General features: G+C 45.0%; 52 protein-coding genes and 2 pseudogenes (1 of these 54 running past the window's edge). 5 read left to right on the top strand and 49 right to left on the bottom strand.

The genetic code is table 11. The features are described from left to right. The 19 genes from ABUA34_RS01340 to ABUA34_RS01250 all read right to left on the bottom strand — a co-directional run. Positions 1-31, bottom strand: the beginning of a protein-coding gene (locus tag ABUA34_RS01340; protein ID WP_117550424.1) for a YveK family protein. 788 nt of this gene lie to the left of the window's left edge; only the first 31 of its 819 coding nucleotides appear in the window; the start codon lies at positions 29-31; the stop codon falls past the left edge of the window. A 54-nt stretch (positions 32-85) separates the two neighbouring features. After that, positions 86-1,096, bottom strand: a complete 1,011-nt coding sequence (locus ABUA34_RS01335) for an LCP family protein (RefSeq protein WP_055145509.1) — start codon at positions 1,094-1,096, stop codon at positions 86-88. Between the two features lie 28 nt (positions 1,097-1,124). Beyond that, positions 1,125-1,250 carry a hypothetical protein gene (locus ABUA34_RS01330; RefSeq protein ID WP_015534756.1) on the bottom strand — a complete coding sequence of 42 codons (126 nt, stop codon included), beginning with the start codon at positions 1,248-1,250 and terminating at the stop codon, positions 1,125-1,127. A 55-nt stretch (positions 1,251-1,305) separates the two neighbouring features. Next, positions 1,306-2,019 (bottom strand): CpsB/CapC family capsule biosynthesis tyrosine phosphatase, encoded by a 714-nt coding sequence (locus ABUA34_RS01325; protein WP_022217122.1) that lies wholly within the window; start codon positions 2,017-2,019, stop codon positions 1,306-1,308. A gap of 263 nt (positions 2,020-2,282) precedes the next feature. Beyond that, a complete protein-coding gene (locus ABUA34_RS01320) occupies positions 2,283-3,038 on the bottom strand; it encodes a metallophosphoesterase family protein (protein ID WP_015534754.1) in 756 nt (251 codons plus the stop codon). Positions 3,039-3,169: 131 nt separating this feature from the next. Further along, positions 3,170-4,027 carry a TrmH family RNA methyltransferase gene (locus ABUA34_RS01315; RefSeq protein ID WP_349818879.1) on the bottom strand — a complete coding sequence of 286 codons (858 nt, stop codon included), beginning with the start codon at positions 4,025-4,027 and terminating at the stop codon, positions 3,170-3,172. After that, positions 4,024-5,304: an O-acetylhomoserine aminocarboxypropyltransferase/cysteine synthase family protein gene (locus ABUA34_RS01310; protein ID WP_015534752.1), complete on the bottom strand. Its 1,281-nt coding sequence runs from the start codon at positions 5,302-5,304 to the stop codon at positions 4,024-4,026. The genes ABUA34_RS01315 and ABUA34_RS01310 overlap by 4 nt, the downstream gene beginning before the upstream one ends. A gap of 22 nt (positions 5,305-5,326) precedes the next feature. After that, the gene (locus ABUA34_RS01305; protein WP_015534751.1) at positions 5,327-9,136 is read right to left on the bottom strand and encodes an EAL domain-containing protein; all 3,810 of its coding nucleotides are present in this window, start codon (positions 9,134-9,136) and stop codon (positions 5,327-5,329) included. A gap of 107 nt (positions 9,137-9,243) precedes the next feature. Then, positions 9,244-9,411, bottom strand: coding sequence for a serine dehydratase beta chain (locus ABUA34_RS01300; protein WP_082431301.1), 168 nt, complete (start codon positions 9,409-9,411; stop codon positions 9,244-9,246). Between the two features lie 134 nt (positions 9,412-9,545). Beyond that, the gene (locus tag ABUA34_RS01295) at positions 9,546-11,870 is read right to left on the bottom strand and encodes an alpha-galactosidase (protein WP_349822728.1); all 2,325 of its coding nucleotides are present in this window, start codon (positions 11,868-11,870) and stop codon (positions 9,546-9,548) included. Positions 11,871-12,256: 386 nt separating this feature from the next. After that, entirely contained in the window at positions 12,257-13,954 is a 1,698-nt protein-coding gene (locus tag ABUA34_RS01290) for an alpha-glucosidase (protein WP_349822727.1), read from the bottom strand. Positions 13,955-13,963: 9 nt separating this feature from the next. After that, entirely contained in the window at positions 13,964-14,800 is an 837-nt protein-coding gene (locus tag ABUA34_RS01285) for a carbohydrate ABC transporter permease (RefSeq protein WP_015534748.1), read from the bottom strand. Next, on the bottom strand, positions 14,800-15,696 hold the full coding sequence (locus ABUA34_RS01280; RefSeq protein WP_044998090.1) for a carbohydrate ABC transporter permease: 897 nt from the start codon (positions 15,694-15,696) through the stop codon (positions 14,800-14,802). Before ABUA34_RS01280 ends, ABUA34_RS01285 begins: the two co-directional genes overlap by 1 nt. Before the next feature lie 113 nt (positions 15,697-15,809). Further along, positions 15,810-17,288, bottom strand: a complete 1,479-nt coding sequence (locus ABUA34_RS01275) for an ABC transporter substrate-binding protein (RefSeq protein WP_349093252.1) — start codon at positions 17,286-17,288, stop codon at positions 15,810-15,812. A gap of 280 nt (positions 17,289-17,568) precedes the next feature. Next, positions 17,569-18,630: a LacI family DNA-binding transcriptional regulator gene (locus tag ABUA34_RS01270; protein WP_055223465.1), complete on the bottom strand. Its 1,062-nt coding sequence runs from the start codon at positions 18,628-18,630 to the stop codon at positions 17,569-17,571. 111 nt (positions 18,631-18,741) lie between these two features. Next, entirely contained in the window at positions 18,742-20,232 is a 1,491-nt protein-coding gene (locus tag ABUA34_RS01265) for an AAA family ATPase (RefSeq protein ID WP_349822726.1), read from the bottom strand. Positions 20,233-20,303: 71 nt separating this feature from the next. Beyond that, a complete protein-coding gene (locus tag ABUA34_RS01260; protein ID WP_349822725.1) occupies positions 20,304-21,833 on the bottom strand; it encodes an MATE family efflux transporter in 1,530 nt (509 codons plus the stop codon). Next, on the bottom strand, positions 21,826-23,064 hold the full coding sequence (locus ABUA34_RS01255) for a MalY/PatB family protein (protein WP_349822724.1): 1,239 nt from the start codon (positions 23,062-23,064) through the stop codon (positions 21,826-21,828). The genes ABUA34_RS01260 and ABUA34_RS01255 overlap by 8 nt, the downstream gene beginning before the upstream one ends. A gap of 281 nt (positions 23,065-23,345) precedes the next feature. Continuing rightward, the gene (locus ABUA34_RS01250) at positions 23,346-24,203 is read right to left on the bottom strand and encodes a DUF3737 family protein (RefSeq protein ID WP_349822723.1); all 858 of its coding nucleotides are present in this window, start codon (positions 24,201-24,203) and stop codon (positions 23,346-23,348) included. A 290-nt stretch (positions 24,204-24,493) separates the two neighbouring features. On the opposite strand from ABUA34_RS01250, the gene ABUA34_RS01245 reads away from it, so the two are divergent. Then, on the top strand, positions 24,494-24,922 hold the full coding sequence (locus ABUA34_RS01245) for a DUF3592 domain-containing protein (RefSeq protein WP_015534741.1): 429 nt from the start codon (positions 24,494-24,496) through the stop codon (positions 24,920-24,922). A 20-nt stretch (positions 24,923-24,942) separates the two neighbouring features. Here the strand turns inward: ABUA34_RS01245 and ABUA34_RS01240 are convergent, their stop codons facing one another. From ABUA34_RS01240 to ABUA34_RS01145, 20 genes and pseudogenes are all read right to left on the bottom strand, one after another. After that, positions 24,943-25,698 (bottom strand): tRNA threonylcarbamoyladenosine dehydratase, encoded by a 756-nt coding sequence (locus tag ABUA34_RS01240; RefSeq protein ID WP_004851697.1) that lies wholly within the window; start codon positions 25,696-25,698, stop codon positions 24,943-24,945. A gap of 101 nt (positions 25,699-25,799) precedes the next feature. Continuing rightward, entirely contained in the window at positions 25,800-26,234 is a 435-nt protein-coding gene (locus ABUA34_RS01235) for an RrF2 family transcriptional regulator (protein ID WP_022217133.1), read from the bottom strand. 202 nt (positions 26,235-26,436) lie between these two features. Further along, positions 26,437-27,384 (bottom strand): NAD(P)/FAD-dependent oxidoreductase, encoded by a 948-nt coding sequence (locus tag ABUA34_RS01230; protein ID WP_173794745.1) that lies wholly within the window; start codon positions 27,382-27,384, stop codon positions 26,437-26,439. 333 nt (positions 27,385-27,717) lie between these two features. Further along, entirely contained in the window at positions 27,718-28,995 is a 1,278-nt protein-coding gene (gene hemL, locus ABUA34_RS01225; RefSeq protein ID WP_349822722.1) for a glutamate-1-semialdehyde 2,1-aminomutase, read from the bottom strand. Between the two features lie 119 nt (positions 28,996-29,114). Next, the gene (gene hemB, locus ABUA34_RS01220) at positions 29,115-30,086 is read right to left on the bottom strand and encodes a porphobilinogen synthase (RefSeq protein ID WP_349822721.1); all 972 of its coding nucleotides are present in this window, start codon (positions 30,084-30,086) and stop codon (positions 29,115-29,117) included. Position 30,087: 1 nt separating this feature from the next. Continuing rightward, positions 30,088-31,680: a uroporphyrinogen-III C-methyltransferase gene (gene cobA, locus ABUA34_RS01215; protein WP_349822720.1), complete on the bottom strand. Its 1,593-nt coding sequence runs from the start codon at positions 31,678-31,680 to the stop codon at positions 30,088-30,090. 318 nt (positions 31,681-31,998) lie between these two features. Further along, positions 31,999-33,051, bottom strand: coding sequence for a hydroxymethylbilane synthase (gene hemC / locus ABUA34_RS01210; RefSeq protein ID WP_349822719.1), 1,053 nt, complete (start codon positions 33,049-33,051; stop codon positions 31,999-32,001). Next, complete coding sequence (locus ABUA34_RS01205; protein WP_161171523.1) at positions 33,041-33,670, bottom strand: precorrin-2 dehydrogenase/sirohydrochlorin ferrochelatase family protein; 630 nt, start codon at positions 33,668-33,670, stop codon at positions 33,041-33,043. The genes hemC and ABUA34_RS01205 overlap by 11 nt, the downstream gene beginning before the upstream one ends. Positions 33,671-33,807: 137 nt before the next feature. Then, complete coding sequence (locus ABUA34_RS01200; protein WP_349822718.1) at positions 33,808-35,103, bottom strand: glutamyl-tRNA reductase; 1,296 nt, start codon at positions 35,101-35,103, stop codon at positions 33,808-33,810. Positions 35,104-35,201: 98 nt separating this feature from the next. Further along, on the bottom strand, positions 35,202-35,618 hold the full coding sequence (locus ABUA34_RS01195; RefSeq protein WP_004851714.1) for a M67 family metallopeptidase: 417 nt from the start codon (positions 35,616-35,618) through the stop codon (positions 35,202-35,204). A gap of 264 nt (positions 35,619-35,882) precedes the next feature. Then, the gene (thiF, locus tag ABUA34_RS01190) at positions 35,883-36,692 is read right to left on the bottom strand and encodes a thiazole biosynthesis adenylyltransferase ThiF (RefSeq protein WP_004851717.1); all 810 of its coding nucleotides are present in this window, start codon (positions 36,690-36,692) and stop codon (positions 35,883-35,885) included. After that, entirely contained in the window at positions 36,692-36,901 is a 210-nt protein-coding gene (gene thiS / locus ABUA34_RS01185; protein WP_015534732.1) for a sulfur carrier protein ThiS, read from the bottom strand. The genes thiF and thiS overlap by 1 nt, the downstream gene beginning before the upstream one ends. 164 nt (positions 36,902-37,065) lie before the next feature. Beyond that, positions 37,066-37,383 carry a thioredoxin family protein gene (locus tag ABUA34_RS01180; RefSeq protein WP_015534731.1) on the bottom strand — a complete coding sequence of 106 codons (318 nt, stop codon included), beginning with the start codon at positions 37,381-37,383 and terminating at the stop codon, positions 37,066-37,068. Between the two features lie 19 nt (positions 37,384-37,402). Further along, positions 37,403-37,648, bottom strand: coding sequence for a sulfurtransferase TusA family protein (locus ABUA34_RS01175; protein WP_015534730.1), 246 nt, complete (start codon positions 37,646-37,648; stop codon positions 37,403-37,405). Beyond that, positions 37,641-38,501, bottom strand: a complete 861-nt coding sequence (locus ABUA34_RS01170; RefSeq protein ID WP_055280280.1) for a ferredoxin-like domain-containing protein — start codon at positions 38,499-38,501, stop codon at positions 37,641-37,643. The genes ABUA34_RS01175 and ABUA34_RS01170 overlap by 8 nt, the downstream gene beginning before the upstream one ends. A gap of 41 nt (positions 38,502-38,542) precedes the next feature. Next, positions 38,543-39,766, bottom strand: a complete 1,224-nt coding sequence (locus ABUA34_RS01165) for an O-acetylhomoserine aminocarboxypropyltransferase/cysteine synthase family protein (protein WP_349822717.1) — start codon at positions 39,764-39,766, stop codon at positions 38,543-38,545. Positions 39,767-40,060: 294 nt separating this feature from the next. Continuing rightward, the gene (locus tag ABUA34_RS01160) at positions 40,061-41,434 is read right to left on the bottom strand and encodes an MATE family efflux transporter (RefSeq protein ID WP_349822716.1); all 1,374 of its coding nucleotides are present in this window, start codon (positions 41,432-41,434) and stop codon (positions 40,061-40,063) included. Positions 41,435-41,588: 154 nt separating this feature from the next. Further along, positions 41,589-41,942 carry a hypothetical protein gene (locus ABUA34_RS01155; protein WP_349822715.1) on the bottom strand — a complete coding sequence of 118 codons (354 nt, stop codon included), beginning with the start codon at positions 41,940-41,942 and terminating at the stop codon, positions 41,589-41,591. Between the two features lie 257 nt (positions 41,943-42,199). After that, on the bottom strand, positions 42,200-43,261 hold the full coding sequence (locus tag ABUA34_RS01150; protein WP_158579440.1) for a PDDEXK nuclease domain-containing protein: 1,062 nt from the start codon (positions 43,259-43,261) through the stop codon (positions 42,200-42,202). Positions 43,262-43,350: 89 nt separating this feature from the next. After that, positions 43,351-43,575 (bottom strand): annotated as a pseudogene (locus tag ABUA34_RS01145) (VirD4-like conjugal transfer protein, CD1115 family); the annotation flags it as partial. 243 nt (positions 43,576-43,818) lie between these two features. Between ABUA34_RS01145 and ABUA34_RS01140 the strand changes: the two are divergent. Next, the gene (locus ABUA34_RS01140) at positions 43,819-44,319 is read left to right on the top strand and encodes a DUF6591 domain-containing protein (protein ID WP_349822714.1); all 501 of its coding nucleotides are present in this window, start codon (positions 43,819-43,821) and stop codon (positions 44,317-44,319) included. Positions 44,320-44,558: 239 nt separating this feature from the next. On the opposite strand, the gene ABUA34_RS01135 is transcribed toward ABUA34_RS01140, so the two are convergent. Both ABUA34_RS01135 and ABUA34_RS01130 read right to left on the bottom strand, forming a co-directional pair. Continuing rightward, positions 44,559-44,795 (bottom strand): YkoF family thiamine-binding protein, encoded by a 237-nt coding sequence (locus ABUA34_RS01135; RefSeq protein WP_349822713.1) that lies wholly within the window; start codon positions 44,793-44,795, stop codon positions 44,559-44,561. A 215-nt stretch (positions 44,796-45,010) separates the two neighbouring features. Further along, the gene (locus ABUA34_RS01130; RefSeq protein ID WP_349822712.1) at positions 45,011-45,451 is read right to left on the bottom strand and encodes a hypothetical protein; all 441 of its coding nucleotides are present in this window, start codon (positions 45,449-45,451) and stop codon (positions 45,011-45,013) included. Between the two features lie 265 nt (positions 45,452-45,716). On the opposite strand from ABUA34_RS01130, the gene ABUA34_RS01125 reads away from it, so the two are divergent. Beyond that, on the top strand, positions 45,717-46,418 hold the full coding sequence (locus ABUA34_RS01125) for an IS110 family transposase (RefSeq protein WP_349822711.1): 702 nt from the start codon (positions 45,717-45,719) through the stop codon (positions 46,416-46,418). Positions 46,419-46,493: 75 nt separating this feature from the next. Continuing rightward, a complete protein-coding gene (locus ABUA34_RS01120) occupies positions 46,494-46,883 on the top strand; it encodes a transposase (protein WP_349822710.1) in 390 nt (129 codons plus the stop codon). A gap of 138 nt (positions 46,884-47,021) precedes the next feature. Here the strand turns inward: ABUA34_RS01120 and ABUA34_RS01115 are convergent, their stop codons facing one another. From ABUA34_RS01115 to cas9, 4 genes are all read right to left on the bottom strand, one after another. Further along, positions 47,022-47,360 carry a hypothetical protein gene (locus tag ABUA34_RS01115; protein ID WP_349822709.1) on the bottom strand — a complete coding sequence of 113 codons (339 nt, stop codon included), beginning with the start codon at positions 47,358-47,360 and terminating at the stop codon, positions 47,022-47,024. Between the two features lie 803 nt (positions 47,361-48,163). Continuing rightward, positions 48,164-48,469, bottom strand: coding sequence for a CRISPR-associated endonuclease Cas2 (cas2, locus tag ABUA34_RS01110; RefSeq protein ID WP_349822708.1), 306 nt, complete (start codon positions 48,467-48,469; stop codon positions 48,164-48,166). 4 nt (positions 48,470-48,473) lie between these two features. After that, positions 48,474-49,373 carry a type II CRISPR-associated endonuclease Cas1 gene (gene cas1, locus ABUA34_RS01105; RefSeq protein WP_349822707.1) on the bottom strand — a complete coding sequence of 300 codons (900 nt, stop codon included), beginning with the start codon at positions 49,371-49,373 and terminating at the stop codon, positions 48,474-48,476. Beyond that, complete coding sequence (gene cas9 / locus ABUA34_RS01100) at positions 49,374-52,670, bottom strand: type II CRISPR RNA-guided endonuclease Cas9 (protein WP_349822706.1); 3,297 nt, start codon at positions 52,668-52,670, stop codon at positions 49,374-49,376. It lies immediately after the preceding gene. 387 nt (positions 52,671-53,057) lie between these two features. On the opposite strand from cas9, the gene ABUA34_RS01095 reads away from it, so the two are divergent. After that, complete coding sequence (locus tag ABUA34_RS01095; RefSeq protein WP_349822705.1) at positions 53,058-53,996, top strand: RpnC/YadD family protein; 939 nt, start codon at positions 53,058-53,060, stop codon at positions 53,994-53,996. A 96-nt stretch (positions 53,997-54,092) separates the two neighbouring features. Here the strand turns inward: ABUA34_RS01095 and ABUA34_RS01090 are convergent, their stop codons facing one another. The 4 genes and pseudogenes from ABUA34_RS01090 to ABUA34_RS01075 all read right to left on the bottom strand — a co-directional run. Next, entirely contained in the window at positions 54,093-55,733 is a 1,641-nt protein-coding gene (locus ABUA34_RS01090; protein ID WP_349822704.1) for a sulfate adenylyltransferase subunit 1, read from the bottom strand. 1 nt (position 55,734) lies between these two features. After that, entirely contained in the window at positions 55,735-56,634 is a 900-nt protein-coding gene (gene cysD / locus ABUA34_RS01085) for a sulfate adenylyltransferase subunit CysD (RefSeq protein ID WP_015534724.1), read from the bottom strand. Positions 56,635-56,657: 23 nt separating this feature from the next. Then, positions 56,658-56,972: a 4Fe-4S dicluster domain-containing protein gene (locus tag ABUA34_RS01080; RefSeq protein ID WP_004851736.1), complete on the bottom strand. Its 315-nt coding sequence runs from the start codon at positions 56,970-56,972 to the stop codon at positions 56,658-56,660. Then, positions 56,953-57,671 (bottom strand): annotated as a pseudogene (locus ABUA34_RS01075) (adenylylsulfate reductase); the annotation flags it as partial. The pseudogene ABUA34_RS01075 and the gene ABUA34_RS01080, both read right to left, overlap by 20 nt.

The raw sequence follows: 57,671 nt of genomic DNA, 5'->3' as shown, positions 1-57,671 counted from the left end.
GCACAGCAGCCATTTTCTTGTTGGAATTCATATATTCCCTCCATCCGTTTTTTGTATCTATATCCCCTGCATCAAATGTGTGATGCTAGTTATATTCCTTGTAGAACAGCTCTACGATCGCCTGCTGAAGGCTGTCCGCATCCGGCTCCACCTCGACAAATCCGAGATCATCTACGGTCTCCGTTCCAGCTATCGACACCGTTCCGGCGTCCTTTTCCTTGAGAACAAGGAGTGCCAGCTTAGAGAACTTCTGTGAGCTGATGTCAGTCACCATGTAATCTCCCAGGGCGTCATATATGGTCAGTGGATATGTGTTATCCTCGCTGCACTTTGCCGCCAGGTTATCCTTGAGTCCTGCCTTGTACACCTCCTGACGCTTCATTCGCTGGGTGTTGGATTCATCTCCCACATCGAATCTGTCATGGATAAAATGTACTGCCTGCTCATCGGTCAGTGTGATGGTCTCTCCCTGCTTCATGGTCTTATCCACCTTGGAGAAATCATCCTCTATGGTAACCGTGACTCCGCCAGCCAGATTGTTGATGGTTCCTATGGCCCCCATATTCACCGCTGCGTATCCGTCTATCTTCTGGCCGCCAAGGAAGTTTGACACCGCCTTGACCACGTTCTCGCAGCTTATCTCCATTCCGTCACCATTCTCATGTGCCAGAGCAAGCTGTGCCGGGCTCGTTGCAACGTAGGTTCCGTCGGGATCCAGTGTATCCTGCTCCACTATGGTATTTCTGTCTATGCTCAGCGTCTTGTATGTTCCATCTGTCAGGTCTCTGACCATCAGCATGACCACATCGCATCGGCCTGCCCCCTCATAATCGGTGACTTTCTGAACCTTGCCCATGTTGTCGATTCCCATAAAAAGATATGTTTCTATATTCTTCTTGGGAACGTATTTGACTCCGTCCACCTCGATCATGCCTTCAACCGCCTGTGTGCCCGATGCATTGTGTGATGCATTTCCTTTTGTCGGTCTGAGTGCTATCGCCAGTGCAATGCATACGACCAGTATGGCTGCGATCACAAGTCCAAGCTTCTTGTATATTCTCTTTTTTTCTGATAGTGTTCTGTTCCTGTATGACATATGTATCACCTCGTTGGAATGTAATGTGCTATCTCAGAACGTTCAGCATAAGCAGGTCTGTTCCCGCTGTAGGCCACTTCTTCTCGCACACAATAAGACCACACAGTATTATGAACAGCACAATACTGATGATTATCGCTGTCTTCTTAGACATGTTGTTGTCCTCCATCTATCTGTTTATCTTTTACATGTTTCGTTGTTATTGCTGATTATGGGTGTATCTGATGTTCTTTCAGGAGCTTTGTTCCGTAGCTGTCCATGTTCTCCAGGAATTCATGTCCCAGCTTCTTCTCCAGCACCTCGCGGCCCAGCCACAAGTTCGGCACCCTGTGATGCATACCATGGCAGTCGCTTCCTATGATGTGTGCCTGTCCTTTCTTGAACATCTTGAGCATTTTGCCCTTCTGTCTGAAATCCAGAAGTGTCTCCGCATTCACCTGCACCGTAACTGGCAGTTCAAGGATCTGTCTCACATATGGCTTGTTGCCTGGTATTTGTAAGAATCGCTCTATATGAGCTAGTATGATATGGAAATGTCTCTTCTCAATTAAGTCTCGTACTTCCTGCACTACCGAATCACTCCATGTCACAAACGGCATCTCCAGCAACATGATATCAGTTCCTTCTACTTTTAGTGCGTCCGTTTTCTCCGCTCTGCTTATTCCTGCAAAGAACGCGACCTCTGCCCCCATTATAATCTGCGGTATGTCCATATTCTCAGCCATGACTTTATCATATGCTTTCTGTCTTGAATCAATGAACCTCTCCACAGTATTTGAATCAGCATAAAAGTGCGGCGTTGCTATCATAGTATCCACGCCGTGCTCTTTGCACATCCAAAGCATGCCTATAGATGTCTCGACATTCCTGCTGCCGTCGTCTATACCCGGCAGTATATGTGAATGAAAATCTATAACACCCATGTTTTCCTCCTGTTTTCTTTATAAAAAACTATAAATATTTATATAGGAAAATTCTTTATCCATGCTCACACCCTAATTTAACAGTTTCTTCACAATTTTTCAATTCCATTTGCGATTTAAAATCGACAAAAATCCTCGTTGATTTTTCGCTTAACTATACAATTTGTATAAACCACTTTATTTTCTTAATCCAATTTCTTCCATAATAAAAAAGCGGGATATGATATTTCATATCCCGCCGTGTCAATCTCTTCTTTATTCTATTATACATACATCTCCGAGCCGTTGCCCAGGCAGTATATTCCAAGCTGTCCGCCCTTGCCGCACCCGCAGTCGATGGCAACGTTGTTGTTCTTCTTAACGATCTTGCCCTCACCGCCGAGCTCTGTGGTTGGCACATGTCCAACGACGAGTGTTCTGTTCTTGTAATATGTCTTGTCCAGATCTGCTGGCTCTGTGATGAAGTCCTCTGTGTCGTACTCATCCAGTTCCTTCTTCGGATCGAAGTTTCTTATTCCGGCGTGAACCAGCACAAATTTCTTTCTCGCCATCATCACTTCGAGGAACGCTTCCTCAGAAATCTCATCTATATACTCTATGACATCCTCACGCTCTTCATCGTCAAGCTGCAGGAACTCCTCCACCGCACCTGAGAGCTCTTCTCCAAGCATGGATGTTATCTTGTCTACCAGCATCTGTGGTGGCACCTCACCTGTGGACTGGATATGGTCATTCAGTGCCTTGAGTGCCTGTGTGATCTTGTACTCGTTCTCACCGACAACTGCGATGACATTATCTCTGCTCATCATATCCTGAAGTATCTTCATGGATCCGCCGCCTGCTCCGATTATATTGCCAAGGACATACAGGACATCCTCGCCCTCAAGGGTGCTGATGACAGCCTCCTCGTTCATGATGTCCTCTTCCTTTATATCGTCAAGGTTCTGAAACTTGAGTTTCTTGAGTGCTCTCTTGTATGCCTCATAATCCCCGTTAATTCCTGAAATAGCATAAAACATGTCTATCATCCTCCTAAGTCTTTTCCTTCTGCCGACTGTGAGCCTGTCCGTTCACATCCTGACTATTATAACATATTTTCCATATCCTGTAGATATGTATGCGTATTTTTTGAGGGATGTTTTTCGACGTTTTACAAGCGCCTGCCAAGCTCCCAGAATGCCACGGCACTGGCTGCAGCCACATTCAGGCTGTCCACTCCGTGATACATTGGTATCTTCACTGTGTAGTCGCTGGAATCTATTGTCTCTGTCTTGAGGCCTTCTCCCTCGGTTCCCAGTATTACTGCAAGTCTGTCGATCTGCTTCAGCTCCGGGTCGTGTATGTCTATCGTGTCATTTCTTAGCGCCATGGATGCCGTCCTGAAGCCCATACTGTGAAGTTGTTCCATCCCAAACTCCGGCCATATGCCATGATCTGCTTTATTGTGTGCAAGACCCAGGGTGTCAAATGTAATATATGTCCACGGTATCTGGAACACCGTTCCCATGCTGACCCTTGCCGCCCTCCTGTAGAACGGGTCACTGCAGCCCGGCGTGAGCAGTACAGCATCCATCCCGAGTGCCGCCGCACTTCTAAATATCGCTCCCACATTTGTCGGGTTCATCACTTCCTCAAGCACCGCTATTCTGGCGGCATGTTCACACACGCTCTCAACAGACGGCAGCTCTGCCCTCCTCATGGCGCACAGCATCCCCCTTGTCAGGGCAAATCCCGTGAGCTTCGTGAGGACATCAAATGGTGCTGTGTATATCGGTATATCTCCGCACCGCTTTATTATATCCGCGCACTGTCCTTCCACGTGCCTGTCTTCCAATAGAATGGACACTGGCTCGTAACCCGCATCCAGTGCCCTCTCTATGACCTTTGGACTCTCAGCTATGAACAGCCCGGAAGCCGGTTCATATATGTGCGCCAGTTGATTCTCTGACATGCGCGCATATATATCAAGCTCGGGTGCCGAAAGGTCGGTTATATTTATTATTCTCATATCTGTACCTTATCCAGTGCATTTTCAAGATCTGCTATTATGTCTTTTACATTCTCAATGCCCACCGACAGTCTCACAAGATCAGGACTTACTCCTGCCGCCAGAAGCTCCTCGTCATTCATCTGTCTGTGTGTAGCTGATGCAGGATGAAGAACGCATGTATGTGCATCCGCCACATGTGTTGCTATCATCGCAACCTTGAGTTCCTTCATGAAGGCCTCCGCAGCAGCTCTTCCTCCCTTGACGCCAAATGACACAACTCCACATGTGCCGTCCGGCATATACTTCTTAGCACGCTCGTAATACTTGCTGCTCTCAAGTCCAGGATAATTTACCCAGGCTATCTTATCGTGTGCCTCGAGGAACTTCGCAACCGCCAGTGCGTTCTCACAGTGACGTGGCATACGCACGTGAAGCGACTCCAGTCCAAGATTGAGCATGTACGAATTCATAGGTGCAGGTATCGGGCCGAGATCTCTCATAAGCTGTGCCACGATCTTGTTGATATATGCGCCGCCCTGGCCGAACTTCTCTGCGTATACCACTCCGTGATATGACTCATCAGGTGTGGTGAGTCCTGGGAACTTGTCTGCGTGTGCCATCCAGTCGAATTTGCCTGAATCCACGATCGCCCCACCCACGGTTGCATCATGTCCGTCCATGTACTTCGTGGTGGAGTGTGTGACTATGTCTGCGCCCCACTCTATAGGTCTGCAGTTGATCGGTGTGGCAAATGTGTTGTCCACGATGAGTGGTACTCCGTGTGCATGTGCCGCATTTGCAAATCTCTCTATATCGAATACTATGAGTGCCGGATTGGCTATGGTCTCGCCAAACACGGCCTTGGTGTTTGGTCTGAACGCTGCCTCAAGTTCCTCGTCCGAGCAGTCAGGATCCACAAATGTGAATTCCACACCCATTCTCTTCATGGTCACAGCAAAAAGGTTGAAGCTTCCTCCGTATATGGTGGATGATGCCACAACGTGATCTCCCACTCCGGCAATGTTGAATACCGAGAAGAATGTTGCTGCCTGTCCTGACGATGTGAGCACTGCTGCCGATCCCCCCTCCAGGGCACATATCTTGGCTGCCACATAGTCATTTGTCGGATTTGCAAGTCTGGTGTAGAAATAGCCGCTCTCCTCAAGGTCAAACAGCTTACCCATATCCTCGCTCGTGTCGTACTTGAACGTTGTGCTCTGTACGATCGGTATCATTCTTGACTCCCCATTCTTAGGCTGGTATCCAGCCTGTATACACATAGTCTCTCTTTCCATTATTCCTTTATACTCCTTTGAATTAATATCGCTCTACTACCTTGCGCTCTATATTCTCATTGTTCAGAACGAACATGTATCTTCCATTCACCAGACGTATGTCCTGCTCTGCCGCGGATATATCTATGTTCAGTGAATTCCTGACAACCACATTCAGATCTGCATTATTGCTGGACAGCATGCCTGTGCCGTCTCTGCTTCCAAGTGCGAAGCACGCCTCGCCCTGAACCGCCAGCCTTGAGTTGGCGTCCGTCATGCGTATGTCTGCTATTCCATGGTCAGATCCCATGGCTATACACGAATTGCCCTTAAGGTTCATGTCCACATGTGCTCTGCTTATATCTACGCTGCATCCATCTCCGTCCAGGGTTCCGACCGCCACGTATCTGTTGCCCGATCCTCTGAGCGATATGGATGTGTTCTTTATCGCGATATCTGCATGCTGGCTCACCGAGCCGATGGCGACTCCATTTGCAGCCTCATAGGTTATGTCTATGTCCGCCTGCAGGAGATTCAGATTCACCGGGGTGCTTATGCTTCCAATAGCAACTCCGTTCTCGCCGTTGATATACAGGTCGTATCGTCCCTTCTCTATACGTATATCTCCTCCGAGTCCGGCGCCTATTGCCACTCCGTTCACACCGTTTGTTTCTATATTAATGGCGCCCTCCTGCTTGAACTTCATGACTCCATGCTTTGAATTAATGTCATTGCCTATTCCGTAATAGCTGTTACCGTTGACGCGGATCATTATATCCCCATCTCCGATAAATGTCACTCTGGACGACTCCGGTATCTTTATTCCGCCATTCCTACAGAAATTCTTACCCTCAAGCATGATGTGCAGATCCGTATTCTCACCGCAGTCTATACAAGGCTTGTCACGGTCGCCCGAGAAGCTTACATTCTGCAGCACTATGGTTCCGGTGAAACCATCCTTTATCTTGAGTGTCATATCTGACTTGAAGCCCTGTGCGCCGACTATGCGAACATTGTTGTCGCCACCGGCTCTCTGTGCCACAACTATCTTCCTGATTCCCCGGGATGTGAGCTTCAGAAGTGATGCACTTCTCTCATGCTCCATGACAAATATGCTGCTGTTCTCAGCCACCTCTTCCTGTTGGTTGTACTGAACTATCTCATTCACAACCTGTGGGGATATGAGCTGTACCACCTCCGCGTTCGGATGGGCGGTATAGTATCCCTGAATGAGATCCGCACCGAGCTGGATGACGGTCTTCATCTCCTTCGTGGTCTCAACGCCCTCTGCCAGCGCCTTGATGTCGTTGGTCGAGGTGAATTCTATTATATCCTTGACGAAATGCTGTCTGTGTGGGTCTGCATCGATCCCTGTCAGAAGCATTCTGTCTATCTTCACATACTCAGGCATATACCTGAGAAGATTGTTTACATTTGAATAGCCTGAGCCGTAGTCGTCTATGGCGATCTCCATGCCATTTCCTCTGAGGAATGCCTTGAGATCATTCAGTTCCGCATCCGACAGCTCTGCTCCCTCGGTAAATTCTATGACGATGCCTGCACACTGGAGCGTCTTCACCTTTGAAATGAATTCATTTCTGTCCTGTGCGTTGAGCATATGCCCCGGCATGCTGTTGATAAATACCTTCTTGCCCCTGAACATCTCAGGATTCGATGCCACGATCTCCACGATGTTGAACAGTGTGAGTTTTTCCACATCGTACAGTCTGTTCAGTCTCTCTGCACTCTCCAGAAGCTCAGGGGGTGACATTCTCATAGGAACCAGTATCCTCATAAGTGCCTCGTATGCAAATATGCTTCCGTCACGGGCACTTACTATAGGCTGGAAATGATATGTAAGCATGTTGTTGTCCAGTATCATAGCTACTATCTCATCTCTCTCCAGATCCCTGTTCGTTATCGTCGCTTTGTTGCGTCCCTTGGCATTGTTCTGTTCTTTTATGCGGTTCTTCTGGTTGACCGCATCGTTGATGAGGGTCTCCAGCTCGGCAGATGACTTGACCAGAGCCTTCTTACATCCGTAATATATACCGAGCTCGTAATCGTCCTTTCCGCCACTGTTTGCCGCCTCAAGCTTCTTCTTGAGTTCCTCGGCTATATATTCTCCCCTTGAGATATCGCCACTCTTTGCCACTGTGGCTATGACGAACTCGTCATTTCCCATCCTCATGGATATCTCGTATGGGGTAAGTATCTCATTTATCGACTGGGCAACATAGCTCAGGACTCTGTCACCCTCTGTTCTTCCGTAATTGCTGTTTATCTGGCGTGTATTCTTCAGATCCACCGCCAACACAAGTATCTCGGACTTCTCTTCAGCGGCCTGGACTATCATGTCATTTGCCCTGCCCATGAAGCCTCTGAAGTTGTACATTCCGGTGAGACCATCTCTTATCTGATCCGCCTCAAGCTTGTTTAGAAGTACATTGAGTCCCTGATGTCTTGCAAATGACTCCATGTCCCTGGCAACCGTCTTGATCCAGGATCTGTATACATCTTCGTACACCCTCGGCTCTGCACCGTAGTTCACCACTGCATAGCCAAAGCTTCTGTCCTGGAAGAACAATGGTGTAAATATGAACGCTGTAGGATAATCCCTGTCCTCGTACAGCTCCGGCAACAGCTTCGCAGACTCGAATACGTCGTCGTAGCGTATGTGTCTCTCTTCTTTTTCATCCGGGCCACACTTTATCAGTCTGTATACATGATCTGTGTAACCGTGGCGAAGTGCCTCATCGCCGGTCATGACCTCCGGATTTCTCCAGTAGTCGTTCAGGCACAGATGGAAGCTCTCAAATGGTCTTATCTGGTACACGTATTCCGACACGGTGTCGAAGAATGACTCCACGCTCGTCTGCGCCACAAGGTCATCCGCCATGTTGTTGAAGCAAGAGTAGAAGCCGGTCTCTGAGAGGTCTGTCTCCCATTTGTCTCTTCTGATCCTGACTGTCTCTCGTTCCCAGCCCTCACAGCCACAGGTTCCACCTATGTACAGCTCCACGTTGGACTTGAATTCCGGTACGTCATGTCCGTTAAGCTTTGCATCTATATATTTCATACAGTAGTGCCCGCAGTCATCCGCCGGTATGTCCGCAGATGTGATCGGAACAGGACTGTTTCTTCCGTCTTCTATGGAGTCATAGCCCACCACGGCTATGTCCTCGGGAACTCTTATTCCATATCTGTCAAATGCGGTGCACACTCCGATGGCCATACAGTCATTTGCACATACGATGGCATCCGGCAGATGCTCCTTATCCTTCACAAGCTCGTCCACCATGTAGTCGCCGCTGTCGTACCAGTATGTTCCATAATATATCATGTCGTCCGTAACCGGCAGGTTGTGCGCCTTCATGCTGTCTATGTAACCGGCGAGTCGCTGCTTGGAGTGTATGTGCTCTTTGAGTCCGCCCAGGAAATATATATTCTTGTGTCCGTGAACCTCTATAAGGTGATCCACGAGTTTTACTATAGGGGTATAATGATCCATCATGACCGTTGGGAATATGTTATTCTCTTTGTCGACTACCACTACCACACCATTTGCAAATTCTGACTGCAGGCGCTTCTCCAGCTTTTCTACGACTCCCGGAGTCTGTATGGTGTCCTGACACAATACCACAGCATCAAAAAGGTTAAAATTAATAAGGTTGTAGATGTTTGAATCGCCAACCTCCCTGTCTGTTGAATCCTGGTACTTCAAAAACATGGAAAATATGCAGACATCGTAATTCATATCATATGCCTGCTTCAGAAATCCCTGCATGAAGCGATTCTGTGTACTCTCTTCAACCTGTGCTGTTATAACGCATATTCTCTTCCTGTTGCTCATCTGATCATCCCCAACTGCATTTTCAAAACATTCTTTATGCAATTATATCATGTTTGCAGGCTAAAAAAACCTTATTTATGCAATTTGACAAATGCCATAGTTTCTGTCTACATTTTTAGTCTATTTTTCACCTCAAGCGCCATCTGCTCGTCTGCTATGTCCAGGGCATCCGGAATCCTTGTATCATCCGGCAGCATTCCCAGAAGTCCTGCCACTATGGCCTTTCTGGTACCATGCCCTTTGCCGGTCGTCAGAAATAACCCATACAGGCACATCTTAACTACCTTATTTCAATTATAGACCACGAGTGCGGTTATTTGGAATTTATTATCTTAGTTTTTTGACTCGGATATACTGTCTTTTTTCTTTTTCTGCCCGAAAAAGCAGGAAAATTTTTTCGCAAACCCGCTTACTCTTCCTTGAGCACATAGAGTCTGGAATCATAGTCTCCGCAAGGCATATCCTCTCCGACTATCTCTCCCGCCGATGTGTCGCTAGTGATGAGTCCGAGGTTCATCAGCTCATCGCCATAGCATGATGGGCCTGCGATGACATTGACTGCAGAATCCTCTCCTTTGTCTCCTGACACTTTCTCATATATCAGCTTTCCATCCGGTGTCTTGCTCACTGTGAGCGCCTGTCCCCCGAACACATTGCAGCTATATATCGCATCAGGATCAAGGCCGTGGAGCTTCATTCTGGTGAAGCATTTGTTCGGTGTGTAGAGTGTTCTGAACCACGCAACGATGGCGGTCTTCTTATCGTCTGATACGACCATCCAGCCGCACTCCTCATCGTCAAATGGACTTGCAAGCCTGTAGAATGTTCCGTACTGGATCACCTCACGGTATGCCTTCATGAACTTGACCTGCTTCTTGACCTCCTCTATCTCCTCGGCTGTGAGCTTGTTCAGATCCAGCTCATATCCAAATGTTCCAAAATATGCAGCATTTGCACGGGTCTTAAGCGGAGTCTCACGTCTTGTCTGATGATTTGGCACAACCGAAACGTGGCTTCCCATACTGCTGATCGGGTAACACATGGATGTTCCATACTGGATCTTGACTCTCTCTATGGCATCCGTGTCATCACTTGTCCAGCCCTGTGGCGCATAGTAGAGAATGCCCGGATCAAAACGTCCGCCGCCGCTGGCACATGATTCAAAGAGTACATGTGGAAATGTGCTTGTGAGTCTCTCATACAAATCGTACACACCAAGTATGTATCTGTGGAACACCTCGCCCTGTCTATCAGCCGGAAGAGCCGCACTATAGCACTCGGTGATACTTCTGTTCATATCCCACTTCACATATGACACCTTTGCCGTGCTCAGTATCTTTGCCATCATCTCATATATTCTGTCAACGACCTCTTTCCTGGAAAAATCCAGAACGTACTGGAATCTTCCGTGTGAGTCATGTCTGCCCGGAACTGAAAGTATCCAGTCTGGGTGCTCTCTGTAGAGGTCTGAATCTTTATTTGTCATCTCAGGTTCGAACCAGAGTCCGAACTTCAAGCCTACCTTCTCTATATCATCTGCTATTCCTGTGATTCCCTCTGGGAGTCTGTCAGGATTTGCCACCCAGTCTCCAAGACCTGCATGGTCTGTAGTTCTTGCTCCAAACCAGCCATCGTCAAGGACGAACAGCTCAACTCCACATTCCTTTGCCTTCTGGGCGATGGCTATGAGCTTCTCTCTGGTGAAATCAAAATATGTAGCCTCCCAGTTGTTGATGAGGATCGGCCTCGGCTTATCTCTCCACTCGCCTCTTGCAAGTCTCTTCTGATACAGCTTGTGGAAGGTCTGGCTCATCTTGTTGAGTCCCTGATCTGAGTATACGATGACTGCCTCAGGAGTCTGGAAATGCTCACCTGCATCGAGCTTCCAGTCAAATGTATCCGGATTTATTCCGGCAAGAATGCGGGCTGTATTTCTCGTGTCAACCTCTGCCTGTATCTTAAAATTGCCGCTGTATACAAGGCTTATTCCAATCGCCTCTCCCTGGTTCTCGTCCGTTGTCTCTCTCTTCAATGCGATGAACGGATTGTGCTCATGGGATGAATGGCCACGATTACTGCCTATCGACTGTACGCCCTGCTCGAGATCCCTTGTTATTATGTTGCGCTCCCTTGCCCATGCGCCTGAGAGCTGCATCCACTGATAATCAGGATCAGGGAGATCCAGGCACATACTGTAAGCAGTGGTGAGATGTACCGCCTCTGTGCCTTCATTTACATACTCCACACTCTTTGCTATGACTGGTCTGTCGCTCCATATCGTATAGAGCATTCTCGCCTTTATGCCTGTGAGTGAATCCTTCAATGTGACGATCAATGTCGCTGCCTCGTCATCATTCTCCGTGTATGTTGCCGGCAATGCCTCAAGCTTTGGCTTGCCCTCATTTACCTCATGTGATACATATACAAAATCTGATATTCTGCTGCCATTTGACTGAAGTACCTCAACCATCGGTGCTCTGTAGTCTGTGGTTCCGTACACAGGAAGCTCCTGCTTCACTGACTCAAGTGAGAACAGTCTGTCATCGTCATATACATACTGAAACATAGGTCTCTGGACAAGCTCCAACAGATGTGAGAAATCCTCTCTGTCCCTTATCGCCTTACCATAGTACAGATTTCCCAGATGTCCATTGGGGAGCACTGTCATGATGTAGCTTATCTCGCCATTTGTAAGGTGAAATGTCTTTGTTTCTTCGTGAAAAATAATACCCATAAGTGTGACTCCTTTTCTCCATTTATTTGTCTGAGCAGACAACCTCCGTTACGCCTGTGCACTGCGCACCCTCTGCTCTAAAATCTCATGTCTGACTGTTTTTAATACAGTTATTTTAATATCTGGGAATTAGATTTTATATGGAAAAAAGTTGACCAAATATGGTACCGATAATGGTTAAGTTGGGTGATTATTCTGAACTGTGAATACGCTCTGAACATTAAGACATATCTTGCATTTAATGATCCATTCACTTTGTCTATAGATTTGAGCAAAGTATCCCAAAAGTATACAGACAATGAAAAAAGCCTGAATACTGATACCAGACCAACTGTAATTTTCAATCAGTCTCCACCAATATTCAGGCTTTTTTTGCCAGCTCCGGCCTACACCGCGTACACCACAGTCTCATAAGGTCTGAGCGTACCATCGTAATCCGCATAATTACCCATAAGCACATCCGCAGTCTCAGGAATTGCATAGCCCACATCCTCACCGGTCATGTTGACAACAACATATACCGATCTGTCTGTGCTTTCTGCATTTGCTCCCGTTCCACATGCACACTCAATCTGAACCGGCTTGCGCCTGTACACTATGATTCCTGCATTATCCGTCTCCACATCCTCCAGGTCTCCGTAGATGAGAGTCTGTGTGTACTCCGAGTGATTTCTGAGCTGTATCATCGCCTTATAAAAGTTAAGCACAGAATCCTTATCAGCACTCTCAAGCTCCACTGTCTGGAGGTCACACTGATTGTTGCATGCCAGCCATGGCTCATGTGCTGAGAATCCGAAGTTCTTATCGCTGTTCCACTGCATCGGAAGTCTTGACTGATCTCGACTTCTGATATTTACGGATTCCATCGCCTCTGCCTCACTGTGTCCGGCTTCAAGGCATCTCGCATACTGTCCCTTGGAATTGATATCGTCCAGCTCATCTATGTTATCAAAATGAGTGTTTATCATGCCAAGTTCCTGTCCCTGATATACAAACGGCGTACCCTTCAGGAAGAAGAACAACGCACCCAGCGCCTTTGCCATCTGTGTTCTGTATTCAGGAATATCACCGGCTGGGAAGTACTTGCCTATACTTCTAGGCTGATCGTGGTTTTCCAGGTAGTTTGCTGCCCATCCGATCTTTTTCACAAGTCTCTGATTGGTGAACAGCTTGTCCTTGAATTCCTCTATCGTCCAGTCTCTCTGGTGCAGCCAGAGATCGCCCGGATTGATATCTATATCTGTGTAACTAAAGTCAAATATCATGGAGAAATGTCCATCTCTCCCAATGTATCTGTCCAAATCCTCATTTGGAACTCCAGGAGTCTCTGCGACAGTCACAAAGTCTCCTCTGCCATATGTGTTGATTTTTAACTCGTGAAGAAACTCATCTATTCCCGGCCTGTTGAGACAGCATTTTCCAACATCGCATCTGCCGTCCTCGCCGTCTGACGGCATAGGCGGGAATGAGAGGTCTTTCTTGATAAATGTGATGGCATCCATTCGGAATCCTGAAACTCCCTTGTCAAGCCACCAATTCATCATGTCGTAGAGCTCTTGTCTCATCTCCTCACATTCCCAGTTGAGATCCGGCTGTTCCTTCGCAAATGAATGGAAATACCAGCTGCCATCCTCAATCTGTGTCCATGTGCTTCCACCGAAGTTGGATCTGAGATCTGCAAGTCCATCTATGTTGTCCTTAAATATATAGTAATTTCTGTATTTGCTGTGTCTGTCCCGGCACGCCTCCTGAAACCATCTGTGCTGGTCTGATGTGTGATTAATGACCATGTCCATGATGATCTTGATGCCATTTTCATTTGCGCATCTTATAAGTTCATCCGCATCCTCTATGGTTCCAAACTCAGGATTCACATCGTAGTAATCCGATATGTCATATCCATTGTCCTTCATAGGCGACTTGAAGAATGGACATATCCACACAGCGGTCACGCCAAGATTTTTGAGGTACGGCAATTTCTCAGTTATTCCCTTCAGATCTCCTATTCCATCTCCGTTGCTGTCATAGAAGCTTCTAGGGTATATCTGGTAAAATACCGCCTCTTTCCACCATTTTCTGTCCATATTTTATGTTTATCCTTTCACAGCTCCGGCTGAAATTCCCTCGATGATATTCTTCTGAAGTATGATGAATATGATCACGATAGGGATGATGCAGAGAAGTACCGCAGGGAAGATTAGCTCCCATGGATTTCCATACTGTCCTGACAGACTCTTTGCATAATATAAGCTCAGCGTGAGCGTCTTTTTGTCGTTATTTCCTATTACGAGGAATGGAAGAAGGTAATCGTTCCATATCCACACTGCATTTGTGATGACAACTGTCATGGTCGTAGGCTTTAAGAGGGGCATGACCACATATCTGTATATCTGGAATATATTTGCTCCATCGAGCATAGCTGCCTCCTCAAGTGACAGCGGGATACTCTTGATGAATCCTCTGTACAGCAGAACCGACATACTGATTCCAAAGCCTCCGTACATGAGGATCAGCCCCGGTGTGTTTTTGAGTCCCAGCTTGTCCATCAGCGATACCAATGGGTACATAACTGACTGGAAAGGTATGAGCATGGCTGCTGTGTATGCGATGAAGAGTATATTTGCCACCTTGGAATCTGTTCTGGCAATTGCCCATGCGGCAAATGAAGATATGACCACGATAAGTGCCACTGCCGCAACTGTTATGAGTACTGTCTGAAGCAGGCTGCTGCCGAGATTTATCTGCTCAGCTGCATTCTTCAGATAGTCCAGATTCCATGATTTCGGGAGAGCTATTGGAGATGCTACTATCTCCTGCTGTCCCTTGAATGAGTTGACGATCAGGAACCATATCGGGAATATGGTCACGATTGCCAATACAGCGAGTATAACCACTATGAGTGCTCTTTTGATCTTGCCTTTTACTCCCATTATGATTCAATCTCCTTTCTCTTAGTGATCATTACCTGAGCTATAGATATAACTGCAATGATAACGAAGAATATAACTGCCTGTGCCTGCGCCTCTCCGTATGCCGGAGGAGAGCTCTCTCTTACTGTTTTCAGTATCATGTAGGATATCATGGTCGTTCCGAAATTGCCCTCTGTCAGTGAAACATTGAGGTCAAGCATCTTGAAGCTGTTTGCCAGTGACATGAAGAGCACTATCGTAAATGAAGGCATGAGAAGCGGAAGTGTGATCTTCCTGAAGCTTGTCCAGCCCGTAGCCCCATCTATTCTGGCAGCCTCATAAATATCCTCTGAAATATTGTTGAGTCCGTTGAGGTAGATTATCAGGTAATAACCTGCAACCTGCCATACACCAACGATCGCATATGCCAGAAGTGCTTTCCACTGATTCTGAAGCATGTTGTTGAGCACCTCTACGTGTACCACACCGTCTGTTCCGAACAGCGTCTGTGAAAATACATTTTCAAATATGAAACGCCATACATAACCCATTGCGAGCATTCCAAGTACATATGGAAGGAACAGTACCGTTCTGAAAAGTCCCTTGCCCTTGGTAAGCTTCTTGATCATGAGTGCCAGAAGAAGACTGACAACATTCTGTGCTATTACTGCGAGTACAGCATATATGGCCGTGTATCCAAGTGACTGAAGGAAATCCTTCGACTTGAATATGCTTGTATAATTCTTAAGTCCCACCAGTGCATTCCACCAGTGCTCCCCACCTACGAAGTAGGAACCTCTCCACTCGGTGAAGGAATAGATCACACCCTCTATAAAAGGAACTATGATAACCAGCAGAAACAACACTATAGAAGGCAGAACCATAAACCAGAATTTTCTCTTGTAAAATCTTTTCATAGTTTTTCCTTTCCTACATTGAACACCAGCCATACAAAATTTGCCTTCGGCAAATGGCTGGCGCTACATGTCAGGTTTTCATAGAAAACCTGACACATCCCATTTAGCACCGATTACTCTTTGATGCTGTCCTTCCACTTTGTCAGTGCATCTTCCACACCTGTTCTTATAGTGTTCTCATCCCACTGATCAGGATTTGTAAACAACTGCTCCTGAATAGTTGCACCGATGGTGTTGAGTCCCCATGACTCAGGGAAAGCATCGAAGTCATTGCCCATCACAAGGTCATTGCTCATATAGTATACAAGTGAATTGCTGAGCGGATTCTCAAGCTTCTCGCTCTCGTCTGCGTTGAATGGGACAAATGCGAATTTGTTTGTGATGTAATCTTTTCCTGTATCTGATGTGTAGAGCCATACAAGGAAGTCCTCAGCGGCTTTCTGCTCCTCTTCTGAATCCTTCTTGTTGATAACGTAATACTGTGAAACGAACTCAGGGATTGAGCTGTTCATCTTGTCAACTGTAACGCCCTCAGCTGAGATGTCACTCTGCTCAAGGTTGACCTTCATTGGGAGCATCGTAAGTCTTGATGCCTTGTCTGCATCCACGCCTGCGATGGTTCCGTATACCCAGTTACCCTGCTTGATGAACATTGCCTTACCCTCGGCAAATGTCTGAACTGCCTGATCATATCCTGTCACTGTTGAGTTAATGTACTCTGATCCACGCTCTACCTTGCCGCTTGGTCCTGCTGTGTAGCTTGAAAGCATATCAAGCTCCTGAACCATCTTTACAAGTGGCTCCTCAAGCTTATCAACATCTTCCTTTGTAGCTGCTGCCGTTGCATTGTAATTAGAGAACACTGCATTCAGTGCGTAGTTTGTATAGTGGTTTGCATATGTCCACTTCTCAGCACCTGCGATTGCAAATACTCCGTTCATGTTCTCTGTTGTAGCTGTCTTGTCCTTTGCCGTGGTGTATGCATTGCCTGAAAGTGTAACCTTCTCACCACCCTTGCCGTTTATGTAATCATCGATTGCCTTGATCATGCCTGTGAACTCTTCATAATTGGCACTTCTGTAATCAGCGACAAATGCGTCTGCGCTGTCAAGTCCAAATACATCACATATCATCTGCGTATCTGCGATAAGTCCGTAACCCTCTACGTTGTAAGGGATTCCGCAGCTTGCTCCGCTCTCATCTGCGAGCTGCATGCTCTCTGGAATTGAATCGTAGATTGACTTTAACTCCTCATTCTTTACTGATGTTGATGGAAGTACAAATCCGCCCTCGTTCCACTCTGTGAACTGTGCCTGATTTATCGCGTACAGTGTAGGATAGTTCTTGGAATTCATCTCAGATCTGAGTGTCTCCATGGTCTCCTGTGTACCACATGTGTAAACCTTAACCTTAACTCCTGTCTCTGTCTCATAATCCTTGCACAGATCCTGGATGCTGTCTGCAATCTCAGACTTTGTGTTGTAAATATACAGATCGTAATCCTTCTTTGCTGAACCACATCCTGTCATGGATGCAAGTCCCAGCATCATAGCTGCTGAAAGTGCACATGCTACTAATTTCTTTGCTCTCATAACCTTTTCTCCTTTTCTTGCTTTGAATTTTCCCTCTTGTTAATTCTCGCTATCATTCATATTGTTCCGATAAAACACATTTCATAAGCGCTTAAATGAAACATGTTTCATTTGCATTAAGATTATCATATGAAACATGTTTCGTCAATAGGGGATTTATAGATTTTTGTATTTTGTGCTCTTAGTAAGTTTTTTATGTTTTGTACCCGCATAAAAAAGAAGTTCATGATTTTTGAGTGGCACCTCATTTTCTCTTCATGAACTTCTTTTCGTAATCATACTATAAAGTTGTATCGCCTTTTTCTACGCTCACCGGAAGTAGTATAAGATTTCCGTCTATATGTGTGTTTCTCTCTTTTGCGCTGTCGATCTGATCTGCGGTTGCACTTTCACCCTGTCCTTCGGCATCATCTTCCTCCTCCGGTCCGTCGATCATCTCCATAAGCTGGCGTACTGCCTCCTGGGCGATCTCCTTGTACGGCTGATGTATCGATGTGAGCCTTGTCGTGCTGGCGTTGGTTATGTACGTTCCGTCGTATGCCACGATCGCCAGGTCATCAGGAATCTTTTTGCCTATGGCAAGTGCCGCCTTAAGGAATGCTATCGCCGGCATGTCTGCGGCAAATATTCCGTCCACGTCAGGATACTCCTCCAGTATGCATTTTGCCATCTCAAAATATCCATGAAAATCAAAGTCGTTCCACTGTATTGGAACTCGTCTGGATTTTATCCCATTCTCGGCAAGGACTCTATCTAGTTCCTCATGGCACTCAAATGACATGATATTCTTATCTACCTTGATTCCTGATATGTGGATGACATATTTGCATCCACTGTTTATAAATTCCTGGGCAGCAAGCTGTCCGCCCATCTTGTGATCCGACACTACGACAGGAAATTTGCTGCCAACCTTATAATCCAGCATGACCATCGGCTTATCTATCTTCTGGTATTCCTTCGCCGTACATGCCGACGTTCCGCATATGATCCCATCCACGATGTTGGACTTTAACAGCTTGAAACACTCCTTCTCCCTCTGCTTGTCATCGGATGTTGAAAAAAGCATAAACTTGTATTTCTTCTCATAAAGTATCTTTTCTATCTCCGATGCCAGTGATGAGAACCATGGGTGCTGGATATTTGGAACCAACATCGCAATGGAGTTTGATCTGCCCTTGAACATGCCTCGCGCAAGCTCATTTGGAACATAATCCAGTTTCTTCATCGCATCTTCTATCTTCTTCTGAGTCTCAGGTTCAACATTTGCCGTGCCGTTGATAAGTCTCGACACCGTGCAGATGGCGACCCCCGCCTCCTTCGCAACGTCTCTTATACTTGCCATATATAAATATACTCTCCTTATGAATTTCAGACTGTAGTCCATGAAACTTGTTTCATAAGAAGAGTATACCATAATACTTTCCGTAATGTAAATTGTGTAATATGACGATAATCAGCTCAAAAGCTCCTCTATCATAGCTCCGTCAAATGTCACGCTCTGAACGTGATTTACCTCGATCTGGTAAAGCGCATGTGCAACTATGTGCTCTGCAGCCTGCTCTATATCTCTGATTCCGGTCACGCCGTCGCACTTCTTGATGACAGCATCCACGCCGTCTGGAAGGATGATGCACTCGCTCTTGTCAAGTCCGATGCGCTTGAGCACCTTCGGCAGAACAAATTTGTTGAATATCTCCTTCTTCTCATCCGGGGTGTAATCCGGTATGTCTATAACAGCAAATCTCGACATGATCGGCTTGCTGATGTTCTCCTTGTCATTTGCCGTCGCTATAGGATACACGCCATTTGTCGGGATCATGCACTCCATGTAGTTGTCGGTGAATCCCAGGTTGTCCAGCAGTGTCAGCAGTACATCCGCAGGATTGCCGTTGCCCTTGCCGGAATTTGCCTTGTCCAGCTCGTTGATGATGAATACGAGGTTAGATTCTCCAGCCTGTGAAAATGCCTCCATGATGATTCCCGGCTTGGCATTGGAATATACTCTTGAACTTCCTGTAAGCTGTTCCGGATCGTTGATGGAACTCATGTCAAGGGTCGTCCATGGAAGTCTGAGTATTCTCGCAACCGCATAGGCTATCTGTGACTTTCCTGTTCCGGCAGGTCCGCAGAGCAGAAGTCCATATGCAGGAAGTGTATGTGTACGGTTGATCTGGATGATTGTCTCGATGATCCTCTGCTTTACCTTCTCCATTCCGTAGAGTTCCTCGTCCAGTATCCTTCTAGCCTCTTCCGGATCTATCGCCTCAAAGTAATTGCTCTTCCATCTGATGTTCATCGCCATGGAAAGTGCTCTCTGGGCGTGGCGTCTCTCCTCCGGTGATACCTCGCTGGATCTCGCAACCGCAAGATTTCTTCTGGCCCACAGCCTTATATTGTCAGGAAGTGTTCTTCCGGCGCAGTGCATGAAGTCAATGATGCTCTGCATGCTCGTGAGCTTCATGTCATCGCCCAGTGCCTCTTCCTCTTCTTCCTCCTCGGATTTCTCCTCTTCTGAAGGGGCGTCGCTGGCAAGAAGTCTCTCTATCATAAACTGCAGGAATCCATCATTTGCCGAGAGCTTTGATCCGCCGCCGAACTCGGTCTCCCTTATCTTGTATACCGCATAACCCTCCGGTCTGTTCTCTCCCGACAGACGGACGTTGATGTGATTCTCGCCGAGCCATTTGAGAAGGCTTACAAATCTCGCATCTATCTTCAATATGTCTGCGGACTGGACTCCGTCTACCTCGTCAAATTCAAATGCTGTTCTCTTGATCGGATTGGTGAACTTTCCGCTGGAGTGGTGAGCCCACTTCCTGGTCGTGTTCTCAAGGATCATGATCGGCTTCTCCGCTGTCGCTGCAGACTCCGACGACCGGAATGTCTCGTATGTAACTATGTTCTTATTCTTATTGTCGCTTCCACTGAAATCAAATACTGGCATGTTTTCCTCCCTAATATAATGATGCTTTATTGCAAGTTTAATCATACCTTGCAATTATAAAACATCATATTTTATTTTTCTTCAAACACCCGCATCCATCTTTCCCGTTTAAGCCTTGTGGTGAACAGGATTCCCCTGAAACAGAGCTCCACGCACATGGCGATCCATACACCATAGAGCCCCACCCTCGGTGCAAGTATAGCTGCAAGCGGTATCCGCACGCACCACATACTGGCAAAGTTCATGCAGCTTGGGACCAGAGTGTCCCCGGCTCCCCTGAGTGCTCCCGAAGCAACTATGGATGCGGCGTAAAATGGTTCGGCAAATGCCTCTATCCTCAGCACTGCCGCACCTAGATTTCTTATCTCTTCGTTCGGTGTCAGCACACCTATCATGGCCGGAGCTGCTATGTACATGAGAACTCCGCCTAAAGTCATAACCGACACACCTAATCCCATTGTAATCCATGCCATCCTTCTGGACAACTGTTTTTGTCCGGCTCCCACGCATTGTCCCACAAGTGTAGTTGCTGCCGCCTGCACTCCGTATCCCGGCATGTAGCAGAAGCTCTCCGCAGTAACCGCAAATGAGTTGGCTGCGATGGCTATCGTTCCGAGCGGTGACACGATCTTTGTGGACATGACATACGCTGAGCACATGACCATCTGCTCAAGTCCCACCGGTGCTCCTATCTTTACCGCCCTAGCAAGGGTATCCCTGTGAAATCTCAAGTGCTCACCCTTTCTTAAGTGAAGTGTCCTGTTCTTCCACAGAAGTGCAGTGACCATGATGGCACAGGTGACCGCCTCAGCCGTGATGGTTCCGAGCGCCGCACCTGCAACGCCAAGCCCAAGTCCCGGCATGGTAAATGTCAGTCCATTCATCGAGGTTTCAGACTGCACAAGCGTTGACAAATGGGAACCAAAGGCTTCTGCCTGAACCGTTCCAGCCATCTGAGAACCAGCCAGCCTTACGCTGGATAAAAACGGAATACTTAAATTTACAATTCTTGTCGGAAATATAAAGAACAAATTAAAAATCACATCCATCACACAGCACATGACATTCAGTATACCTGGGAGTCTCATATTTCCGGAGCTCTGGTGCATACCGCCCGCTATGCTGTTCATCTGCAGAGCAGGAAGTCCCAGCATATACACAAGGAAATACTGGCTTGCCATCTTCTGTATAGCAGCTTCACCGCCGAGCCAGCTCGGAAGCGGTGTGCTTATAAGTGCTGCAACGAGTGCGAGTATGACGCTTATGCACAGGGCTATTATGAGTCCCTGTTTCATGATATTTCTGGCAGATTTATCCTCACCGGCCCCCACAGCCTGGGCTATCTGCACAGTAAATCCTGTAGTCACCGCAATGCATAGCCCGCCAAACAGCCATGTCGTGGACGAAACAAGTCCGATGGCTCCCGATGCATTTGCACCAAGACGCCCCACCATGGATGCATCGATGTACTGCATGACAATGGACGAGATCTGGGCAAGGATCGCCGGGATGCTGAGCCTGACCGTAAGTCCTATCTGCTGGGATGCGGTCATGGATTTTCCAGATATCATGTCCTTCAGCAAGTTTTCACTGCTACTCATCTATATCTCCTTTTTTAGCCGCATTGTCTATGTTTACCGTCTCTGCGTTCATTTTTCTGAATGCCGTGGTTCCCTCGGCAAGTCTCTTCATGCCCTCTTCCATGATCGACCTTGGACATGCGATGTTAAGTCTGATAAATGCCTTTCCGTTCTTACCATATGAAAGTCCCGGCGACATATAGAGCCCTGTGTTCTTCCTGATGAATTTCGACAGAGCCTTGGCATTGCCGTCTTCGCCGGCAGCGCCGCAGATTCCGCTGCAGTCAAGCCAGAGCAGATATGTGGCCTCCGAATACACCACCTTTATACCCGGCACTTTTTCATCTATAAACTTCCTGACATACTGCTTGTTCTCATAAAGATACTGTCTGAGACTGTCCAGCCACTCGCCGCCATTTGTAAATGCTGCTATCGCCGCATCCACCGCAAATGCATTTGGCTCGGCTACCTCATCTGTGTTCAGACCTCTCCACATCTTGTGTCTCAGAAATTTATCCGGAACCACAATGGCCGCAGTCTGGATTCCGGCTATGTTGAATGTCTTTGTCGGCGCAATACAGGTCACGCTTATATCCCTGCATGTGTCAGATGCCGTGGCAAATGGCACATACTCCTTTCCAGGATCGGTGAGATCGCAGTGTATCTCATCCGAGATGACCGTCACACCATACTTTGCGCATAGCTCTCCCACATGGGCAAGTGTCTCCTTATCCCAGATTTTTCCCGCAGGATTCTGCGGATTGCAGAGTATCATGAGGCTGGTCTGTGGATCTGCAAGCTTTGCCTCAAGATCCTCAAAGTCCATGGCATATCCCTCGCCGTCATATTTCAGAGGGCTTTCCAATATATTTCGCCCATTGTTGTATATAGAATTAAAGAAAATATTGTAGACAGGGGTCTGCACTACAACATTCTCTGCGGGTGTGGTGAGCTTTCTCACCGCCGTTGATATGGCTGGGATGACACCGGAGCAGAACACCAGCCAATCCCTATCTATCGCAAATCCGTGTCTGTTGCCCCACCAGTTCACGTAGGCATCTGCCCACTCGTCCGGGATGATGGAATATCCGAATATTCCGTGCTCAACCCGGGCTGCCAGTGCCTCCCTGATGCATGGAGCCGTCTGAAAGTCCATGTCTGCCACCCACATTGGCAGTTCGTTTTCCGGCACGTCCCACTTCAGGGAGCCTGTGCCGCGTCTGTCTATAACCTTGTCAAAATCAAACTTCATGTTTGTCCCTCCACTTCATGGAGAGATTCCGCGGCTGCTGTGGCAAACGGCTGGCACATATAGAGTGCTCCATCACGTTCGTCTTCCCTCGCCTTGCTTTGCTTCTATCTGCACTGCGCTCTGCAAGCGATAAGGGCATTGCTTGCGCCGCTCCGGCAAGAAGCAGCAAGGCTCAGTCGACTTCACTACCGATTGAGCACTCTATATGTGCCAACTCGTTTCACCACAGCAGCCGCGGAATCTCATTTACGTTATGATATATCACCAAATCTTAAACTCGTTTAGTCCTGTACTATTATTTTTGTCTTTGACGGATCTACTTTGTCTTTTTCTATTATCAGGTTGTCAATGTGCTGGGCTTTGATGGTTCCTGATGTAGGGTTCATGACACTGTCTATCTTGCTGCAGATGTCGGCATCCACTGTTGAATATTCGAAGGCAAGTGTTGTGTTGATGAGCTTGCAGTTTTTCATCACAAGGTTGTCGATGTAGCACATGCCCTGAAGGCTCTCGATGGTGCAGTTCACCAGGGTGAGGTTCTTTGCGTTCCAGCCAAGATACTCGCCCGATATGAATGAATCATATACGGTCACGTTCTCGGTATTCCAGAATGCATCCTTTGAAAGCAGATTGGAGTTTCTTATCTCCACATTCCTGCATCCGTCAAATGAATAGTTGCCGTCAAGCTTCAGGTCGTCTATCTTCATATTATTGCTGTTCATGGCAAAATAGTCGCCTTTTGCTGTCACGTGATCTATTGTCACATCATCGCAGCTCCACAGTGTCTCCTCCGCATGGGTGAATGTCACATCCGTAAGCTCCAGCCCTTTACATCTGCGGAAGTTCTTTGGCGCCTGGATGAGTGCACGCCTCACCGCGATATTATCAGTATACCAGACTCCGGCTCTCGCCATCTCAAACCAGTGGCAATCCTCCGCAACAATATTCTTGCTGTACCACAGCGGATACTTCCATTTGAACATGCTGCCGTACAGATTTATGCCGCGGCTCTCCTTAAGCGGAGACTCGCCGTCGTCAAATATCGTATCATATATATCGAGATTTTTTCCCATGAAAAGAGCTCTCTCACCTGTCAGAAACTCCTGTCTTATGATTTTCTTTTCTTCTTTCTTATCCATCTCGTTCATCTTCCTTTTGTATATTCTCTATTATATTATTGGCCTATTATCACCATGTTATCACTTCTGGCAAATGCGAATATGACTGAGCTTATGACCACTATGAGTGGCAGTGCAAACAGTAATATATTTATTACCTGAAATTTGCTATATTAACAGACTTATCCTCTTAAATTAAGGGATTCTCAACCAGTCTTCTTTATATTATAATCTACACATACAAGTCCGGCATGTAAATAGGGATCTCATGTCTGATATTTTGGGGAAACAACAATTTCAGGGGGTACATTATGATTTTAACATCGGGGGATTCTATCAGTATTTTTTTCAGACTATTACCTTATACGACTTACATTATTCCAATAGCATCATTCATCATAGCTGTGGTCATCGGCCTTTCCATACGGGGTAAGGCATGCCGTATCGAGCGGGACTATACCAGAACATCCGCCGATATCACATCTGTCAGAAGATTCAGTAAAAGAACCCATATCAACTATGAATACCGCGACCAGTCCGGAGTATTGCACAATGGTTTTCTTTCCGTCCGCGGTATAACAAATTACAACTCCATGTCGTCAATCGCAATATATTACAACCCGAATAATCCATCCGTATCTTATACGGAAAGAACTATGAACAGTGACAAAAATGCACCATTCATCTATGGTGGTGCGGTTCTGCTTGGAACTCTGGTATTTTTATGGAGAAGGCGCTGATTTCTCAGCGTCCTTTTTTATTACCTCCTGATGAGATCCTTTGCCACCTCACCGGCTATTATAAGCCCTGCGACTGATGGCACAAATGCCACGCTGCCCGGGATGTCTCTGCGCTCTGTACATTTGTGTTCTGCACCCGGAGGACAAATGCAGTTGTTTCTGCAGCTTATCGCCATATCTTCGATCGGCCTTGTCGGAATCTCTTCCGAGTATACGACCTTGAGTTTCTTGACGCCCCTCTTCTTCAGCTCTCTTCTCATGACCTTCGCAAGCGGACACACCTTTGTCTTGTATATATCTGCAACCTTGAACTGGCTTCCGTCAAGCTTGTTTCCCGCACCCATGCTGCTGATGATCGGGATATTCTTCTCCTTGCACTTCATGACAAGAGCAATCTTGGCTGTCACGGTGTCCACCGCATCGACTACGTAGTCGTAGCTGTCCCAAGGGAAGTCATCCGCATTTTCCGGAAGGAAGAAACATTTGTGTACCTCAACCTCCACATTTGGATTGATGTCAAGCATCCTGTCCCTCATAACATCGGTCTTATACTTTCCAACTGTGCTCCTTGTCGCTATGATCTGTCTGTTGAGATTTGTCAGACACACCTTGTCGTCATCTATCAGGTCAAATGCTCCGACACCGCTTCTGACCAGCGCCTCGCATACATAACCGCCAACTCCGCCTATTCCAAATACCGCTACCTTAGAGCCTGCCAGCTTGTCCATGGCTTCCTTGCCAAATAGCAGCTCTGTTCTCGAAAACTGTGTTAACATCTCTTATTCTCCTAATATGATATATATCCCACTACAACTATATACAAAATAAGTTTTTTTTCAACTGAAATCTTATTGACATCTGGCCCCTCCGTCCCGATTTATATCGAATACATGTATCCGATCCGGTCACTGTACTCCCGGGTAAGATCGGCGATGGTTTTGTTATCAAGGACATTGTTGATGGCTGTCTCAAGGGCATCCCACACCTCTCCGATGACATCGTTCATGACCATGTTGGTATCGCCGTCCTCATCAACTCTGTTATCTATCGGTGATATCCTGCCCTCTATCGCCCTTAGCACCATTCCAACCGTGATCTCCTCCGCTGGCATGTTCAGACGGTAACCGCCCCTCGGACCTCTCACGCTTCTTAAATATCCTGCTTTTAGCAGAGAAGATGTAACCTGCTCAAGATACTTGTCAGACAATCCACATCTTCTGGCTACGGCTTTGACAGTAACCGTGCTGCCACTGTTTATCGATATATCTACCATGAGTCTCAATGCATATTGTCCCTTTGATGATATTAACATTTTTCTGCCTCCTGTTCATTGTTATATTTTGCCTATAGAATTGCTATGAATTAGTTTTATTTTTTTTGGCAGGGAGAAAAAGCAGTTATATCATAGATGTTCTTACCTTATCTCCGTGCCAATTATTTTCCGTTTAATTCACTTGATTTTTATGATTATGTTTCTATGCTGCCTACCATATGTTGCTGATCAGATACTCAAGTTATACCTTCTTTTTTAATCCGTTCAGGTATTCCTCAACATAATGGATAACTGCTGCACCATCTCCAACTGCTGTCGCCACCTGGCGCACTGCCTTGGTCCTCACATCTCCCGCGGCAAATATTCCCGGTGTGCTGGTCTGTCCGGTCTCGCCCGCTGCAACATAACCAGCGTCATCAAGCTCCACAACGTCACCGAGGAAGTCTGTGATAGGGCTTGTTCCTATGGCAATGAATACACCGGCTACCGGAAGTGTGAAATCGCAATTGTCCTGTCCATCCGATGCTGTCGGTGTCTTAACAGCGACCTTGAGTTCCAGCTTGCCCGGCGTTCCGCCTATCTCTGTCACCTGCGCAAATGGGTGGAATTCTATATTCTCAGTCTCAAGCACCTGCGCTCCGAGTATTTTCTCGCCTCTGAACTCATCTCTTCTGTGGATCAGATATACCTTGCTGCACATCTTTGACAGATACAGGGCATCCTCAAGAGCTATATTGCCTCCGCCCACAACTGCGACTTCTTTGTTCCTAAAGAACGCTCCATCACATGTGGCACAGTAAGAAACTCCTGCCCCTGTGAATTCCTCCTCACCGGGAACGCCAAGCTTTCTGTGCTTTGCACCCGTGGCTATCAGAACCGCCTTTGTCTCTATGCTGCTGCCATCCTCCAGGCTGACCTTTTTGTGATCACCGTAATCCTCGATGGCTGTCACCCCTCTGTCATCAAACTCTACGCCCAATGTATCTGCGTGTTCTTTGAACTTCATACCCATGTCAAAGCCGCTTATGCCCGGCAGTCCAAGGTAGTTGTCAACCTGCTCTGTATTCACGATCTGCCCACCGGAGAATGCCTCCTTCTCCAGTACCACCACGTCCATCATCGCCCTCTTGGCGTAGACTGCGGCGGACAGACCCGCAGGGCCGCTGCCCACAATAACCAAATCTCTCATAGTTCCTCCTTGTCGAAGAAGGTCGCTGTCATGTTTATGTGATGCTCCAAGGCTACGCACGACTCTGTCAGCTTGTCTTAGCTCCTGACTGCATTCGCTCCCGCCCCCTATAAGGGCAGGGGGGCTCCCGCTCAGCAAGGAGCGACAAGCTTCCGTCGTCTATGTGCTACCCGCCTTTGGAGCATCACATAAACATGACAGCTTACTCTTCGATAACCGTTAGTTTTATTATGTTATTTCCAAACCACTCTTTTAATACTTATCTAATTATTTCTACAATATAGGAATATAAATTCCTTTTTAATGAGACATCTTCTGACCTACTAAGTCTCTCTAGTTCTCTTTGTATTTCTTTATCAACTCACAGGTTTTGGATACGTCTTCCTTGCTGTGTGCGTAGGACACGAACATTGCCTCGAACTGTGATGGTGCAAGGTAGATTCCGTTGTCCAGCATGTATGAGAAATACTTTGCATACCTTGCGGTGTCGCTGGATATTGACGTGTCCATATCCACTACTTCCTGATCTGTGAAGAATACGCTCATCAGTGAGCCTATCTGGTTGACATGGACTGTGTCGCCGAGTGTGTCTCTGACTGTGTCGGCTATCTGCCTTGTGCTCTTTTCTATCGCCGGATATATAGTGTCTTTTTCCTTCTGGAGTATTCGGAGCGTTGTGAGTCCGGCTGTCATGGCTATCGGATTGCCCGACAGAGTTCCCGCCTGGTATACTCCGCCAAGTGGTGCCACCATGCTCATGACATCGCGGCGTCCACCATATGCTCCCACCGGCATTCCGCCTCCGACTATCTTGCCAAGTGTTGTGAGATCAGGCTTTACCCCGAAGTATTCCTGGGCACCGCCAAGGCTGAGCCTGAAACCTGTGATGACCTCATCAAATATAAGAAGTGCGCCGTATTCATTTGTTATGTCTCTGAGAAACTGAAGGAATCCATCATGCGGTGGGACAACGCCCATATTTGCGGCAACCGGCTCGACCACGATTGCGGCAATGTCTTTTCCCTCCGCCTCAAATAACTGCTTTACGCTGTCCTCGTTGTTATACTCAGCTATGAGTGTATGCTGTGTATACGACTTTGGAACTCCCAGACTGTCCGGAACTGACTGTGTAAGTGCTGCTGAGCCTGCCTTGACCAGAAGTCCATCACTGTGTCCGTGATAGCAGCCGCGGAACTTTACAATCTTGTCTCTGCCTGTAAATCCCCTCGCCACTCTGAGCGCACTCATCACTGCCTCTGTTCCCGAGTTGACCATTCGGGTCAGCTCCATTGACGGCATGAGCTCATTTATCAGCTCTGCGATCTCGAGCTCTTTCCTTGTCGGTGCGCCGAATGTAAGTCCGTCATCACAAGCAGCCTTTACCGCATCTATGACTCTGTCATCGGCATGCCCCAGAATTCCCGGGCCCCAGGAGCAGACATAATCCACATAGGAGTTGCCATCCTCGTCAAATATATGTGAACCTTTTGCTTTCTTCATAAATACAGGTGTCCGTCCCACCGAGCCAAATGCTCTGACCGGTGAATTGACGCCGCCCGGAATTACCTTCTGTGATTTCTCAAATAGATCCTGTGAATTTGTCATTGCCATTCTTCTTTCTATAATTTATCGTCCTGTGTGACTTTTTATGATTCCGACTCTTTGGAAACGCCCCTCTCTCCTCCGTCGAGTGGGGCAGATCGTCGGAATCATTCCGAAATATGACTCCGTCATATTGATTCCGACTCAAGCCAGTGTGCCACATCTATAGCATGATAGGTTATGATGATCCCTGCTCCAGCACGTTTCATGGCTGTCATGTTTTCCATTACGATCCTCTTCTCGTCTATCCAGCCATTTGCCGCAGCTGCCTTGACCATGGAGTACTCGCCGCTGACATTGTAAACCGCTATCGGATAGTCCGTGTGGTTTCTCACATCCTTGACTACATCCAGATAAGCAAGTGCCGGCTTGACCATGATTATGTCTGCTCCCTCGGCGATATCCGCCTCGCACTCTCTCCGAGCCTCCCTGCCATTTGCGGGATCCATCTGGTATGTCCTTCTGTCTCCAAACTGTGGTGCAGAATGTGCCGCATCGCGAAATGGTGCATAGTAACCGGATGCAAATTTCGCACTGTAACCCATGATCAGTACATCCGTCAGCCCGTTGTCGTCAAGTGCCTTTCTGATGTATGCGGTGTGTCCATCCATCATATCCGACGGAGCCACCATGTCTGCGCCAGCCTTTGCAAGTGATACAGCCATCTTGCCCAGATATGGAAGAGTCTCATCGTTGAGTATCTTGCCGTCATGGATAATTCCGCAGTGACCGTGTGATGTGTACTCGCACAGACAAATGTCCGCTATGACTATCATATCCGGATACAGCTCTTTTATCCTCCTGACCGCTTTCTGCATGATTCCCTGATCATCATATGCACTGCTTCCAACCTCATCCTTGTGGGCCGGTATTCCGAACAGAAGAACCGCGCTGATTCCGGCGTCCGCCACTCTGCGAAGCTCCTCCTCAAATGTGTCGAGTGAATACTGATATATGCCTGGCATGGAATCAACAGGATTCTTGATCCCTGTGCCCTCCGCCACAAACATCGGGTATACAAGATCCTCCTTGTTAACCCTGTTCTCTCTAACCATATTTCTGATGGCCTCGCTTCCGCGAAGTCTTCTGAGTCTTATCATGTTACTGCCTCTTTTCTCTAAAATAATAATCACCGATGGCTGATATAAGGTGCTCGATATCACCAACCTCCGGAACTATATCCGCATGATAACCAGCCTTCTCCAAAGCCTTCTCGGTCACATTTCCAAGTGCCGCTATGCGGATATTCTTCATTATATCATGTATTTTAAAACTGCCGTCTGTATTGTCCGTATGATCCCCACATGAATCTATATCATTCAACATATGGGCCACACCGCAGTTTTTTTTCTCTGCATCAAGAACATCTAGAAATCCTCTGACTCCTGATGCGCTGACAAATGTTATCACATCCAGATCCTTCAGATACTGTATGCTCTCCATCCTGCGTCCAACCACATCATAAACTTGGATCTCCTCATATACCACACCGCCCTGATCAAGTATGTCAAGCATCGTCTCGCTGCCCTGGACTGCCCTCGGAAGGAGAAGTTTCTCTCCGTCATTCATCACATTTGCAAGTCCCATAGCAAGGGCGCTTGTGGTGTACTCGTCCGGCACATAATCCGCTATGTATCCCTCAGATTTAAGCGTATCTCTTGTTCCAGCACCGACCACCGCAAATTTCAGATGAGCCAGTTTTCTGACATCTATATTCCATTCTCTGAGCCATTTGAAAAACAAGGTTATGGTGTTCTGACTGGTAAATGCCAGCCAGCTGTAATCTTCTATATGTTCCAGAGCCACTCGCAGCCTGTTCTTCTCCTCTGTCTGCTCCACACTCATATCCACTATGCTGTAGGACTGGCCGCCAAGTGCATCTATTGCAACTCTCATCTTCTCGCGAAGCTTTGGCGTTCCAATAAGTCCAACGTGGACATTCTGAAGCGGTCCTCTGTTTGGTGCTGTAAAATCCAACGCTGCATTTTCACCCACAACTATGATCGCAGGAGATTCAAGCTTTGCCTCGTTCACCTTGTCCGCAATTGTCTGTATATCGCCGCGGACTATCCTCTGCCCTGGCATGGTTCCTTTGGAAATGACCGCAACCGGAGTATTCTCCTCCGCCCCAGTCTGAACAAGTCTCTCCATGATCTGTGGCAGTCTGTTCAGCCCCATCAGGAACACGCTTGTCCCTTCCTGATTTCTGATGTAGTCGTAGTCATCTAAACCACCTTCATCAGATCTGTGTATGTCCGCCTGCTTGTGTCCTGTTATCACGTGGAAGCTTCTGCTCGTTCCGCGTTGGGTCACCGGTATGCCGCACACCTCCGGAACCGCCACGGCGGACGTTATTCCCGGTATCACCTGAAATGGGATCCCCGCTTCTAGAAGTGCGGTCACTTCCTCGCCGCCTCTTCCGAATACAAATGGATCGCCGCCTTTGAGGCGCACCACCATGTTGCCTCTGCGGCCTTCCTCAACAAGTATCTCGTTTATCTCAGGCTGCTTCTTGTAGTGGCTGCCCGCCTGTTTGCCGACGTATATCCTGCGGCAGTCCGGCTTCACCATCTCCAGAAGCTGATAAGTTCCGAGTCTGTCATATATGATTGTATCGCATTGTTTTATGAATTCCAGGCCCTTCACCGTGATGAGTCCCGGATCGCCGGGGCCTGCGCCTATCAAATATACCATTTTTTGCTCTCCATTCGCCGTGTGAGTTGGATGGGTGTCTCTCGGCTACGCACAGCTCAGTCACCTTGTCTTGCTCCTATTTGCACTCACTCCCGCCTCCAATAAGGGCGTTGGAGGCTCCCGTTTGGCAAGGAGCGACAAGCTTCCATCGCTTATGTGCTACCCGCCGTAGAGACACCCATCCAACTCACACGGCTTACGCATCGAAAAAATTTACTTCTTTACTTTTCTTTTATCTTCAATACATACTACTTCAAAACAATCTACATTTTATGTTTTTATTTATCTTTTAAATATACTGTTGCAAAACAACTTACTCTACTTTATTAAATTCTCTACCAGATGTTCCCATTCTGCGGTGTTTCCTTCTACCGTCTTTCTGTGTATCTGGATTTCTTCATCTTTCTCTTTGTCCGATGAAGCCGCATCTGCTTTCATCAGGCTTAGCTTCATGTGGTCGCCATGAAGTTCTGAATACACGCCTATCGGTTCGTGACAGCCGGCGTTCAGGCGATTCAGAACTGCGCGCTCGCATGTGAGCTGTGTGTATGCCTCTGTGTCATTTATCGCTCTGACCATGTCGTATACCTCGCCAGAGGTTCGTGTCTCTATGGCTATGATTCCCTGACATGCTGCCGGAAGCATGGACTCTGTGCTGATGTATCTGAATGTAAGTTCGTCCTTGTGCACTTCAAAGCATTCTGTGCTGTCATTGCCTTTGTCTTCAATAACTCCCAGGCGCTCAAGCCCTGCCGCTGCAAGAATGATGGCATCGTATTCGCCATCTTCCAGCTTCTGTATGCGGGTACCGACATTTCCTCTCAGATTCTTGCACACAGCATATGGATACATGTCTCTTATCTGGTACTGCCGTCTCAGGCTGCTGGTTCCCACCACGAAACTCTCGTTTCTGTCAAATGACCTGCCGCTCTTATATATGAGAACGTCCTGCGGACATGCCCTCGGAAGTGTACCCGATATAGTAAGACCTTCCATGATCTCCATCGGCATATCCTTGGCACTGTGTACCGCTATGTCTATGTCACCTTTAAGTATAGCTTCCTCGAACTCCTCGACAAATACCGCTTTGCCTCCGAATTCCAGAAGCGCTCTGCTGGTGTCCCGGTCCCCCCGGGTACTCATTGTAATCATCTGAAAATCAATCTGGGAAAATCTCTCCTTGAGTGCCTTTATCACCAGTTCAGTCTGAGCAAGAGCAAGCATGCTGCCACGGGTTCCAACTTTTACTGTTTTTTTCTGTCCTCCGCTTTCGCAATCCAAACCGTCACTATTGAATCCATCTGCCATGTCATTCTCCGCAAATTTACGAATATTCGGTTTATTTTTACCATGTCCATTCTCAACTCTCATCTAACAGACTCCTAACCATTTGCTGAAATGCTTTCTTTCGCTCTTCCTCGCCGTCTATCTGTGCTTTGATCTGCTCCCGGAGCTCACCCATCCGCTCCGCTATGTCGCCATAACTCCTGCCTAAATGGCTCTCTATATTTCTCTTGATTGTTCCCGCAAGCACCGGACTCTGTCCTCCGGTGGAAACGCTTATCACGACCTCTTTATCCTTTATGATCGCCGGAAAGTAGAATCCACAATCCGATTTCACATCCACCACATTTACCAGTATGCGCTGCTGCCTGCAGAGCTCAGCCATGTCGTGGTTGACCTTCTCATCGTCCGTCGCCATTATGACGACAAATGCACCGTCAATATCCTGCGGCTGCACACGTCTTTTTACAAGTGTTAGGCATCCAGAATAATCTGCAAAATTCTCTACAGAACCACGATCATCGCTTGTCGCTGCACAGTATTTGTCTGGCGTATTCACCTGCTCCACCAGTTCTAAAAGCTCCGGGCAGAACTCCGGTGACACCACCGTGACCACCGCGCCAAATTCCAGCATGCTGCACACCTTTCTGTATGCAACAGTTCCGCCTCCTGCGATCAGGCATCTCTCATTATTCAATTCTATCATAAATGGGAAATACGACATCACTACCTCTAATTTCTATTATTGAGTATCTATTAAAAAGCACCAAAAGTTGTTCCAATTATCTGACATAACCATCATCAGCCGATGATACTGCATAACCTCAGGCAAACAAGCAGTATTCAGTTCTCACATCCGGCAGTCACAATACTGTCCAGCATTTTCTCAAATGCCTCATACTCAAGCTGTCCTTTGAGTTTATATACCATCTTTGCACCATCTATAGTCTTAAGCTTCGCCATCACGTCCCTGTGCTCCCTGTTGAACCTCGAAAATGCTATGTTCTTCATAATCTCGTCAACCTGTGATATGAGCCACGGCTCCATCTCTGTGATTGTTTTTGCCCTGCTTTCATTGTTCTCTCTGGAGAGTGTTCTGATATAGTCTATGTCACGCAGCACACATCCGTCCACATCTGAGACCGCAGGATCAATGTCCTTTGGCATTGCCAGATCAAGGAGCAATCTCCGCTTCGGCTGCATTTTCACAGCCTCCGCCAGCTCATCCCTGACAAATGTATAATGAGGGCTTGCTGTCGCACTGATGATGACATCCGCCCAGGCTGCCAGCTCATATCTTCTGCTGTAGTCCTCTATCCTGATCTGCTGATGTCTGTCAAATATGCTATCTGCACTGTGGTGACTTCTGCTTGTGCCTGTTATCTCTATATCTGGCGCAAGATCTGCAATATCCTTGACAACTATGCTGCCTATCTTGCCCGTGGCTCCTACGACTAGGATATGCCCGGTATTTGCCTTTTCAGCATCCACACTCTCAAATTGACTGCTGCTTACCACTTCACTTCGAACATCTCTGCACGTGTTTTCAATGCCGCCATTTCTTGTAAAATTCACTGCCTCCCGTGCTGACAAGGTTCCGACGGATACCGGAAGTCTCGTAGTGTCACTCTCCGTCGCCACCGCCTTTGCCGCCGCAAGTGCTCCCTGAAATGCTATATTCAGCTCGCCGTCACAGGCTCCAAGCTTCTTTGCCACAAGATATGCGCTCTTCACCTGATGTATGATCTCCACCTCGCCGAGCACCATGGAATCCATACCACACGCCACTCTGCACAGATGTAACATACACTGGAATCCCTCATAATTCATGCTATATCTTCTTATGAGGCTGACAGGGACATCCCTATCATTAGCCAGAAGCATTTCTACCTGTTCAAGCAGGCCACCTCGCCCACCGGAAGCTTCACCGCTGCTCATTTTCCCTGTTATAGCAGACCCACATGGCTCACATTTATCCGTAAAGTATATTTCCATCCTGTTGCAGGTCGACAACACGACACATCCACCCACCGCAGCCTTTAGCCGCTCGGTGAACTGTCTCTGTCCTTTTGTCGAAAATGCAAAGCTCTCCCTGACATCGGCCGGTGTATTCTTATGATTTATACTTATGCAAAACATATCTTCAGTAACTCCAAATGAAAATTTATGACAAGCTCACGTAAAGAACAAGGGCGGGTATCAAAGCCCGCCCTGTTCTTTCAAATGCCTGCTATCCATCATGATTCTATAACAAGCTCCTCTATCGTCACATTCTTTTCCTCATCTATGTTGAAGGCCTTGAGTACCGGATTGTCTATCTCCATGAGGGAGAGAATCAGATAATTCACCTTGGAATCATATGCAAGTCTCTTATCCTCCTCCGAAGGTCTGGATGGAGACTCTGGATGGGAATGGAAGTTGCCAAGAAGCTCGTATCCATTTGCACGCATATCCTTAACTGCCGCAAGCTGCTCTCTCGGGTCCATGGAAAAATGCTCGTTGCTGGCGTCAATATTTGTCAGGAGATACACCTTCCTGATGTACTTCTTGTCTCCCTCTCTGACACCGCCAATCAGACCACAGGACTCATTTGGAAGGCCTTCCTTGCAGTGTGCAAGTATCTTCTCGTAATCAGACTTTGTCATGTACAACATCTTACTTCATATCCTCCTTATTATCAACTGTAACAGGATCTGTGCTTGAGGATACATTGTTTGTTGTATGCCCGCCCCCGACTGACAATACCATATCCGGGGTCGCTCTCGCTTAACTTGGTCTGCAGCGGTACTAAGGTGCTGCTTAAAGCACCACCTAAGTACCGGCGACCGCGTATTCCCCTGATATGGTATATGTCATCAGGGGCGGCATAATAACAACCGTACAGGCATTCCTCAAGCACAGATACCTGCCTTGATCTTCTACTTACCATCACACTCTACCTGCTCGTAGTCGATGAGCTTGGTGATGGTTGGATTTGGTCCACATACAGCACATCCACAGCCCTTCTTGTGAGGGAGCTTTACTGTGTGGAATTCCATCTTAAGTGCGTCAAATGTAAGGAGTCTTCCTGTCAGAAGATCGCCAACTCCAATGAGATACTTAATTGCCTCCATAGCCTGAAGACTTCCGATAACACCGCCCATTGCTCCGATGACTCCGGCCTGCTTACATGTAGGAACCGCATCCTTTGGAGGTGGATCCTTGAATACACATCTGTAACATGGTCCCTCATCTGGAACATATGTCATAAGCTGACCCTTGAATCTGATGATTCCTGCATGTGAAAATGGCTTCTTAGCCATAACACAGGCATCGTTGATAAGGAATTTTGCAGGGAAGTTGTCTGTTCCATCGATGATGAAATCATAGTCCTTGATGAGATCCATGATGTTCTCTGATGTCACGAACTCTCTGTATGTGATCACATTTACATCAGGGTTCATGGCGTTCATGGTCTCCTTTGCGGATTTGACCTTTGCCTTGCCCACATCTGCTGTTCCGTGAATGATCTGCCTCTGAAGATTTGACAGATCTACCTCATCGGCATCAACGATACCGATCGTACCAACTCCGGCTGCTGCCAGGTACATAGCGGCTGGTGCTCCAAGTCCACCTGCGCCTATGATCAGCACCTTGCCATTTAACAATTTCTTCTGTCCCTTCACGCCAACTTCCTGAAGGATGATGTGACGTGAGTAACGTTCCATCTGTTCGTTTGTGAATGCCATTAGAAGCTGCCACCTCCCATGAAGTAGAGGAACTCTACTGTATCGCCGTCCTTGAGCTCTGTTGTTGCAAATGCATCTGAGTCAACAAACTCATCATTGACTGTTACTGTGACATAGTCCGGATTCTCAACGTTCTCTGACACGATAATCTGAGCTATTGTTGTCTTCTCTGCTATCTCTTTCTTCTTTCCTGCTATTGTGACTGTCATTTTTCTTTCCTCCTGACGATTCATTTGCCTGTCCGGCGTTGCCGGACTGACATAAAATGTGATTATATACTTTATAATTTTAATTATATAGTTTCATTCTTCTGTACACCGGAAGTAATTGACTACAGTCAAATACTCCATTGTGTCACTTTACCAACGAATTTCTACAATAATTTGCCAACTTCCTCCTCCAGCGCATTTCTCTTCACAAGGCCACGGATGCGGGAAACCTCCTCGCCTCCCTTGAAGAAGAGTATGGTTGGTGACGCCATGACTGCGTACTTCTCAGCAAGCTCTGCGTCGAAGTTTACATTTACCTTGTACACATTTACCTTATCCTCGTAGTCATCCTCGATGCCGCCAAGGATAGGTGAGAGCTGCTTGCATGGTATGCAGCTGTCCGAATAGAATTCCACGATGACCGGGAGCTCCGACTGAAGAACCTTCGCATCGAAATTCTCTGCACTGACTCTTACTGCCATTCATTTTCTCCTTTCCTGATCAATCCTCCAGTTTTTTAACTATAAGATCATAAGTACCATTCTCGTTGTCGATGAGCTTCAGGATCTGCTGTCCTTCCTCCTTGAAGCTTCTTGGTACATTCTGTACAGGCTCGCCGTCATTCATGGTAACCGCAAGCACCTGTCCTATCTCAAGCTCCTCCATGGCTACCTTCGCCTTGACAAATGTCATCGGGCACACCACATCAGTTATATCTACTCTGTCATTGATTTCATAATCAGCCATTGTAAGCCTCCTTTAATACTTCTTTGAATTTGTCTAAGCCCACGCGCTCCAGGGTGAACTGGAAACGCTCGCTTGGCTTTGCATTGTCTGCAAAGAACTGTATTGCTGCATCTGTGATACGGAAAAGCTGCTCCTCAGATGTAACAACCGGAAGTAACTCCTCGCCGCGGTGGATCGTGTTACCAAATAATCCTCCGAATGAGACAAGGTATCCTGTCTCGCCCTTCCATGCATCTGTAGGACATGCCTTTGCGCATCGACCGCAATAGTTACATTTGTCTGTGTCGAGAATGATCTTGCCGTCCTCCATGGTGATCGCGCCCTCACGGCACGCCTTGACGCACACGCCACACATGATACATGATGGCTCATCCCACTCTACTACCATTGCGCCCTTGATTCCCACGTCGTTCTCCTCTGCCTTCAGACAGTTGTTCTGGCATCCTGTGACACCGAACTTGAACTTGTGAGGAAGCTCCCTTGCGTAATATCTCGCATCAAGCTTCTTTGCTATATCATAAGTGTCTATATTGCCGCTCGGACAGATCTGATTTCCCTGGCACGCTGTGACTGTTCTTACTCTTGGGCCACACACACCCGGCTTACAGCCTCCCTTTGCCAGTTCTTCCTTTACCTCTTCCACATCGTCAAGCTTAACAAATGGGATCTCGACGCTCTGTCTCGATGTGAGATGTACATGTCCATCTCCGTATTTCTCGGCAACCTCTGCTATCTTCTTGAGATTCTCTGCGGTAAGATTTCCTCCCACCACCTGAAGTCTCAGAGAAAAGTTATTCTTCTGCTTCTGTCTCATGAATCCGCCCTTTTTCAAAGCTGCGTAATCTACTGCCATATGTAGTTCCTCCAAATCATATTTACGTGTTTCGCAATTGCTTAACTTTCCAAGGCCTTCCGGAAGTCCTCTATGAGATCCTCCACGTCCTCGATTCCGACACTAATACGAATCATATCATCATATACGTTGGCGTCAAGCTTCTCCTGCTCTGTGCTGTGCGCATTCAGTGTTGATTCAGGATGCACGATGATCGTCTTTGTGTCTCCTATGTTCGACACTATCTGCGGTATTGTGAGCTTGTTCATCACCGCAAATGCCTTCTCCTTGCTTCCAACTCTGATAGTAATAATAGCGCCGTAGCCTCCGTGCAGCTGCTTATCCGCTATGTCATGCCATGGGCTTGAGGTAAGTCCCGGATAATTGACCTTCACTCCCTCCTGGCTCTCGAGGAACTTTGCAAGTGCAAGTGCGTTGCTGCAGCACCTCTCCATTCTAAGTCCCAGAGTTTCCATGCCGAGCATATTGTAAAATGCTGTCTGCGGAGCTATACACGCTCCTGTATTTCTGAAAAGTCCATTTCTGAGCTTTGCTATGTATGCGAATTTGCCGAACATCTTGTACTGCTGCAAAAGTGGATAACGCTCTGCATCCCACTTGAAATTGCCACTGTCGGTGATGACTCCGCTTATGGCATCGCTGTTGCCGTTTATGTACTTGGATGTCGAATTAATGACTATGTCTGCTCCAAGCGTAAGCGGTGTTACAAGATATGCGGTTGCCACCGTATTGTCTATCAGGAGCGGCAGGTTATGTGAATGTGCCAGCTCCGAGAGAGCTTTGATATCCACCACATCAAGCTTTGGATTACCTATGGTCTCGGCAAATATCACTCTGGTATTCTCCGTGATCGCCGCCTCAACCGCTTCCTTATTCGATATCTCCACAAATGTCGTCTTGATCCCAAATGCCTCCAGATCGTGGAACAGATCTATCGTCCCACCGTAGAGTCCTGTGCTGGAGACTATCTCTCCGCCAGCTCCTACTATATTTAAGAGTGCATTTGTGAGTGCCGCCATTCCAGAAGAACACGCAACCGAACCTACTCCCTTTTCAAGATTCGTCATCCGCTCCTCAAATGCAACTATAGTCGGGTTGTTGATCCTCGTGTAAGAATACCCCGTCGCCTTGTTGTGGAAGAGCTTCTCATGCTGCTCCGCTGAAGGCTGATAGAATGCACTGGATTGATAGATCGGTGTAAGTGTGGCGCCTGTATTCTCATCACCAAGCTTTGCGCTGTGTAATAATGCTGTGTTAAATCTCATGATCTTCTATGCCTCACTAAATAATAAATCCTATAATTCCTACGAACATGATAGGATTATAACTCTTATATCCTACTATGTCAATAGGAATTATAAAATAAGCAATGCAGATAATAAAAAAATGCCAGTTGATGGGAGCTTGCTCACAATCAACTGGTGTTTTTTTGTTATCTATATGGCGCATGCCATTCCACGAGCTGCGTTAGCAGCGAGGGGAGCATTGCTTATTTTATAATTCCGTCCGTCTTCCACGGCGCATGCCATTTCTCTGGCAGCTTCCCCATACGTTTTCACTCATTTCTTATTTGCAATTTTCTTATACAGCATCTTCCTCACATAGAAATAACATACTATCTGCATAGCAAGGGTTATGATCCAGGACGCCGGATATGAGATGAACAGAACCGCCAGGGATCTGTGTCTCGGGAAAATCCAGTATATCCACACGATTCGGGTTCCCACCGTTCCTATGATCGAGAGGAGCATCGGAACTCCGGAATGTCCCATCCCACGAAGCGCCCCCGGGAACAAGTCCATAAATCCGCACAGGAAATATGTGACTGTCGTATACAGCAGAATCTCCATTCCGCACTTTATAACCGCGTCGCTGCTCGTATATATATGCAGCAGCTGCGGTCCAAAGAAATACGCTCCATTGCCCAGAACCATCATTGCCGCAAATGACAATATCAGACAGTCGATCAGAACTCTCTCCATACGTTTCCATTTGCCGACACCGTAGTTCTGGCTCGTAAAACTCATGCACGCCTGCGTTACAGCATTCACCGTCACATACAGAAATCCAAATATATTATTTGCCGCCGTGTAGCCCGCCATGGCAACCGAGCCAAATGAGTTGACTGACGACTGAAGCAGCACATTCGAAAAGTTGATGACTGTGCTCTGAATTCCCGCCGGAACTCCGACCGAAAAGATCTGCTTTACATATACCCCCTTGATGGTAAGCTTTGAAAATCTCAGCTGATAGCTCGTCTCTGACATGTAGAGACAACGGAGCACAAGCACGCAGGATATCAGCTGTGAAATGACAGTTCCGATTGCAACTCCGGCAACTCCAAACTTGAAAACGATCACAAAGCACAGGTTAAGTCCTGTATTTGCAATCCCGGAGATAACCAGAAAAATGAGCGGTCTTTTTGTATCTCCCACCGCTCTTAGTATGGCAGCGCCGTAATTATACAGCATAAAAAACGGCATTCCCAGAAAGTAAATCCGCATGTATACAGACGAAAGATCAATGACATCATCCGGTGTATCCATAAGCGCTAACGCCGGTTTTGCACATATCAGTCCGACAAAGGCCATAATAATACCGCTGATCAGCGCTAACGTGATCGCGGTATGTACTGTTTCTGACATTTCTTTATCTTTTCCCGCAGCGCAAAATCTTGCAGCAAGCACGTTTGCCCCAAGGGATATCCCTATGAACAAATTGGTAAATACATTGATAAGTGCTGTGGTTGAACCGACCGCCGCCAAAGCCTGACTTCCACTGAATCTTCCGACAACGATGATATCTACTGCGTTGAACATAAGCTGCAAAATTCCCGATAGCATAAGCGGTAACGAAAACGAGATCAGCTTATCCATGATCGTCCCGTTGCACATATCAATTTCATATTTATTTTGTTTTATTGTAGAACTCATAATTTTCCTCAGACTCTTTCTACATAATATCATTTTCTTTATGTACATAAGGTTATACATTTTGCCTGATTATGTCAACTTTTATGTCTATGTCGTTTATTTACACATAAAAAAGACAGGACTTTCTCGTCCTGCCTCTTTCACACAGCCTTTATCATTCTGCCTCGAATTTTATTCCCTCTTCCTTTGCAAATGTTTCTGCAAACGAACCGGCTTTGCCAACAATTGTCAAGGTATCTTCGCCAAAGAAGGCTACCTTATCGAGATTCTCTACCCCTGCTGGAAGATGAATCACTTCTAATGTATCCGAAAAATAAGCATCATCAAATTCTTTAAGATTGTAGCCCAGGTCTACATATTTTAAACTGTCATTGCTAAAAGGCCCGTTAATTATGGATATAACATCCTTTCCGTCTATCTGCTCCGGTATGACAACTATCGGATCACTTCCATTATATACCTTTATGAATACACTATCACCATCTTTTGCATTTTCTCTGACTACCATATTTTTCCCAACGCATTGTCCCCACTGCTTTTACACACGGCAATGCTTATGTTCACTCTTCTGCTCATACATGTTCTTTTCGCCATAGGTTTCTGCAATATCAAAGTATTCAATCATCGGATCAATGACAATATGATTATCAGGCAATGCCTGTTGTAATGATTAATCGGGCTTTCCCCGATGCGTTGTGCCTTAACCACCTCCTTTTATGGCATGAAAAAAGCACCTTAACCTGTTATTGGCTAAAGTGCTCGTCGTTACATTCCCATTTCTTCTATCTCTTTTAGCATAAATTCTTCTAATTTCTTCTTATCAGGCAAATGCAGCATATAAGTTGATACAAATAATTGATTATCCATACCCGATAATGCATATTCTACCATCTGTGAGCCTTTATCTGTACAAAGTAGTATTCCTACTGGTGGATTATCTCCTTCTGTCATCTCATTTTTCTTATAATATCCTACATAAGCATTAAGCTGTCCCAAATCTTCATGTTTGAACTCATCATTCTTAAGTTCAATAATAACATTGCAATGTAAAAGCCGATTATAAAAAACAAGATCAATAAAATAATATTTATCATCTATTATAATTCGCTTTTGTCTTGCCTCAAAACAGAATCCCTCTCCAAGTTCTAACATAAACTCCTGCAAATGATCCATAAGAGCTTGTTCTAAATCAGATTCTGACACAGCATCCCTTGCATCAAGTCCCAAAAATTCAAATGTAAATGGGTCTTTTATTGATAGCATTGTTCCATTTGCACTATCAGCAGATTTTTTCAATAAAAGCTCTGGTTTTTTACTTATGCCAGCTCTTACATAAAGGTTAGTTTTTATCTGTCTGCGGAGTTCTCTTACATTCCAGTTACATTTCATACACTCTGTTTCGTAAAAAAATCGTTCAAACGCATCGTTTAAAACCATAATTTCTCGAATATGTGAAAAAGACAAGTTATTAACTAAAACATCTGGATCTGTGACAAATTCGTTCGACACTGTCGAACTTTTTCCAAAATCCGGTAATTTAAATTCGCTCGACACTGTCGAACCAATTTGAGGATATACTTTATAAAATTGTCTACAAGCCTTAAAAAGCGTATAATTCATTCCTTTTTGATCAATCTGTTTTTCCAAATTTTTCAAAAGATGAGAACCATATTCTGCTCTGTCACTGCCATCTTGTTCATATTCAACTATATAGTAACCAATCGCCCAATTACGCAATGTCATGAGCTGATTTACAGCACTTTTTGCTGCTGAACTTGCTTTATCATTTATTTGCTTAATACTATCTGCAAGCAGCTCAAATTCCATTGCATTACCTCCAATACATTGTCCTAAGACTATTATAAATTCGCATAGACACAGTATACCACAGCTCCTGTATCTATGCGATTTCTTTTTTATTGTTTTTGCCGATAAGAACTCATCTTCTCCACAGTAACCTCCGGATAGAAATAAGTCAGAATTGTTGCTTTTGGAACGCCTGCAGCAAGTGCTTTCTTCACTTCCTCTTTCTGCTCCGGTGTATATGACCAGTGCAGCATTCGATTTGTAATAGTATCTTCCCACTTAGGCTTTTCCCTTTCAGAATTCCTTACAGGCTTACCACCTGCATTTCCACTAGAACAGCAACTTCAAAACGAAAGGGAAAAGGAAGAACTTCAAAAATATCAAAAGGAGATTGACCCCTACTTAAAAAACTCTAGATTGACCGAGGTATAAACAGTACTTAGCTAGTTGGCTCCTGTCGTAAATTGTTTCGTTAACATTTACAATTCTTGACCACTTCACACAAATATGCATATTGATGGCAATATAGAAGAATAGTATAATAGTATAAAATTTTATATATTCAGAGGAGAATGTTTATGAAGAAACGATTATTAATACTTGCTATTGGGAGTATGTGTCTATCCTTTGCCGGGTGCAGTAATTCTGACAATAGAAGTAATGGTTCAAAAAGCAGTTCTGTCGAAGCTGATAGCAAAGTTGTAACAGACGTTGACAGTAGTGACCACGACGTGACAACTGAAGAAAACAACTTATCAAATGCAGATATGTCAAAAATATTATTAGGTGGGATTGGAAAGATTCTACCTGACCCTTCAGAATATTTCCAGGGTAAACTTGACGGTGGCGATCATGGTGATTCACTTGACATGTGGATAGAAAACACAACTGTTGATGAATTCAATACATACATGGATAAATGTAAAGAGGCCGGCTTCACAAAGGTGGATAATTCAGGAGCCGATGAAAGCGGTATATTGTACTGGGCTTTTACCGAAGACCAGAAGTACAAACTTACTTTATTCTACGATATGGCTGAAAAAACTACCGAGATTGGTCTCGAAAAAGTCACTGAATAATCTCAGGAAAATCCCCCCAATTGGGGAACCACAGGCTCTCTGTCTCCGATTTTCTTGGTTACAGAAGTCTCCCCTGTTCATATATATCACGATAGGAACAGGAGAAACTCTAGTCAATAACGAGACTCCACTCGCCTTCCAATCTTCAATTATTTATCCAGATCACCTTCACATAAATGGTCTTCATAGCCATAATTGTACATTCTAGTAATCAGCGCTATACATCCCCTCCCACATCATCAATCATCATTTGGAAGATACCATCCATGTTCTCTATGAACACCATAGTTTTTATTGGAATGATCTTCCCTATTATACCTATCCCAATCTCTTTGATTAAGTTCCTCATCAATAGCATCCATTGCTTCAAGTACTTCATCAAAATCACCATTTAGTACTGAGCCCGAATCCCAATCTGTCTCAGATATAATTTCTTTTTTTCTTTTTCTGAGTAAATCATCATCCGACGAACTCAACCATCTTTTACTAAAAACCCCATTTACAATATCTCCTTCATACTATTTTTTCATACACAAAGCATCCCAAACCAATCTAAATATTTAAAATTATTAACTAGCTATTTTAACAAATTAGGAAAATCCTACTTTCTAATCTTGTAGCTAATATTACAACCGTAATATCATGTAAACATCAATGGCATTCATTTCTATTTAAGATCAATCTTTTTTTCTTAATCGGCTATAATATCACAAGTAATGGTCATTAAACCACCATCCTTTGCATCGTATCCAAAATCCAACTCATATTTGTGATCCTTATCATAGTATCTAGCAAACCCCTGTGTATCATCTATTCCATATATATCCATTACTGTGAAATCGTAATTTTTTAGTTCTGTATCATATTTTTTAAAGTCATCCGCTGTTGCCTTCTCAATTGATGCATAATAACTACTAGAAGAATCCCTCATTATATTAATGTTTTTATCCGAAAACAAAGTCTTTACATCTGGAATAAGCGTTGATATAACATCACCTTCTACCTCCGTCACAACCTCGCTATCGGCTCCACAAGAACTAGAACCACTCTCCGAATTACCTTTCTCAGATCCACAACCAACAAGTCCTAAACATAAACTTCCAATAGCCAATATCAATAATTTTCTCTTCATAATTTCTTGTATGATTATTTAGAAGCTAATAATCATTCGTTCCTTTCATTTTAATATCGTGGTTCAATACATTCAGATACTGTGGACTTTTGATTTTTCCCTGTAGCTCTGACTACTCATAGGAGTGTATTGCCGCTACCTTTATCTGAATTGTTTATAGCTGGATGTTGCCGGAGTAATCCGAGTACTTATTTCCATCAAGTCTACGATGATAATCGCTGGTGGATATCACGGTATCAGACTTTAGAAAGGGAGGTACAACCTCATGATTTATGTAGGCATTGACATTGCCAAACTCAATCACTTTGCCTCAGCCATATCTTCTGATGGCGAAGAACTAATCAAGCCGTTCAAATTTACAAATGACAATGATGGCTTCCAACTGCTGCTTTCCAAGCTAGATCCTCTAGACAAGGACAGCCTCATCATTGGTCTTGAATCAACGGCACACTACGGCGACAACCTTGTTCGATATCTTGTTGCTAAGAATTACAAAGTGTGTGTGTTGAACCCCATCAAGACTTCTGCTATGCGTAAGAGCAACATTCACAAAACGAAGACTGACAAAGTCGACACATACATCATTTGCAAAGCTCTCATGATGCAGGAATCTCTCAGATTTGTGACCTTTTATGATCTTGATCTGATGGACTTAAAAGCCCTTGGACGATTCCGTCAGAAAACCATTAAGCAGCGAACCCGCCTAAAGATTCAGCTGACTTCTTACGTGGATGAGATATTCCCTGAATTGCAGTATTTCTTCAAATCAGGTCTGCATCAAAAATCTGTCTATGCGCTTCTCAAGGAAGCACCAACACCGAAAGCTATTGCTTCTATGCATATGACTCATCTGGCTCATCTTCTCAAAGTGAACTCGCATGGACGCTTTGACAAAGAGATGGCACAGCAGTTAAGAGTTCTCGCACAGAAGTCTGTCGGTGCCAGCGACAGTTCTCTATCTATCTAGGTAACTCACACCATACAACAAATAGAGTTACTCGATAGCCAATTAGAAAGAGTTGAAGCTGAAATGACGGAAATCATGAAATTCAATGATTCTGTCATTATGACCATTCCTGGTATCGGATATATCAATGGAGGAATGATACTTGGTGAAATCGGTGATATTCACCGTTTCTCCAGCTCCAACAAGCTGCTTGCATATGCCGGTTTGGATCCTTCTGTCTATCAGTCTGGAAACTTTCAGGCTAAGAAGACCAGAATGTCAAAACGTGGATCCAAAGTCCTCAGATATGCACTTGTTAATGCAGCTCACAATGTTGTTAAAAATAATGCCACCTTCAAGGCTTACTACGAAGCCAAGATGGCTGAAGGCCGGACTCACTATAATGCCCTCGGGCACTGTGCCGGCAAGCTCGTCAGAATCATCTGGAAAATGATGACTGACAACGTGGAATTTAACCTCGATTAAGAGATCTGGATACCCACATCATAGATTTGGTTAAAAGCACCCACCAGGGAGCCTTATTAAAGTTACCCATTTTTACCACGAAAAGGATTTACTAATTTCCAGCTAATTTAAGCTTGACTTTTCATAGCTGGTCTCCTATCAGATAATATCATCCTTCGTTATTGAATTTTCATAGCCGCACTTAGTACATATCCAATGTTCAGCATAAGGATTAAAGCCACTTTGATCATTTAAGTATGCATTGCAACTATCACAATACCAATCAATGCCTAATGCACTTCCATTTCCTTCATCGTCAATATCTATTTGATCGCCATCTATTTCATATCCACAGGACGAACAAACCCAACAAGCTTTATAATCCTCATCTTTCCAATATGCTTTTGCTCCACATACCGGACATGAAATTCCATCTGAATAATCCTCCTCATCATCTGCGTTACCAATACTACTAAATAAATCATTTAAAAATCCCATAGTCTCACCTCCATTTTTTATTTTACTATATAGACTCATGGAATACAATAATTCAAAAGTTCCTTCATAAACATCTTTTAACCCCGAATATATCAAATATAAGTCTACACAACAATCCCTTAAAACGAGAGACGGGATATCCCGCCTCTCAAAAGGGAAGGAAGGTGAATATATAGTCAATCACTGTTTTACCAGTAATTATGAATCGCACATATTACAGTACCATTGGTGCCTGGTCCCATGAACACATGAAAAAGGGCAGTGCCTGTATTTAGGCAACTACCCTCATAAGTTGTTATTGATTTGTTTTTCGTTTTTTACGATACAGACTGTATAACAGAAGGATACTTGAACCAATCAACATGACTTCCCACAATAGAAGATTATTTCTATCGCCTGTTTCTACACTGCCTTTATCATTACTTGGCTTATTGGTATTCGGTTTATCTGTATCTGGATTAACCGGTACAGCCTTAACAGTTACTTTAACCGTCTTTGTAGCAGTAGCACCCTGACTATCTGTTACCTGATATGTCACTTCATAAGTTCTGGCTTTGTATCTATTGCATTGTGAATGATGTCATATTTCTCTTTTTATTCTTGGTATGTTATAATAGTCAGATTGAAGCAGTTAATGCCATATATGTCATATTTCCCTTTTTATTTTTGGTATGTTATAATATATGGATGATTTAGCATCTAAAGATTTAAGTCATATTTCCCTTTTTATTCTTGGTATGTTATAATAGGGTAGCAAAAAAGCTAGGATTTTCAACAAATCCTAGCTTTTTCACGTTAAAAAATCATATGATATCCAGCAAATTTGTGCTTCCTTTTTCTTCTTTTTTTGTTGTTCCCACCAGTATTTTCATCGAAGAATACTGTTTATCCGTGAGAACCAACATTCTTACAGAACCCGTTTCTGGAAGATTTTCATTCAGACGCCCTTCATGTTTCCTTACCGCATCCATCCCATTGCACACACGAACATATACCGAATATTGCAACATACAATATCCATCATTCAACAGAAATTTACGGAAACTGTATGCGCATCTTCTATCCTTCTTCGTCTTTGTTGGAATATCAAAAAATACAATCAATCTCATAAATTTACTCATAATTATGTCTTTCCAGCTCTATCAATTCTGGGATTTCAAGTTCATCCTTATTACCCATCAAAATAGAATTATAACTTGCTACCATTTTATCTATGGCATGATGTATTACATGTTTTTCTCCATGTATATCCATGTCATAATTCACAATATCCACCAATTGATACCGCATCTCTTTGCTTAGCTCTTTTCCTTCTTCCATATGTAGCTGTGTATAAACAAAATAATCAACAATTGCTCGATACGGCTCAATAAAATCATCTGCAAGATTGAAATTGTTCAGCTGGCTATGATGATTAATTCCAAGAGAAGGCTCAAACCCATAACATACTATTGACCTAGATATATGACCTCGCAATATACTATATCCATAGTTAAGTGCCGCATTTATTCCGTTGTCATCTCCCCGAGTAAAGTCGTTGCCAAATAAGCTTTTAAAGTACAATGCTGCTGCCTGCGCTTCTACATTTGTCTTATCACCAGACTGCACCTTTTTTGTCATATTGTATAATTGATCGGCATTCTTTTTGCCGCACAATTTTAAGCACATCGCCTGATTAGCTATCTTTTGTTTTACAATTTGCTGCCATATCCTGTTTTGTCTTGGTTTTGTTATCGCAAGCTGCGCAGTGAGCATCTTAAAATGTCTGCTATGTCTTGCTATAGGAAGAACAACTGTAGATGGTAGATGCTTTTCATCGCATATATAAACCAGACATCCATTCTCACTTAACCGCTGCAAGACTCCACTTGAAATCATAATTCCCGCATGCTCAAGCACAAGACAGTTTATATCCTCAAGCGGCACACACATATCTTCATTTCCGATTACCAATTGATAGTTATGAACAGAAATCCCTATATTCCTAGTCACAATGATATTACGATATGCCACCTATAACCACTCTCTTTCTTCTTTGGAACAAGAATATATATTTCCAAGTATATCAACATTTAATTTTTCAAAAATTGCTAGATTTTGTATACACAACCTAACATAAGACTTTGCGCCGAGATCATGTTGTACATAGCTTATCCCTGCAGAATAGCGATCACTGGTTTTATAATAACCATTTTCTATTTCTTTATTTTTCTTTTGTACTTTTATAAGGTCATCTGGATATAAGCTAAACAGGAAATCTTTATCATCCATTTTTTCCCAATCCGCAGTCTCCTTATGGGCAACTACAGCCTTTGTTGGCATCCTGTGCAAATATAAATCTTTATAATATACCGGAACCATATAATATTTGCCATCTTTCCTGAATATATCGCATCGGTACATCCCTCCTCTATCTTTGACTCCTTCTCTATCTATATCTTCACCTCTTCCTCTAACCTTAACCTGATCATCAGCTACTCCTACATAGAGTTTAACTTTTTTTACAATCGGGCCATCAGATCCATCCTTCTTAGGTTTATAAAATGGCTCTGCAAATGCATCTTTTGCATTTCCATATCGAATTAGTCTATCAAGTAATTTATTATATAGTAGCACGTCGTCTTCCGGTCGATAATAATCTTTAATCTGCTTTTTGCCATTCACCTCTATCAGCTTTAGCTTGTCAAGGCTTGTTTTTTCTACAGTTCTTGAACTCGCCTCATCAACAGCCCGAATAGTATTCTCGCTTATTACCCCTGTTTTTTTCTTCACTGGAAGTCGTGATACAAAAATCGGCTTAGGTATATCACCCATGTAGCCTCTATCTTTTGCCATCTCGATATAATCTTCTGGATGATCTGCCATAACCATCTCTACTTCCTCTCGAAACCATTTCCACGGCAGTGCTGTTGTTTCTAATATTTCGCCGGTTCTCCTATCAACAAGCTTATTCCCTTTTCGAACAACGCCACCCAACTCTTCTTGCTTATATATATTACTCATTTTCCAGATCATTTTTTCCGTGCAACACGCAATCACAATTGCATCCTGAGCATGGTGTTTATCACTTTTCTCTCTATCCTTTTCGAGCCCCCATTCATGTCTAAGTCTGGCTGTTACACCTCCGTTTAGAGGATATACATGTTTATTTCTAGCCCCATTAAAATATGGTTCAACTACCAAATGTCTGCGAATCAAATCTGCAACTACCTTAGTTGTATATCTCGTATCATTTAAGTTTCTAGATCGCCATTCGTCAGAATCTGATGACTTTGTAAGCGCATTTTTTCTCTTTCCAGGACTTAACACATAATTATTAACCATTTTTACGAATTTGTTCCATGCCTCATCGTCATGTCCAATATATTCATGCGGTGTATGGTTTTTCTTGTCCTGATTATCCTTCTTTTTTACGAGCATCTTATTATTAAAGCTGTCGTTGAACGAACGGCTATATGGGATAATATGATCCACCTCATATTTTTCATAATCCAGTATATCCTCAACTGGTATTAATTTTTCCGAATACAGATCCATCTGACTCTGATTCTTCCAAAGACGATACCTCAGTATATCTTTCCGACGTATATCACTTTCAATCTTTCCAAAATTCTCACTTATGAACTTTATTGCCTCTTTCTTCTCTTTATTATTATTTTTTTGAGCAGTGGCAATTTTCTTTTTTACCTCCCCAGAATGTGGCAAATCCCTTGCCATTTCAATGTGAATTTCTACCGGGCTACCATATAGCTTAACTATTTCATTTAGAATCCGTACAGTTCTACGAACAGCACGTTTGACCGTGGGATTCATTATTTTGTCCACTGCCTCATTCAATAATTCTTTTGAAATATATTTTGTCTTCACGCCGTCTGTACTTAAGCTGTCATATCCCACCCGTAAACATGATTCCATATATGAATAACCAGCTTCCAATTCAGGCATCAGCTTCTTCATTACCTTAAACGACAAGTTATGAAATTTTGCATAATTCAGCTTTAGCAGTTTTTCTATCTGCGCTTGATTTAGCGATAAATCTGATAATTCTTCTCGTCTTTTTTCTTCCGATTTGTAATATGTCAACACCTTACCCACAGAATCCATCAACTGTTTTTGCTCTTCCGTCAAATCCTTATAAGATAAATTCAAAATATCTTTTACTTCATGCCAATATTTAAGCGAAATAAAGTCGCTCTTTTTTTCTGTATCCAATATCCTTTGCTTAAAGTCACCATTATTAACCTTAGAATATGTCAAGCCTCCAAATCGTTCTTCCAAATCAAGCTTTAGTTCTTTTCGTATAGCATTATATTTTACCACCTTAGTCTTATATGCAAGCTTTATTACTGCACTCTTTTCATCCTCATTAAGTGGTCTCTCATTCCCGTCGGCAGTACAAATTCGCAGATGATTTATTTTTTCAAGCAGTACGAATCGCTCCGATATATACGAGGCTTTACATGCTCTTTTCTCTCCCTTCTCGAATGTACATTCACCAACCATCTTTTCAATCAGATTACCTCCATATGGACTTCCTTCACCTGGTCCTCCATCATAATTCCTCTGACTCTGCATAATGCTTAAAAATCGTTCTTCTAATTCTTTTGTCGCGAGAGTATTACCTAATTCCCTCTGCTTTTCAAATATTATCCGAACCTCTTCAACAAGCAAATCTCTGCTAATCGAATTACTATAGTTTCCCTCCGAATTTCGTGCCACTAGCAATTCATTTTCTTCACTGCTTCCACACCTTTTTTGTCTAAATTTAGCATCCTTATATATCATTTCCCCGGCTGTACGATATCCATGCTCATGCATATATTTTTTGTTTTCAGAAATTGCTGATAAAACTTTTTTGTCGTCTTCATCCTCCTGCTCATGCACTGCAGTACTCTTATACCCACGATGTTTGGCAAAATATATAAGAAGCTGTGCCAGTTCTCTATTATCCAGTATATATACTGGTTCATCCTGAATTGCAGCCCACCTGAGGAAATACACATCCTCAACTGCTCCTGAGTAATACTCATCCATATCCTTTTTTGAGACTATATTCATTTCCTGCAATAGGCTTTTCACTCGCTGTATTCTATGTGCCTTTCTACGTACAAGCCTTCTTCCAGATCTATACCCTCTTCTATTTGCTGTCGCCGTTATTTTTTCTTTCCCTACAGTAACCTCATCAAACGTGTGTACTCCAGCACGCACAATCCCGCATACATTGTCTTCTCCATCCAGCAAAAGAACTGCCCATCCAACAGACGCAATTCCAATATCCAGCCCCAATACATATCTAATTTTCTTTCGCATACTTTTCTCCTCCCTCTGTCATTATTGCAAAAAATCCCATTCACTCATAACGAATGAATGGGATAGGTTCGGCATACGCACGAATGCGCAGCCTTGTCACATTAACCTTTTTATTCTTGGTATGTTATAATAGTTATTATGACATATATTATTATAATCTAACATAAAGCACCATGTCAATCAAAGAAAATCAAACAAAACAGGAGCAAAACATATTCCCTCGTCTACTATACAAATAGTAAAATCACCTCCCATTTCCCCCTTATTTTTCCACTCACAGCGTCACTCTGCGCTTTATAAACGCATTTGCCAAAACCTATTGACACAGCGATTTGAATGGTCTAAAGTGTGCCTACCGGCCGGATAAAATACTAAGGAGGAACACTCTTGCCAACAACAAGAAAACTTTATGACTGCATCTTCAAGAAGATTCTCACGCTGTCCTCGAAAGCTGTGATCAACATGATTAACGGCCTGTTCAACATGTTTTACGATCCGGAAAACTCAACAGTATCTTATCACTGGACTGAAAATGTTCACGATAATCAGAATTCTATGACCACAACTCTGGCCGACACCATACTCGTAATCAACAATTCCGATGCATATCATATGGAAGCGCAGATGAAAAAGGATGATTCTATTGTATTCCGTGTATTTTCATATGGAGCGGGATATGCAGATCAGACTAAGGAGATACTGCAGGACGAAGAGGGCTGTCAGGTATATCGAATTCATTTTCCTGAACCCTGTGTGATATATCTGAGCAATGTACCAAAATCAGTACCTGATACATATTCGTTGCAGGTGGGATTCGAGCATACCCAGAACATAACCTATAACGTCCCTGTTACAAAACTCACGTCCTGCTCCGTAAAGGAAATAAACGACAGGAAAATGATCATCCTGATTCCATTCTACATTCTGAAACTCCGCGAAAAGCTGAGGAATAAGAAAGCACGTACACCAGAGAATATAGCCTCATTGAAAAGCCTCATCAAAACAGATATAATGGGTAGCATAGACAAGAACGTGGAACTTGGGAATATAACAGCTGAGGATGGAGCACAACTATACAGATTTACTCAGATGCTTTATACTCGCCTATATTCCCAGTTTGAAGAGACCGAGGAGGTTACGGATATGGTGGAACAGTCGATTATTACATTTGTGGATGTTTTTCAGGAAGAGAAAGCCAGGATGGAAAAACGTATGGCTGAGATGGATAAGGAGATTGCCGACAAAGACAAGAAGCTCGCCGACAAGGACAACGAGCTTGCCGAATTAAGGGCAGAAATAGCCAGACTTAAAGGTTCTGACAAATAAATATTTCATATTACTACTTTCTATACAAAAGCGAAGGACGAAGGCATAAAACACCTCCGTCCTTCGCTTTATTATTATATTACTACGTGATCTTTTTTAGATGTAGTTTCCATCGTGAACCTGAGCCGCGTCGTATACAGACTCCTTTCGGATCTCGTCTGCTATCTCGTCTGAGTCAAGCTCGCCGTCAGCATTCCAGTCGCCATTGTAAACCTCGGCGCCTTCTACCTTGATTCCTGCGATCTGCTGCTCGCTTGCGAAGAGAAGCACGATGATTCCGGCATGATGAAGATGCTTTAATACAGCATTTACATCCTCGCGGATATCTGGAGCGTACAGATATGTATGACGTCCGTCGATGCTGAGCTTCTTCTCCACCGACTCAACGAAATCTCTTGTGACATTGCCTGCTGCAAATGGAACTATGACAGCCTTCTGTCCCTTGATCGCTGCACGCACATTTCTGTCTATGCGTCCCTCGTAAAGTCCGGTCTCCTCAGTGTGAACCTCCTCGACAACACCGCAGGCACTTGTCATGTCTGTTACACGGTCGATGAGTATGAGTTCTCCGAGAGTCTTATGCTTCTTGAACTCGTCAACCACGATCCTGTCGGCAAATGCGATCCTGCAGACTGCGATACCATTCTTCGCAAGGGTGTCCGCTGATTTCTGCTCACCTGTATTTACATCTATGGTGTAATCGATATGTGTAACTGTACCAGGGATCATTTTTGTTCCGAGCTTCACGAAGAAGTTCTTGCCATTGTACAGCTCATCGTCATCCATCCAGAGGAGTGTTGCGGTGATCGAAGATGCAACCTTTGCGTCTGAATCAACTGTGAGCACACATCCTCTTGACACATCAACCTCACGGTCAAGCTGTATTGTTACAGGCTGTCCCTTCTGTGCTGAGTCCACTGTGTCAAATCCCACATGGATGCTCTTGACCTTTGCGGTCTCGTTGCTTGGGAGTGTGTTGATCTCGTCTCCAACGTGGATCTCACCATCCTCGATCTGACCCTGGAAACCTCTGAATGTGTGGTCAGGACGGCACACTCTCTGAACAGGCATATAGAATCCTGCCTCTGTGTTATCCTCTGCGATATCTATATCCTCAAGGTATGTAAGGAGTGCTGGACCCTCATACCAAGGAATGTTCTCTGACTTCTTTGTCACATTGTCACCCTCTGTCGCTGACACAGGGATGATCGTGATATTTGGCAGACTGAGCTCTGATGACAGCTCATTTATCTGCTCAACTATCTCGTTGAAACGCTTCTCATCGTATCCGACAAGATCCATCTTATTTACCGCAAATACAAAGTATCTGATTCCCATCAGTGCGCAGATCCTTGCATGTCTTCTGGTCTGCACGAGCACGCCCTGCTTTGCATCGATAAGGATGACTGCCAGATCGGCAAATGATGCGCCAACCGCCATATTTCTTGTGTACTCCTCATGACCCGGTGTATCTGCCACGATGAAGCTTCTCTTGTCTGTTGTAAAATATCTGTATGCAACGTCGATGGTGATACCCTGCTCACGCTCTGCCATCAGTCCGTCCAGAAGAAGTGAATAGTCGATGGCACCGCCACGGCTTCCTACCTTGGAATCAAGCTCCAGAGCCTTCTCCTGATCTGCATATAAAAGCTTTGAATCGTATAATATATGTCCTATAAGTGTTGACTTTCCGTCATCTACACTTCCGCATGTTATAAATTTAAGTAATCCGCTCATCTTAGAAGTATCCCTCCCTCTTTCTACGCTCCATGCTGCCTGCTGCCTCATTGTCTATAACTCTGGTGGTTCTCTCTGAGGATACCGCACTGAGCGTCTCCTCAATGATTTCAGGGAGTGTGTCCGCTGTGGACTCCACGCCGCCTGTCAGTGGATAGCATCCGAGAGTTCTGAAACGAACGCTCTTCATCTCTATCTTCTCGCCGGGTCTGAGCTTCATTCTGTCATCATCAACCATGATGATATTGCCGTCACGGTATACAACAGGTCTCTCCTTTGCAAAGTACAGTGATGGAATCTCTATGTTCTCACGCTCTATATACTCCCATATATCAGCCTCTGTCCAGTTGGAAAGTGGGAATACTCTGACCTCCTCGCCCTTCTGGATCTTGGTGTTGAACAGCTTCCACATCTCCGGTCTCTGGTTCTTTGGATCCCAGGCATGCTGAGCATTTCTGAATGAAAGAATTCTCTCCTTCGCACGGGACTTCTCCTCGTCTCTACGTCCGCCACCAAATGCTGCTGTGAAACCGTATTTGTCAAGAGCCTGCTTGAGCGCCTGTGTCTTCATGATATCTGTGTATGCTGAGCCGTGGTCAAATGGATTGATGCCCTTCTTGACACCTTCCTCGTTGATGTACTCGATCATGTCAAGTCCGTATTTCTTCGCTGTCTTGTCTCTGAACTCGATCATTTCCTTGAACTTCCATGTTGTATTTACATGCAAGAATGGAAATGGCGGCTTCTCAGGATAGAATGCCTTGAGTGCCAGATGAAGCATTACCGAGCTGTCCTTTCCTATGGAATAAAGCATAACCGGCTTCTCACACTCCGCAGCAACTTCGCGGATGATGTATATCGCCTCTGCCTCCAGTTCGTCAAGATGTGATAATGTACCCATATCTATACCAACCTTTCTTCTTTTTAATATTTATTAGCTTCCTTCTTGTCTATCACTATCTGGTCTGTGGTGCCATCCATCTTGCGGATATTCCACAGAAGCAGATCTCCTTTGTTCTCCACCGACATCTGACTTCCCATTCCGCCGATGTCAGCTCCGAGATATAATGAGATGGCGTCAAATGCGCACTCCTTGATACAGGAAGAGCATCCCCAACAATCCTTTGGGTATTTCATGAATATCTGTCCATCCTCATCTCTCTTTATGAGGGAACCCGGGCAAACATTTGCACATTTGCCGCAGTTTTTGCAAAGCTCTTTATTTATCACTATGCTCATATACATCCCCCTTTCCTTGGAACATCAGCCCATTTGAAGTCGCCTTCGGCGAGGGGCTGACGCTGCATGCCAGATTTCCTTCGGGAATCTGGCACATATTGCCTAGCTCACGATGTATCATCTTAAGCTCGCCGTCCACCATCTTTGAGTTGACAAATATCTCCCAGTCTTTGCTCTTCTCCGGGTAGTCCAGGTTCTCAGCAAAGCTGTGCCATCTCGTCTCCTTCCTGTCCTTCAGGTGTGCGATTACAGAGAGTGCAACTGTGAGCCTCTCCTTCACCTCATACACAAACATGAGCTCGTGCATGTCGTGGGCACTTATGTGCCATACAAGTTTCTGGAGCTGCTCTATCTTCTCCTTTGCCAGCTCAAGCTGTTTCTCGTTGAACTGGTAATGGGTAGATATTCCTCCGGCATAGTTGTCCATGACCTTCTGCATGGCTTCCTCTATCGCCTCGTATGTGAACATCTTCTCGTCTGTGTCGAGGAAATGGTCATACTCTTCTATCTTTCTGTCAAATGCTGTCTCCTCGTCAAGCTCCGGTTCTGTATATCCCTCGTCAAGCTGCTTTACCATGGCAATGGCTGCTATCTCTCCCTCAACCATCGCTCCGGTCACATACTTCTGTGGACATCCGCCCGCCACATCTCCGGCTGCGAACAGCCCGCGTATTGTGGACTCTCTGTCGTTGTCCACCC

It is taken from the genome of Coprococcus sp. RTP21428st1_C9_RTP21428_210409, assembly GCF_040227395.1.
GTDB lineage: Bacteria > Bacillota > Clostridia > Lachnospirales > Lachnospiraceae > Coprococcus > Coprococcus aceti.
The sequence above is the reverse complement of the archived record's forward strand: the minus strand, read 5'-3'. Positions and strand labels throughout refer to the sequence as shown.

Excerpts from the sequence above, each read along its gene's own strand:
- ABUA34_RS01335 (WP_055145509.1), bottom strand. The coding sequence starts at position 1,096 with ATGTCATACAGGAACAGAACACTATCAGAAAAAAAGAGAATATACAAG.
- ABUA34_RS01330 (WP_015534756.1), bottom strand. The coding sequence starts at position 1,250 with ATGTCTAAGAAGACAGCGATAATCATCAGTATTGTGCTGTTCATAATA.
- ABUA34_RS01325 (WP_022217122.1), bottom strand. The coding sequence starts at position 2,019 with ATGGGTGTTATAGATTTTCATTCACATATACTGCCGGGTATAGACGAC.
- ABUA34_RS01320 (WP_015534754.1), bottom strand. The coding sequence starts at position 3,038 with ATGTTTTATGCTATTTCAGGAATTAACGGGGATTATGAGGCATACAAG.
- ABUA34_RS01315 (WP_349818879.1), bottom strand. The coding sequence starts at position 4,027 with ATGAGAATAATAAATATAACCGACCTTTCGGCACCCGAGCTTGATATA.
- ABUA34_RS01310 (WP_015534752.1), bottom strand. The coding sequence starts at position 5,304 with ATGGAAAGAGAGACTATGTGTATACAGGCTGGATACCAGCCTAAGAAT.
- ABUA34_RS01305 (WP_015534751.1), bottom strand. The coding sequence starts at position 9,136 with ATGAGCAACAGGAAGAGAATATGCGTTATAACAGCACAGGTTGAAGAG.
- ABUA34_RS01300 (WP_082431301.1), bottom strand. The coding sequence starts at position 9,411 with ATGTGCCTGTATGGGTTATTTCTGACGACCGGCAAAGGGCATGGTACC.
- ABUA34_RS01295 (WP_349822728.1), bottom strand. The coding sequence starts at position 11,870 with ATGGGTATTATTTTTCACGAAGAAACAAAGACATTTCACCTTACAAAT.
- ABUA34_RS01290 (WP_349822727.1), bottom strand. The coding sequence starts at position 13,954 with ATGGACAGAAAATGGTGGAAAGAGGCGGTATTTTACCAGATATACCCT.
- ABUA34_RS01285 (WP_015534748.1), bottom strand. The coding sequence starts at position 14,800 with ATGGGAGTAAAAGGCAAGATCAAAAGAGCACTCATAGTGGTTATACTC.
- ABUA34_RS01280 (WP_044998090.1), bottom strand. The coding sequence starts at position 15,696 with ATGAAAAGATTTTACAAGAGAAAATTCTGGTTTATGGTTCTGCCTTCT.
- ABUA34_RS01275 (WP_349093252.1), bottom strand. The coding sequence starts at position 17,288 with ATGAGAGCAAAGAAATTAGTAGCATGTGCACTTTCAGCAGCTATGATG.
- ABUA34_RS01270 (WP_055223465.1), bottom strand. The coding sequence starts at position 18,630 with ATGGCAAGTATAAGAGACGTTGCGAAGGAGGCGGGGGTCGCCATCTGC.
- ABUA34_RS01265 (WP_349822726.1), bottom strand. The coding sequence starts at position 20,232 with ATGCCAGTATTTGATTTCAGTGGAAGCGACAATAAGAATAAGAACATA.
- ABUA34_RS01260 (WP_349822725.1), bottom strand. The coding sequence starts at position 21,833 with ATGAGTAGCAGTGAAAACTTGCTGAAGGACATGATATCTGGAAAATCC.
- ABUA34_RS01255 (WP_349822724.1), bottom strand. The coding sequence starts at position 23,064 with ATGAAGTTTGATTTTGACAAGGTTATAGACAGACGCGGCACAGGCTCC.
- ABUA34_RS01250 (WP_349822723.1), bottom strand. The coding sequence starts at position 24,203 with ATGGATAAGAAAGAAGAAAAGAAAATCATAAGACAGGAGTTTCTGACA.
- ABUA34_RS01245 (WP_015534741.1), top strand. The coding sequence starts at position 24,494 with ATGATTTTAACATCGGGGGATTCTATCAGTATTTTTTTCAGACTATTA.
- ABUA34_RS01240 (WP_004851697.1), bottom strand. The coding sequence starts at position 25,698 with ATGTTAACACAGTTTTCGAGAACAGAGCTGCTATTTGGCAAGGAAGCC.
- ABUA34_RS01235 (WP_022217133.1), bottom strand. The coding sequence starts at position 26,234 with ATGTTAATATCATCAAAGGGACAATATGCATTGAGACTCATGGTAGAT.
- ABUA34_RS01230 (WP_173794745.1), bottom strand. The coding sequence starts at position 27,384 with ATGAGAGATTTGGTTATTGTGGGCAGCGGCCCTGCGGGTCTGTCCGCC.
- hemL (WP_349822722.1), bottom strand. The coding sequence starts at position 28,995 with ATGGCAATGACAAATTCACAGGATCTATTTGAGAAATCACAGAAGGTA.
- hemB (WP_349822721.1), bottom strand. The coding sequence starts at position 30,086 with ATGATAAGACTCAGAAGACTTCGCGGAAGCGAGGCCATCAGAAATATG.
- cobA (WP_349822720.1), bottom strand. The coding sequence starts at position 31,680 with ATGGTATATTTGATAGGCGCAGGCCCCGGCGATCCGGGACTCATCACG.
- hemC (WP_349822719.1), bottom strand. The coding sequence starts at position 33,051 with ATGAGAGTTGAGAATGGACATGGTAAAAATAAACCGAATATTCGTAAA.
- ABUA34_RS01205 (WP_161171523.1), bottom strand. The coding sequence starts at position 33,670 with ATGATAGAATTGAATAATGAGAGATGCCTGATCGCAGGAGGCGGAACT.
- ABUA34_RS01200 (WP_349822718.1), bottom strand. The coding sequence starts at position 35,103 with ATGTTTTGCATAAGTATAAATCATAAGAATACACCGGCCGATGTCAGG.
- ABUA34_RS01195 (WP_004851714.1), bottom strand. The coding sequence starts at position 35,618 with ATGTTGTACATGACAAAGTCTGATTACGAGAAGATACTTGCACACTGC.
- thiF (WP_004851717.1), bottom strand. The coding sequence starts at position 36,692 with ATGGCATTCACAAACGAACAGATGGAACGTTACTCACGTCACATCATC.
- thiS (WP_015534732.1), bottom strand. The coding sequence starts at position 36,901 with ATGACAGTCACAATAGCAGGAAAGAAGAAAGAGATAGCAGAGAAGACA.
- ABUA34_RS01180 (WP_015534731.1), bottom strand. The coding sequence starts at position 37,383 with ATGGCAGTAAGAGTCAGTGCAGAGAATTTCGATGCGAAGGTTCTTCAG.
- ABUA34_RS01175 (WP_015534730.1), bottom strand. The coding sequence starts at position 37,648 with ATGGCTGATTATGAAATCAATGACAGAGTAGATATAACTGATGTGGTG.
- ABUA34_RS01170 (WP_055280280.1), bottom strand. The coding sequence starts at position 38,501 with ATGGCAGTAGATTACGCAGCTTTGAAAAAGGGCGGATTCATGAGACAG.
- ABUA34_RS01165 (WP_349822717.1), bottom strand. The coding sequence starts at position 39,766 with ATGAGATTTAACACAGCATTATTACACAGCGCAAAGCTTGGTGATGAG.
- ABUA34_RS01160 (WP_349822716.1), bottom strand. The coding sequence starts at position 41,434 with ATGAGTTCTACAATAAAACAAAATAAATATGAAATTGATATGTGCAAC.
- ABUA34_RS01155 (WP_349822715.1), bottom strand. The coding sequence starts at position 41,942 with ATGGTAGTCAGAGAAAATGCAAAAGATGGTGATAGTGTATTCATAAAG.
- ABUA34_RS01150 (WP_158579440.1), bottom strand. The coding sequence starts at position 43,261 with ATGGAATTTGAGCTGCTTGCAGATAGTATTAAGCAAATAAATGATAAA.
- ABUA34_RS01140 (WP_349822714.1), top strand. The coding sequence starts at position 43,819 with ATGAAGAAACGATTATTAATACTTGCTATTGGGAGTATGTGTCTATCC.
- ABUA34_RS01130 (WP_349822712.1), bottom strand. The coding sequence starts at position 45,451 with ATGAAGAGAAAATTATTGATATTGGCTATTGGAAGTTTATGTTTAGGA.
- ABUA34_RS01125 (WP_349822711.1), top strand. The coding sequence starts at position 45,717 with ATGATTTATGTAGGCATTGACATTGCCAAACTCAATCACTTTGCCTCA.
- ABUA34_RS01120 (WP_349822710.1), top strand. The coding sequence starts at position 46,494 with ATGAAATTCAATGATTCTGTCATTATGACCATTCCTGGTATCGGATAT.
- ABUA34_RS01115 (WP_349822709.1), bottom strand. The coding sequence starts at position 47,360 with ATGGGATTTTTAAATGATTTATTTAGTAGTATTGGTAACGCAGATGAT.
- cas2 (WP_349822708.1), bottom strand. The coding sequence starts at position 48,469 with ATGAGATTGATTGTATTTTTTGATATTCCAACAAAGACGAAGAAGGAT.
- cas9 (WP_349822706.1), bottom strand. The coding sequence starts at position 52,670 with ATGCGAAAGAAAATTAGATATGTATTGGGGCTGGATATTGGAATTGCG.
- ABUA34_RS01090 (WP_349822704.1), bottom strand. The coding sequence starts at position 55,733 with ATGAGCGGATTACTTAAATTTATAACATGCGGAAGTGTAGATGACGGA.
- cysD (WP_015534724.1), bottom strand. The coding sequence starts at position 56,634 with ATGGGTACATTATCACATCTTGACGAACTGGAGGCAGAGGCGATATAC.
- ABUA34_RS01080 (WP_004851736.1), bottom strand. The coding sequence starts at position 56,972 with ATGAGCATAGTGATAAATAAAGAGCTTTGCAAAAACTGCGGCAAATGT.